The sequence below is a fragment of the Citrobacter sp. Cm046 genome (genome assembly GCF_030333065.1).
In the GTDB taxonomy this organism is placed as follows: Bacteria; Pseudomonadota; Gammaproteobacteria; order Enterobacterales; family Enterobacteriaceae; genus Citrobacter; species Citrobacter murliniae.
In genome coordinates this window covers 519,043-576,713 of sequence record NZ_JAOWGP010000044.1, presented here as the reverse complement: position 1 = coordinate 576,713, position 57,671 = coordinate 519,043, and the positions used below count along the sequence as shown (strand labels likewise).

At 51.2% G+C, this 57,671-nt stretch carries 33 protein-coding genes and 1 pseudogene (2 of these 34 only partly in view); 12 read left to right on the top strand and 22 right to left on the bottom strand.

Annotated features, from left to right (window positions below; translation table 11 throughout):
- Together OGX98_RS20465 and ptrR are read right to left on the bottom strand one after the other, a co-directional pair.
- Positions 1 to 718: the 5' portion of a sugar transporter gene (locus OGX98_RS20465; RefSeq protein ID WP_045442742.1), read on the bottom strand. 476 nt of this gene lie to the left of the window's left edge; only the first 718 of its 1,194 coding nucleotides appear in the window; it begins with the start codon at positions 716 to 718; the stop codon falls past the left edge of the window.
- Positions 719 to 1,010: 292 nt separating this feature from the next.
- Positions 1,011 to 1,886 carry a putrescine utilization regulator PtrR gene (gene ptrR, locus OGX98_RS20460; protein ID WP_286595876.1) on the bottom strand — a complete coding sequence of 292 codons (876 nt, stop codon included), beginning with the start codon at positions 1,884 to 1,886 and terminating at the stop codon, positions 1,011 to 1,013.
- A 105-nt stretch (positions 1,887 to 1,991) separates the two neighbouring features.
- Between ptrR and sad the strand changes: the two genes are divergently transcribed.
- The 7 genes from sad to OGX98_RS20425 all read left to right on the top strand — a co-directional run bounded on the left by sad (position 1,992) and on the right by OGX98_RS20425 (position 9,703).
- Positions 1,992 to 3,380: a succinate-semialdehyde dehydrogenase gene (gene sad, locus OGX98_RS20455; protein ID WP_286595875.1), complete on the top strand. Its 1,389-nt coding sequence runs from the start codon at positions 1,992 to 1,994 to the stop codon at positions 3,378 to 3,380.
- Positions 3,381 to 3,482: 102 nt separating this feature from the next.
- The gene (locus OGX98_RS20450) at positions 3,483 to 5,060 is read left to right on the top strand and encodes a methyl-accepting chemotaxis protein (RefSeq protein ID WP_286595874.1); all 1,578 of its coding nucleotides are present in this window, start codon (positions 3,483 to 3,485) and stop codon (positions 5,058 to 5,060) included.
- Positions 5,061 to 5,122: 62 nt separating this feature from the next.
- On the top strand, positions 5,123 to 6,049 hold the full coding sequence (glsB, locus tag OGX98_RS20445) for a glutaminase B (protein ID WP_045442746.1): 927 nt from the start codon (positions 5,123 to 5,125) through the stop codon (positions 6,047 to 6,049).
- Entirely contained in the window at positions 6,049 to 6,408 is a 360-nt protein-coding gene (locus OGX98_RS20440; RefSeq protein ID WP_048221475.1) for a DUF4186 domain-containing protein, read from the top strand. Before glsB ends, OGX98_RS20440 begins: the two co-directional genes overlap by 1 nt.
- An 80-nt stretch (positions 6,409 to 6,488) precedes the next feature.
- Positions 6,489 to 7,016 carry a GNAT family N-acetyltransferase gene (locus OGX98_RS20435; protein WP_286595873.1) on the top strand — a complete coding sequence of 176 codons (528 nt, stop codon included), beginning with the start codon at positions 6,489 to 6,491 and terminating at the stop codon, positions 7,014 to 7,016.
- Between the two features lie 106 nt (positions 7,017 to 7,122).
- The gene (locus tag OGX98_RS20430) at positions 7,123 to 8,574 is read left to right on the top strand and encodes a tagaturonate reductase (protein WP_225760906.1); all 1,452 of its coding nucleotides are present in this window, start codon (positions 7,123 to 7,125) and stop codon (positions 8,572 to 8,574) included.
- Between the two features lie 214 nt (positions 8,575 to 8,788).
- Positions 8,789 to 9,703 (top strand): bestrophin family protein, encoded by a 915-nt coding sequence (locus OGX98_RS20425; protein WP_045442753.1) that lies wholly within the window; start codon positions 8,789 to 8,791, stop codon positions 9,701 to 9,703.
- Positions 9,704 to 9,711: 8 nt separating this feature from the next.
- Here the strand turns inward: OGX98_RS20425 and OGX98_RS20420 are convergent, their stop codons facing one another.
- The 6 genes from OGX98_RS20420 to OGX98_RS20400 form a co-directional block, all read right to left on the bottom strand.
- Positions 9,712 to 10,089: a GFA family protein gene (locus tag OGX98_RS20420; RefSeq protein ID WP_045442757.1), complete on the bottom strand. Its 378-nt coding sequence runs from the start codon at positions 10,087 to 10,089 to the stop codon at positions 9,712 to 9,714.
- Positions 10,090 to 10,251: 162 nt separating this feature from the next.
- Positions 10,252 to 11,010, bottom strand: a complete 759-nt coding sequence (tam, locus tag OGX98_RS20415) for a trans-aconitate 2-methyltransferase (RefSeq protein WP_048221472.1) — start codon at positions 11,008 to 11,010, stop codon at positions 10,252 to 10,254.
- A gap of 145 nt (positions 11,011 to 11,155) precedes the next feature.
- The gene (locus tag OGX98_RS20410; protein ID WP_045442764.1) at positions 11,156 to 11,428 is read right to left on the bottom strand and encodes a hypothetical protein; all 273 of its coding nucleotides are present in this window, start codon (positions 11,426 to 11,428) and stop codon (positions 11,156 to 11,158) included.
- A gap of 36 nt (positions 11,429 to 11,464) precedes the next feature.
- Positions 11,465 to 11,641, bottom strand: a complete 177-nt coding sequence (locus OGX98_RS24010) for a YnfU family zinc-binding protein (protein WP_223306989.1) — start codon at positions 11,639 to 11,641, stop codon at positions 11,465 to 11,467.
- A gap of 223 nt (positions 11,642 to 11,864) precedes the next feature.
- Positions 11,865 to 20,453, bottom strand: coding sequence for a glycoside hydrolase family 94 protein (locus OGX98_RS20405; protein ID WP_286595872.1), 8,589 nt, complete (start codon positions 20,451 to 20,453; stop codon positions 11,865 to 11,867).
- A gap of 153 nt (positions 20,454 to 20,606) precedes the next feature.
- The gene (locus OGX98_RS20400; RefSeq protein WP_223306990.1) at positions 20,607 to 20,771 is read right to left on the bottom strand and encodes a YnfU family zinc-binding protein; all 165 of its coding nucleotides are present in this window, start codon (positions 20,769 to 20,771) and stop codon (positions 20,607 to 20,609) included.
- 841 nt (positions 20,772 to 21,612) lie between these two features.
- Here OGX98_RS20400 and OGX98_RS20395 point away from each other — a divergent pair.
- From OGX98_RS20395 to OGX98_RS20380, 4 genes are all read left to right on the top strand, one after another.
- The gene (locus OGX98_RS20395) at positions 21,613 to 22,896 is read left to right on the top strand and encodes a TolC family outer membrane protein (RefSeq protein ID WP_286595889.1); all 1,284 of its coding nucleotides are present in this window, start codon (positions 21,613 to 21,615) and stop codon (positions 22,894 to 22,896) included.
- 123 nt (positions 22,897 to 23,019) lie between these two features.
- Complete coding sequence (locus OGX98_RS20390; protein ID WP_286595871.1) at positions 23,020 to 41,079, top strand: Ig-like domain-containing protein; 18,060 nt, start codon at positions 23,020 to 23,022, stop codon at positions 41,077 to 41,079.
- Positions 41,080 to 41,257: 178 nt separating this feature from the next.
- Positions 41,258 to 43,450 carry a type I secretion system permease/ATPase gene (locus OGX98_RS20385; protein ID WP_225760909.1) on the top strand — a complete coding sequence of 731 codons (2,193 nt, stop codon included), beginning with the start codon at positions 41,258 to 41,260 and terminating at the stop codon, positions 43,448 to 43,450.
- A complete protein-coding gene (locus OGX98_RS20380) occupies positions 43,447 to 44,622 on the top strand; it encodes a beta-barrel domain-containing protein (protein ID WP_200013202.1) in 1,176 nt (391 codons plus the stop codon). The genes OGX98_RS20385 and OGX98_RS20380 overlap by 4 nt, the downstream gene beginning before the upstream one ends.
- A gap of 73 nt (positions 44,623 to 44,695) precedes the next feature.
- On the opposite strand, the gene OGX98_RS20375 is transcribed toward OGX98_RS20380, so the two are convergent.
- The 13 genes and pseudogenes from OGX98_RS20375 to cybB form a co-directional block, all read right to left on the bottom strand.
- Positions 44,696 to 45,547 (bottom strand): MarR family transcriptional regulator, encoded by an 852-nt coding sequence (locus OGX98_RS20375; RefSeq protein WP_286595868.1) that lies wholly within the window; start codon positions 45,545 to 45,547, stop codon positions 44,696 to 44,698.
- 181 nt (positions 45,548 to 45,728) lie between these two features.
- Positions 45,729 to 46,019, bottom strand: a complete 291-nt coding sequence (locus OGX98_RS24130; RefSeq protein WP_502873568.1) for a hypothetical protein — start codon at positions 46,017 to 46,019, stop codon at positions 45,729 to 45,731.
- A 612-nt stretch (positions 46,020 to 46,631) separates the two neighbouring features.
- Positions 46,632 to 46,930, bottom strand: a pseudogene (locus tag OGX98_RS20370) (ISNCY family transposase); the annotation flags it as partial.
- A gap of 507 nt (positions 46,931 to 47,437) precedes the next feature.
- A complete protein-coding gene (locus OGX98_RS20365; protein WP_286595866.1) occupies positions 47,438 to 48,151 on the bottom strand; it encodes a YnfC family lipoprotein in 714 nt (237 codons plus the stop codon).
- A gap of 146 nt (positions 48,152 to 48,297) precedes the next feature.
- Positions 48,298 to 48,768, bottom strand: a complete 471-nt coding sequence (locus tag OGX98_RS20360; RefSeq protein ID WP_286595865.1) for a YqeJ family protein — start codon at positions 48,766 to 48,768, stop codon at positions 48,298 to 48,300.
- Positions 48,755 to 49,519 carry a winged helix-turn-helix domain-containing protein gene (locus OGX98_RS20355; RefSeq protein WP_286595863.1) on the bottom strand — a complete coding sequence of 255 codons (765 nt, stop codon included), beginning with the start codon at positions 49,517 to 49,519 and terminating at the stop codon, positions 48,755 to 48,757. The genes OGX98_RS20360 and OGX98_RS20355 overlap by 14 nt, the downstream gene beginning before the upstream one ends.
- 41 nt (positions 49,520 to 49,560) lie before the next feature.
- On the bottom strand, positions 49,561 to 50,253 hold the full coding sequence (locus tag OGX98_RS20350) for a fimbrial biogenesis chaperone (RefSeq protein WP_045442804.1): 693 nt from the start codon (positions 50,251 to 50,253) through the stop codon (positions 49,561 to 49,563).
- Complete coding sequence (locus OGX98_RS20345; protein WP_286595862.1) at positions 50,225 to 51,040, bottom strand: fimbrial protein; 816 nt, start codon at positions 51,038 to 51,040, stop codon at positions 50,225 to 50,227. The genes OGX98_RS20350 and OGX98_RS20345 overlap by 29 nt, the downstream gene beginning before the upstream one ends.
- Positions 51,010 to 51,561, bottom strand: a complete 552-nt coding sequence (locus tag OGX98_RS20340; RefSeq protein ID WP_286595860.1) for a fimbrial protein — start codon at positions 51,559 to 51,561, stop codon at positions 51,010 to 51,012. Before OGX98_RS20340 ends, OGX98_RS20345 begins: the two co-directional genes overlap by 31 nt.
- On the bottom strand, positions 51,558 to 54,038 hold the full coding sequence (locus OGX98_RS20335) for a fimbria/pilus outer membrane usher protein (protein ID WP_286595858.1): 2,481 nt from the start codon (positions 54,036 to 54,038) through the stop codon (positions 51,558 to 51,560). The genes OGX98_RS20340 and OGX98_RS20335 overlap by 4 nt, the downstream gene beginning before the upstream one ends.
- On the bottom strand, positions 54,025 to 54,702 hold the full coding sequence (locus OGX98_RS20330; RefSeq protein ID WP_225760915.1) for a fimbrial biogenesis chaperone: 678 nt from the start codon (positions 54,700 to 54,702) through the stop codon (positions 54,025 to 54,027). The genes OGX98_RS20335 and OGX98_RS20330 overlap by 14 nt, the downstream gene beginning before the upstream one ends.
- 50 nt (positions 54,703 to 54,752) lie before the next feature.
- Positions 54,753 to 55,310 carry a fimbrial protein gene (locus OGX98_RS20325; RefSeq protein ID WP_045442814.1) on the bottom strand — a complete coding sequence of 186 codons (558 nt, stop codon included), beginning with the start codon at positions 55,308 to 55,310 and terminating at the stop codon, positions 54,753 to 54,755.
- A 533-nt stretch (positions 55,311 to 55,843) separates the two neighbouring features.
- Positions 55,844 to 56,374 carry a cytochrome b561 gene (gene cybB, locus OGX98_RS20320; RefSeq protein WP_286595854.1) on the bottom strand — a complete coding sequence of 177 codons (531 nt, stop codon included), beginning with the start codon at positions 56,372 to 56,374 and terminating at the stop codon, positions 55,844 to 55,846.
- A gap of 189 nt (positions 56,375 to 56,563) precedes the next feature.
- On the opposite strand from cybB, the gene gap reads away from it, so the two are divergent.
- Complete coding sequence (gene gap, locus OGX98_RS20315) at positions 56,564 to 57,565, top strand: type I glyceraldehyde-3-phosphate dehydrogenase (protein ID WP_045442819.1); 1,002 nt, start codon at positions 56,564 to 56,566, stop codon at positions 57,563 to 57,565.
- A gap of 47 nt (positions 57,566 to 57,612) precedes the next feature.
- Here gap and aldA read toward each other — a convergent pair whose 3' ends face one another.
- Positions 57,613 to 57,671 carry the 3' end of an aldehyde dehydrogenase gene (gene aldA / locus OGX98_RS20310; RefSeq protein WP_200013195.1) on the bottom strand. 1,381 nt of this gene lie beyond the right edge of the window, so only the last 59 of its 1,440 coding nucleotides appear in the window; its start codon lies off the right edge, out of view; the stop codon is at positions 57,613 to 57,615.

Sequence of the window (57,671 nt, the reverse complement as noted above, 5' to 3'; positions counted from 1 at the left end):
CGACGGTCTGAACGAAAGGCTCTATATAGCTGTAAGCAGTGTAGTGCGCGGTGACTACAATAACCGTCAACAGATAGAGGCTCATCAGTGCCGGACGACGGAACAACAGTGGAAGACTTTTTAAAGAACCGGAATGTTCGCTGGGCAGTTTTGGTAGCAGTTTAACCAGACAGACCAGGGTAACAAGTGCGCCCATACCGATAGCGAAGAAGGTGGTGCGCCAGCCAAAATACTGACCGACGATACGCCCGATCGGCAGACCTAACACCATCGCCAGTGCGGTCCCGGTGGCAATCAGGCTCAAAGCCTGCGCACGTTTACCGGCAGGTGCCAGCCGGATGGCCAGCGATGCGGTAATTGACCAGAAAATGGCGTGCGCAAAAGCAATACCAATACGGCTAATAACCAGCACAGTAAAATTCCACGCCAGAAAAGAGAGCACATGACTGGCGATGAACAGAATGAAAAGGCAAATAAGAAGTTTGCGTCGTTCGACCTGGCTGGTGAGCAGCATAAAAGGCAGCGACATCAGTGCGACAACCCAGGCATAGATTGTCAACATGATCCCGACCTGAGCGGTCTGCATACCAAAACTTTGCGCGATGTCTGACAGCAAACCAACGGGGACGAACTCAGTGGTATTAAAAATAAAAGCGGCAATTGCAAGCGTAACTACCCGTAGCCACGCGACCTTGCGGGAAACAGTGTTTGTTGTCATATAAATTTGTCGGGTTAGTTGCGAAAAGGTGAGGCCATGATCTTAAAACGTTTACTGGCTAAAATACAAACATTTCGTGATTCAGATCTCGTTTTTTGCCCGTATGTTACAGGCTGGTCACGTTGTAATACGAACAGAAGAAGAGATGAGGTCTAATCATAAAGCCATAATAAGTGACGTTGTCACTTATTCGGTGTTGCACATATGACCAGTCTGACGACAGTTATGGCGGATTCACACGATAAGTGGAGTGAGAATCGCTTCCTTGTCATCGCCATTTGACTGACGTCGGTTAATCTGAGTTTTGTGAGAGTTGAGGGGTCAGTACTTCAATGAACGCCTCCAGTTGCCGCGTCATGCCCCCACGACGCCAGACCAGCCAGGTATTCAGCCAACGCCAGTTTTCACTAAGCGGCCAGGCATTAACCTGATGATGCCCCGGCATGCTTTCCAGCATTGAACGCGGTATTAGCGCAATTCCGGCTCCGGCGATGACGCAGGCGAGCATGCCATGATACGACTCCATTTCATGGATTGTGCCAGGCATTGCGCGATCGGCATGAAACCAGCTTTCAAAATGGCGGCGGTATGAGCAATTAGCGCGAAAGGCGTAAATACTGCAACCATTGACGTCGCTGGCCCGATGGATCGGGGCGTGTCCGTGGGGGGTGACAATCATCATCTCCTCACGGTATACCGGCATTCCTTCAAGCCCTGGGTGAGTAATCGGACCGTCAACAAATGCGGCATTCAGCGTACCTTCCAGTACACCGTCCAGCATGGTGCCTGAGGGGCCTGTTGCCAGCGCAAACTGGATTTTGAGGTAGCGTTGATTATATTCCGCCAGTGTTGCAGGGATGCGGACCGCCGCTGTACTTTCAAGCGATCCGAGAGAGAACAGTCCTTGCGGTTCATCCCCGGCGACAACCATTCTCGCTTCTTGCACCAGTGCCAGGATCCGCTGGCTGTAGCGTAGAAAGTTATGCCCGGAGGGGGAAAGCCTGAGACGCTGGTTTTCACGAATAAACAGATCGACGCCCAGATCGGCTTCAAGCTGGCGAATACGCGTAGTGAGATTGGATGGCACACGGTGTACCTTTGCGGCCGCCTGCGTAATGCTGCCGGTCTCTGCAACAGCATTGAACATTTCCAGTTGCGTCAGATCCATTGTTTTTCTCTATTCGTGAATGGTGTGGTTAATATTATTCATTTTTCATAAAGAGTAAATACGCTCATGATATAACCATATCCTGCGATAAAGAGAGTAAGACCTATGACCATCACAGCAGCAACACATGCTATTTCCGTCGATCCCTCCAATGGCGAAATATTAACGGCGATGCCGTGGGCCAGTGCTGATGAGATTGCACATGCACTAGACCTTGCAGCACGTGGATTCAATGAATGGAAACTTACGACCGTTGCGTATCGGGCGCAGATGCTACGTAATGTCGGACAGGCACTTCGCCTGCGTGCAGAAGAAATGGCTCAGTGCATTTCGCGTGAAATGGGCAAGCCACTCAGACAGGCTCGTGCTGAAGTTGCGAAGTCCGCCGCCTTATGCGACTGGTATGCAGAACATGGTCCGGCGATGCTTAACCCGGAACCAACGCTGGTTGAGAATCAGCAGGCGGTGATTGAGTATCGCCCTTTGGGCACAATTCTGGCGGTAATGCCGTGGAACTTCCCACTCTGGCAGGTCATGCGTGGTGCAGTGCCAGTTTTGCTGGCCGGGAATGGCTATTTGTTAAAGCATGCGCCTAACGTGACCGGATGTGCGGAGATAATCGCGCAGGTGTTTGCTGATGCCGCAATACCTGCTGGCGTCTATAACTGGGTTAATGCTGATAATGCCGGGGTCAGCCAAATGATCAATGACCCACGTATTGCGGCGGTAACGGTGACCGGCAGTGTGCGTGCTGGCGCGGCGATAGGCGCTCAGGCCGGAGCGGCGCTCAAGAAATGCGTGCTGGAGCTTGGCGGTTCCGATCCGTTTATTGTCCTCAATGATGCCGATCTGGATCTGGCTGTTAAGGCCGCTGTAGCAGGGCGTTATCAGAATACCGGACAGGTTTGTGCTGCGGCAAAGCGCTTTATCGTTGAAGAAGGGATTGCGGCAGAATTTACTGAACGTTTTGTGGCGGCTGCCAGTGCGTTAAAGATGGGTTCTCCGTTGAATGAAGAGAATGAACTCGGACCGATGGCTCGTTTTGATCTGCGTGATGAACTGCATCAGCAGGTAGAAGCCTCGCTGGCGCAAGGGGCTCGATTGCTACTGGGTGGGGAAAAAATTGCCGGCAAGGGTAACTATTATGCTGTGACGGTACTGGGCGATGTGACCCCTGAAATGACGGCTTTCCGTCAGGAGTTGTTTGGTCCGGTCGCGGCGATCACCGTGGCGAAAAATGCTGAGCATGCGTTAGCACTCGCCAATGACAGTGATTTTGGTTTGTCGGCAACACTTTTCACCGCTGATGAGGCGCTGGCTCAGGAAATGGCCTCACGTCTGGAGTGTGGCGGTGTGTTTATCAATGGCTTTAGTGCGAGTGATGCACGCGTCGCTTTTGGTGGCGTGAAGAAAAGTGGCTTTGGTCGCGAGCTTTCGCATTTTGGTCTGCATGAGTTTTGTAATGTGCAGACCGTCTGGAAAAACCGTATCTGATCTTCCTGGTGCCTCTAAGGGGGCACCTGTCTTATTTCTGCCATGTTTCTGTCATTTACTCTGCGTACACTCGCGTTTAACGCTTTGATACAGAAGAGTATTATGAACTTAATTCAAATTTTTCGTCGCCTTGTTTCCCGTCAGTTTGGTCTGTTAACCGGTATTTTCTGCATTATTACGCTGTTCTCTGTTTTGCAGGTGGCGACTTCGTTAATGCTTTCCGATTCTGTCACTGATGCTCAACATAATGAGCAACGTAATCAATTAGCGCTTTTGCAGCAGGCGAAGGTCGATGAGGCGAGGGTTGCGCTATTGTCCGCCAGCGATTTGCTTAACCGCGCCGGGGTCTATTTTATGCAGGACGCCGCTACCGGTTCGGAGGGGAGTTGGCGCCCGCTAATGGAGGAGGCGTATCGCGCACTGACGCAGTCAAAAAATGCCTGGGATTCCTGGATCAGCCTGAACCCTCATCAGGATCCTGAACTGATGACGAGTTATCAGCGCTTTTATAGCGGAATTCAGGAACAGGCGGATGGACTGATGCAAACCAATTCTATTGATGCGTTTTTTGCCGTTCCTGCTCAGGCGTTTCAGACGGATTTTAACGAAAACTATGCACGCTTTCAGAAAGATGGCGGACGGCGAGTTGAAGCCGGGCGGCAGCAACTTCTGACCAGTCTCGAAGGGTTGCAGCATCTTTTTTTATTTATCCCTGTCGTGCTGGTAGTCATTGCGATTCAGGTCTGGTGGGGAATGTCCCGCTGGGTTATCACTCCTTTACGGCAGCTAATAGATCATATTGATATTCTGGCGGCGGGCGATCTTTCCCGGCCGACGCCAGTTGTGAGCCAGTTTAATCGTGAGGTTTCACAGCTAAGCTCACGAATTGATGCAATGCAGCAGGGATTGCGTGTGTTGGTGCAGCAAGTTAATGATGCCACAACATCAATGGTGGGGAATATCAGCCAACTTGCGCAAAGTAATAAGCAGTTGTATCAGCAGTCGGCAAAACAAAGTGAGGAACTGAATTCCGTCACTTCGCATATTTCGTTTCTGGAAACGCATGTGGAAGATAATAGTGGTTTTGCCCAACAGGCTAATCAGCGTGCTGTGCAGGCTCGGGATATCGCTGCTGGTGGCGATCGCATGATGGCAACGGTAAACCAGTCAATGCAGGCTATTGTGGCCCGGTCATCAGAAATGCGTGGAATTATAACGCTTATCGACACTATCGCTTTTCAGACGAAAATTCTGGCGTTAAATGCGGCCATTGAAGCGGCGCACGCCGGGGAGCAAGGGCGTGGGTTTGCGGTAGTTGCAAAAGAGGTTGGATTTTTGGCGCAAAAAAGTAGCCAGTCTACTCAGAATATTCAGGCGTTGATTCATCATTCCTTACTGGGGATTGAAGAGGGGTTCAATGCGGTTAACGTGCTGGATGAGAATTTACACCAGGTTATCTCATTAGTGGAAAACCTGGGGGATTTACTGAATGATATTTCAGGTGCGACCCTCAATCAGGGGAGCAGTATTCATCAGTTGACCAACCAGTTGCAGTCGCTTAACCGTGCTGCCATGCAAACCAGTGAACTGGTGAATGCTGCATCGGAATCGTCCCTGCAACTGCATAATGAATCCCATCAGTTAATGCAGGCCGTTGCCAGATTCCGTCTTCCGGTCTGACGCTGTGTATTCAGCTCTGTTATACTCGCAGGCCTTTCAGACCTGCGAGCAAGGAGCATGTTGTGGCCAGGGCCATGGACAATTCAATTTTAGAGACCATTGTGCAGCAGGTTCGCCCGCTGATTGGTCAGGGTAAAGTCGCTGATTACATCCCCGCATTAGCTTCCGTCGATGGTTCAAAACTGGGCATTGCCATTTGTACCGTTGATGGTCAGCACTATCAGGCGGGCGATGCGCAGGAGCGTTTTTCAATTCAGTCAATTTCGAAGGTGCTCAGCCTTGTCGTGGCGATGCGTCATTATCAGGAAGAGGAGATCTGGCAGCGTGTAGGCAAGGATCCCTCAGGACATCCGTTTAATTCTCTGGTTCAGCTTGAAATGGAACAGGGGATACCACGCAATCCCTTCATCAACGCCGGAGCACTGGTGGTCTGCGATATGCTGCAAGGCCGTCTAAGCGCACCGCGCCAGCGCATGCTTGAAGTCGTTCGGGCGCTTAGTGGCGTTTCGGATATTGCCTATGATGCGACGGTCGCCCGCTCGGAGTTTGAGCATTCGGCCCGCAATGCAGCGATTGCCTGGCTCATGAAATCCTTTGGTAATTTTCACCATGATGTCACTACTGTTCTGCAAAATTACTTCCACTACTGCGCGCTTAAGATGAGCTGCGTGGAGCTGGCGCGTACCTTCGTGTTTTTGGCCAATCAGGGTCATGCCTTTCATCTTAATGAGCCGGTGGTCACGCCACTGCAGGCTCGGCAGATTAATGCACTGATGGCGACCAGTGGTATGTATCAGAACGCAGGTGAATTTGCGTGGCGGGTAGGACTTCCGGCGAAATCCGGCGTCGGCGGTGGAATTGTAGCGATTGTGCCACATGAGATGGCGATTGCAGTCTGGAGTCCGGAACTGGATCCCGCAGGAAATTCACTGGCAGGGATCGCTGTACTGGAACAGTTAACCCAACAACTGGGGCGTTCAGTTTACTGATGATTTCGCTTGATCCTCTTTTTTCCCGACTGGCGAAGTCGACATTTCGTTCACGGTTTCGCCTTGGTGAGAAAGAAAGGCAGTACTGCAGAGATAAAGGTGCGCCGGTTATTGAACAACATGCTGCAGACTTTATTGCTAAACGACTGGCACCGGCATATCCCGTTAATGATGGCAAGCAAACACCGATGCGTGGACACCCGGTGTTTATCGCCCAACATGCCACGGCAACTTGCTGTCGCGGGTGTCTGGCAAAATGGCATGATATTCCCCAGGGACAACCGCTGAGCGCAGAGCAGCAACGTTACGTTGTCACGGTAATTTATCACTGGTTAGTGATCCAGATGAACCAGCCATAGATAACATAATCCTATGATACGACTCCTTGTGTTGTGCAGATGTTAAACGCAGTATGAAGGAGTCTATCTAAGGAGCATAAATGGTTACCTGTAAACCCTGTTTTGTGCTGAGCGCGGATCAGATTCTGAAGAGAATCAATGAGCTTGGCGATATCCTTGAGCTGTGCGTGAATGACGGCGCATCCGTGAGTTTTGTTTACCCCTTTAATCGTGATAAATCGCTGCCTTTCTGGGCGAGCGTTGCGCAAAGCGTTACCCGTGGAGAAAGAATCGTTCTTGTTAGCGAAAATTCGCAGGGAACGCTGGTTGGTACAGTTCAACTCGTTATCGATCAACCTGAAAACCAACCTCACCGTGCCGATGTCGCCAAATTACTGGTACATCCGTCAGCGCGACGTAGCGGTGTTGCCAGGGAATTGATGAATGCGCTTGAGGACTGCGCACGTCAACAACATAAATCGCTGCTGGTACTCGATACAGCTACGGGCAGTGGCGCTGAGTTGTTCTACCACAATTGCGGTTGGCAAAAAGTAGGGGTCATACCTGACTATGCACAAATGCCTGATGGGGCGCTGACCGGGACCACACTTTTCTATAAAACTCTCTAATTTGTCGCCGGGGATTGATCAAAACAGGGTTTCAATGTATTAAAGTTTGCTAACCTATTGGACCAATTCAATCAGGTTGTATGACTAATCAAAAAGGGAACCCATTGTGCAAACACTAAATCGTCGCGATTTTCCCGGTGCTCACTATCCTGAACGTATTATTCAGTTTGGTGAAGGAAACTTCCTGCGCGCCTTTGTTGACTGGCAAGTTGATCTGCTGAATGAGCATACCGATCTGAATTCCGGTGTGGTCATTGTTCGTCCTATCGAAAGTACATTTCCGCCTTCACTGAGCACACAGGATGGTCTCTATACCACAATCATTCGCGGTCTGAATGAAAAAGGAGAGGCCGTTAGCGAGGCGCGTTTAATTCGCTCAGTTAACCGTGAGATCAGCGTCTATAGCGAATACGATGAGTTCCTGAAGCTGGCGCATAATCCTGATATGCGCTTTGTTTTCTCCAACACAACTGAAGCCGGTATTAGTTACCATGCGGGTGACAAATTCGACGATGCACCGGCGGTGAGCTACCCGGCAAAACTGACCCGTCTGCTTTTCGAGCGCTACACCCATTTCGATGGGGCGCTGGATAAAGGCTGGATCATCATTCCTTGTGAGCTGATTGATTACAATGGCGATGCGCTGCGTGAATTGGTGCTGCGTTACGCTCAGGAATGGGAATTGCCAGAAACGTTTGTGCAATGGCTGGATCAGGCAAACGCATTTTGTTCCACGCTGGTGGACCGTATTGTGACCGGTTATCCGCGTGATGAAGTCGCGAAGCTTGAAGCGGAGCTGGGTTATCACGATGCCTTCCTTGATACTGCTGAACACTTTTACCTGTTTGTTATTCAGGGGCCGAAGACATTAGCGTCTGAACTGCGTCTGGATAAATATCCGCTAAATGTGCTGATTGTGGATGACATCAAGCCGTATAAAGAGCGTAAGGTCGCAATTCTGAACGGTGCGCACACCGCTCTGGTTCCGGTGGCCTTCCAGGCTGGGCTGGATACAGTGGGTGAAGCGATGAATGATGCCGAGGTTTGCGCTTTCGTCGAAAAAGCTATCTATGAAGAGATTATTCCGGTACTGGATTTGCCACGTGATGAATTGGCTTCGTTCGCCAGTGCAGTAACGGGGCGTTTCTGTAATCCGTACATCAAGCATCAGTTGCTGTCTATTGCGCTGAACGGTATGACCAAATTCCGCACCCGTATTCTACCGCAGTTGCTGGCAGGGCAGCAGGCCAGCGGCAAACTGCCGGCGCGCCTGACGTTCGCTCTGGCGGCGTTGATTGCTTTTTATCGTGGGGAGCGTAACGGTGAGTCTTACCCGGTTCAGGATGATGCACATTGGATTGAGCGTTTTCAGCAGCTGTGGGCTCAGCATCATGACCGACAGATCAGCACCGCAGAGCTGGTAAAATCCGTTCTGGCTGTAAAAGATCACTGGGAACAGGACCTGACGCAGGTTCCCGGGCTGGTGGAACAGGTTTCTGCCGATCTGGATACGATTCTGGTGAAAGGCATGCGTGAAGCCGTAAAACCGCTTTGCTAATTTGCTGATCCAATAACCCGGCCCTGGCCGGGTTTTTCGTACTGCCTGATTAGTTACAACATACGGATGTTTCTCTTAAATCATACAGTCTGTAACGCTTGTGCTGACTGTTTCTTGCAGTGGTAGAAGTGCGGAATTAACTGTCGGGATGTGCTTGCAACATTGATCACGATCACGTTTAATGGCGCGGCTTTCACATTTTTCGAAGATAACCATGATCGTTCGACCTCAACAACACTGGCTACGCCTGATTTTTGTCTGGCACGGTTCAGTTTTATCCAAGATTTTTTCACGTCTGCTCCTGAATTTCCTGCTCTCCATCGCCGTTATTATCATGCTGCCGTGGTATACGATGCTGGGTATCAAATTTACGCTGGCGCCATTTAGCATCCTGGGCGTCGCAATTGCTATCTTTTTAGGTTTTCGCAACAACGCCTGCTATTCACGTTACGTTGAAGCCCGGCATTTGTGGGGACAGTTGATGATTGCTTCCCGATCGCTGTTGCGCGAAGTGAAAACTACCTTACCGGACGACGGCGAATTGCGGCAATTCGTTAACTTGCAAATTGCGTTTGCGCACTGTTTGCGTATGACTTTGCGCCGGCAGCCACAGTCGGAACCGCTGGTGAAATACCTCAGTGCGACAGATTTGCAGACCGTGTTTGCTTCGCAGTCCCCGGCAAACCGCATCCTGTTGCTGATGGGGGAATGGTTAGCTGTTCGCAGGCGCAGCGGTCAGCTCTCTGATATATTATTCCATAGTTTAAACAATAGGTTAAATGATATGTCAGCGGTACTGGCGGGGTGCGAACGAATTGCGAATACCCCCGTGCCGTTTGCCTACACGTTGATCCTGCATCGTACTGTTTATCTGTTTTGTATCATGCTGCCATTCGCATTGGTGGTGGATCTGCACTATATGACGCCGTTTATCTCAGTGCTTATTTCCTATACCTTTATCTCTCTCGACACGCTGGCTGAAGAACTCGAAGATCCGTTTGGCACGGAGAATAATGATTTGCCGCTCGATGCTATTTGTAATGCGATAGAAATAGATTTGCTGCAGATGAACGATGAAGCGATTGTTCCAGCTAAGCGCATGCCGGATAAGCATTATCAGCTGACGTAAAAGAGATTTCAGTTAACCTCTTTTTGCCACCATGTCGGTTGCATGTCTGTAAAAGAGTGGAACTCCGGAGCAAGATCCGCATCATTCGGATCGTCAAAACCTCCGACTAATAATGCAATGACGGGGGCGTCATCGATGGCGCCCACTGAACTTCCACACTGCTGACAAAAAGCTCTGCTGGACGTATCCGAAGAACGCCACGTCGTTGGCTTACCGGATTTGCCTGTCCATTCCACATTCCCGGCATTAAACTCAATCCATACTACTGTGGGCGCACCCGTATGCTTGCGGCAAATGTCACAGGAGCAGGTATGTGAATTATTGGGGTTGGTGGCAGTAAAACGAATTGAACCGCACAGACAACCGCCAGTGTAGATTTTTGACATGACAACTCTCGCCAGTTAAACGTTTTCAGACACTAGCAGATGAAAGGCTTTACCACTAGATTCTGATCTTAAAAAGGCGAAGGCGCGCATAATCAATAATGAGATCTAGCCTTCTCTGTATTAGCCTCTGTAATAAAGAGGCCAATATCGAATTCAATGAGGTTAAAAATCGCGTCGGGCAACAATAAACAGGCGTGGAAATGCCAGCAGGATATTACCGTTTTCCTGAAGTGGATACTGTTCCTGTAGAAGTTCATGGTAGCGCGCCAGATAATTACGCTGTTCACTTTCACTCAGCTCCTGCAACCATGGGCGTAGCCCCGTCGAGCTGACCCAATCAATAATCGACTGATGTGACTCCATAATGTGGTAATAGGTTGTGCGCCAGATATCCACGTCGCATCCCGCTTCAGTCAAAATGTCATAATAGGCATGCACACCGGGGAGCGGCGTGCGTCCCCGATCGGGATAACCCTGCTCATAGGCCACTTCACGCATCAGGACATGTGTCGGTTCCTGCCAGTTATCTGGCATTTGCACGGCAAGTACTCCGTTGTAGTTCAACAGGGATACCAGTTGTGGGAACAATTCATAGTGGTCAGGAACCCACTGCAGGGAAGCATTCGCGTAAAGCAGATCAAATGACTGTTCCGGCCGAAACTTGCTGATATTGGCTTCAACAAAGTGGCAGTCTGGCAGCGCTTTACGCGCTTCATTAAGCATGTTAGGTGATGAATCCACCCCGATGATTCTGGCCGATGGCCAGCGCTGATGCAGCAACGTCGTGCTGTTTCCCGGACCACAGCCCAGATCGACGACTGTACGTGCATTTTCTAACGCCACTCTGCTCAGTAATTCTGCCGCAGGTCTTGTACGTTCGCTGGCGTATTGCAGATAGAGCGAGGGGTTCCAGTCGGCCATGTTTGATTCTCCTGTATGGGATGGAGTCGGTCTGAATCCAGAGCAGGCTGCTGCTCTTTAAGATTACGACATAATGGCCGATCATTACGTGTATTAACCGCAAATTTCTCGTAGAGCATCAATTATTCTTGTGCTAATGGATATATTAATAATATTCAAGCAATTGCCGTCCAGATTCGTCTTCTTCAAGATATTCAAAGGAGAGAAGACGAATTTTGGTATGGTTATAAAACCATTCATTCTCATTTCGTTGAATAATGTCCCCAGTTTTGAAACATATGCCGGATGCTGCCCGCACGATTGCATATTTCCCATTATTAAACATAACTCTGTGGATACAAAAGGGTTGGCTGGCTTCTCCTAACAGTCGGTTGGCAATGATATCACCTTCAATAAAAACAGCTTTTCTGGTTTTCATAAGCTTTACCTTTAACTTTCAAGATTGGAATGCCTGTTAACCACCAATGCACCAGCATTCTGACGGGCGAAATAGCAGCCCGCAGGCAGGGCACTCCAGAACAGCATCCTTGCGCATTTTCCCGGCTTTTTGATCTGCTATGTGGGCACATACCGGACAGGTTACGTGTACGGGTCTTTCTTTGAATTGTCTGAGTCCATCTGTGTAAGACATAAATTAATGCTCTGTAGAATGTATTATTAATTATACGCCTTTGTTTAATAATATTTGATTTATGTTGTGTATATTTAATCCAGTGCTTGAGTTTCTTCTGGCAATGCAATGCAATGCAAGCAAAAAAAGAAGAGAGGATAAATCGCGATGCAGACCGCGTTTGATGTTCTCAGAGATAGTCAGCGCATTAACGGCAGACGTTAATGCGCATATTTAACGAGCTTCAGTTTTGAAGGATATCAACAGTATGAGATTGTCCATCATCCCACAGCGAGATTCTGTCATCAGGTAGAAGAACGCCATCCAGTATGACCTGGTATTCGCCATCACCGCGCGAAACGGTGATGTAATACTCACTGTTGCCATGCTGGTAGGTCATGCTTAAAGATGGCCAACCATCCGGCAATTGAGAATGAATGGTCAAAACCGTACCGGAACGTTTTATCCCCAGCAGTTCCTCTGTTAGCAGGCGGTATGCCCAACCTGCAGAACCGGTATACCAACTCCATCCCGCACGCCCGGTATGGGGCGCGATGCTGTAAACATCCGCACTCATGACATACGGTTCGGCTTTATAGATTTCTACTCCGTTTGCACTCAACGTGTGGTTTATTGGATTTATCATTGACCACAACTGCCACGCACGCGATGTATTGCCCATTCGGGCAAATGCCATCACTGCCCAGATGGCACCATGTGTATACTGTCCACCGTTTTCTCGCACGCCTGGCAGATAACCCTGAATGTAACCCGGATTAGGCCCGTGACCATCGAAAGGGGGGGTTAACAGTTTAATCAACCCGGCATCGTTATCGACCAGGTGCTTATCCAGTGCCAGCATGGCCCGCGCACTATGGTCCGGGCTGGCTGCCCCGGACAATACGGACCAGCTTTGCGCAATCGCATCAATCCGGCAATCCTGAGAGGCTTTCGATCCCAGCGGAGTCCCATCGTCAAAATATCCTCGCCGGTACCATTCGCCATCCCAGGCTGAGGACTCGAGATTTTTTTGCAGGAGCAGGGCCTGCGTACGGCACATCGACGCGACAGTGGTATCCTGACGTTGTTCCGCCACTCCTGCGAAGCGCTGCAAAATATCGTACAGGAAGAATCCAAGCCAGACGCTTTCACCTTTGCCTTCAATGCCGACCCGGTTCATCCCGTCATTCCAGTCCCCGGCCCCGATGAGCGGCAGGCCATGCGGCCCAAACTGTAGCCCATGCTGAATGGCTTTTACGCAGTGTAACCACAGCGTTTCTTTTGTGTCACTGATGACAGGGGTATCGTAGACAGACTCTTCCCGGGGAGGGATCGGGCGGCCTTCCAGATACGGGATTGCCAGTTCCAGCACATTCATATCTCCCGTCGCTTCTACATAGTGGCAAACAGCGAGCGGGAGCCAGAGATAGTCATCCGAACAATGTGTACGCACGCCATTGCCGTGAGGTGGATGCCACCAGTGTTGCACATCTCCCTCAGCAAACTGCCTTGAGGCACAAAGCACAATTTGTTCGCGCAGACGTTCTGGTTCAGCATGGCTCAGAGCCAGCGTATCCTGCAACTGGTCGCGAAAACCAAATGCGCCGCCGGACTGATAATAACCACTACGCGCCATCAGACGACAGGCGATTGTCTGGTATAGCAGCCAGCCATTTACCAGCAAGTTAACGGTGGTATCAGGTGTGTGAACCTCGATTTTGTCCAGCACGCTGTGCCAGTAACTGTGTACCTTGTTCAACTCCTGGCGGGCGACTTCTTCATCCAAATAACGGGCGATTGTCACCTGGGCCTGAGCCTGGGTTTCCTCTGCGCCAAGAACAAAAATAAAGGTTCGCTGGTCACCATCAATTAATGTGGTCGCAGACTGTACCGCGCCACATGGATCCAGCCCGGCACCTGTTTTTCCTGAGAGCCTGCGTAATTTTATGGCTGCCGGGTAATGCAGGGAACCATTGCGGCCAATAAACTCACGGCGATCGCCTGTCAGTGAACAATGAGGGCCGCTGACGGCGAAAAAGGCGGTACGTTCATTACCGTTGGCACCGTAAAAATTATTGGCCATCACGCCGCAGCCATCCGGGATATTCGCAGAATGCGTCACAATATGCAGGGCCGATCGGGTTCGCGATTCCCCCAAAGCCCATTCCACATAGCCGGTAACGGACAGTTTACGCGTGCGCCCCGAATTGTTGCTGAGCGTCAGGATCGCCAGTTTGACGGGCTCCAGTTCAGCGACAAGTATCGTCAACTCACTGTCTATACCACTTTCACGATGAGAAAATACGCTGTAGCCGAAGCCGTGACGGGTCAAATAATCACCCTGACCGCGTAGCGGTAACGTGGTCGGTGACCAGCAGGCACCGCTTTCTTCATCGCGCAGATAAAATGCTTCACCGCTGCGGTCGCTGACCTGATCGTTTTCCCACGGTGTTAACCGGTATTCATGCGCATTCTCATACCAGCTGTAGGCTTGTCCGGCTTCCGAGATTACGCTACCAAAACGGGCGTTTGCCAGTACGTTGGACCAGGGGGCTGGAGGGGGCGCATTTTCCCTGAGTACAATCTGATACTCACGACCGTCCTGAGAAAACCCGCCGTAACCGTTGAAGTGGCGTAACTGACTGGTATCCGGTGTCCAGTCACTGTGTTGATTGTTCCGAACCGTAGTGTGGGGAATCAGTGGCCTGGCCAGAATTTTGGTTGTATGGATCCGCTGGTTGAGCTGTTCATTAATTCCACCCGCGCGGTCATCAAGGTACAAACAGGCCACACTCATTAGAAGCTGTTTATCCTCGGCGCTCAGATGCTCACCATTACGCACAAAAATCCCGCCGGATTTATCTACCAGATTTGCTTCTGACCCGGCATAAATTAAATCCATGATCTTATTTTGCAGGGTCTGTTGGTAGCCTCCTGGGCTGTTATTCATAATAACCAGATCCACTTCCAGACCTTTCAGCCGCCAGTAGCGATGCGCCTGAATAAGCGTGGTCACCGTGTCGATACTCTCTTCGCTGACGATACTGAGCAGGACAATCGGCAGGTCGCCGGAAATCGCCCAACCCCACAGGCCAGACTGACCCCGACGGTTACGGCTGATTACCTGGCTGTCGGCGCGTAATTCCTGGCAGGGGTAAAGCACCGCACTGGCGAGGCGATTAAATAGCGAAGCATCATCTTCACTGGCGTTCATCTGGCGTAATACCACCAGGCTGTGAGACCAGGCGACTTCGAAGACGCGATCAGCGATGGGGCGATCGCGATATTTTTCCAGCAGGGCCAGGCTTTGCTGACGACTTGCGCTGATGCCATAGACGATATCAACCGTCACTGGTTGTCCAGGTTGTAACGTAATTGTATGGCGTATTGCCAGAATGGGATCCAGCACTGACCCTGAGGTATTACTGAGTGGTCCATTTAAGCCAGTGGCAAACGCATTGGCCGGATTTCTGCCGCGCCCAAGAAATTTCGCTCTGTCGGTTTCAAACGAAGCGCCTTTATGGTTATCACCACGCACGACCATCATGTGAAACAGGCAGGGACTCTGTTCGTCCGGCGAGCGCGGACGCCTGTGACAAAGGATGGCGTCACGGTCATTATCAAGCTCGGTCTGGATAAATAAATTACTGAATGCAGGATGCGCCAGATCGCTTGCATCAGGTGCCAGTACCACTTCGGCATAGGTGGTTAGTTCGAAGGTTCTTGGCTGGCGACCACGATGTACCAGCGTCAGTCGGCGAAGCTCAATATCATCCTCCGGAGAGACCACAACCTGTGTTCTGACGCTCACTGTGCCGAAATTGCGTCTGAATTCTGCGCCGGCATCGGTAAAAATAACTTCATCACGGCTATCACCATTACTGACAGTTGGTTGCCAGGTATTGCTCCATACTTCTTCGGTCTGCGGATCGCGGATATAGCAAAATGCCCCCCAGTTATCCCGGGTGCTATCGCTGCGCCAGCGGGTGAGGGCAATATCGTTCCAGCGACTGTACCCACCGCCGCCAGCGGTTAACATCAGATGGTAATGGCTGTTAGACAACAGCTGGACCTCGGGTACCGGACTGTCCACGTCGGTGAAAACACGCGGTTCATAGCGAACCGGTTTAACTCTTCCTTCATGAGATTCAAAATGACGGCGCGGGCTATAGAGATCGACTGCATCCGGTACGCGCTCCTGTAACAGCAGGCTTGCTGACTGGAAAGCGGTACTCGACATGAACCGGTCTGCCATTGGAGCATTAAGCAACACGTGGGCCAGTGCCTGGAATGCCATTCCCTGATGGTGCGCCATCCAGGACTGCACGATGGCATACAGTTGTCCGGTGGCGAGGCGTGATGGCGTATAGTCCAGCGCTTCATAGAAACCGTATTCGCCGCGCGCACCGTTTTTGTCCAGTTCGAGCAGATTCTCACAGGCTTTCTGTGGCGCAATCATCAGAGCCAGTAATGTGGCATAGGGGGCAACGACCATATCGTCAGCCAGCCCGCGTCTCAGACCCAGGCCAGGTACGCCAAACGCCTGATACTGATAATTATGCTGAACATCAAAAGCATGATAACCCGACTCTGACACGCCCCATGGCACACCGCGCTCTTTACCCCAGTCTATCTGGCGCTTAACCGCAGACTGGCTCATCTCATCAAGCAGACAGCCGGGCCAGGCAGGCATAACCAGATTCGGCATAAGATATTCAAACATCGAGCCGCTCCATGACATCAATGCGGTTTCATTGTCGATGGTAGTAAACAGTCGTCCCAGGGCGTACCAGCTTTTGAGCGGCAGTTGGTTAGTCGCAATGGCGAGAAAACTGGTCAGACGGATTTCAGAGGGCAGGAGGTCATAGTGACTTTTATCCAGCGTATTGGTATCGCCGTTGTAGCCGACGCTGAGCAGATTGGTTGTTTCACTATAAAGGAAGGTGAAATCCATTTGCGCATGGTCGTTCAGTCGTTGCTCCAGTTCAGTGATAATGTCCAGTCTCATGCGTGCCAGGGTGATAGCCGAAGCAGGAGGCGTGCCTTCCCCGGTATGCTTCGCACGGGCAATCCAGCTCAGTGTCGGCAGCGTAGTGGTGTCATACGATGGCGGTAACCAGCCGAGCAAATGTGACCATTCATGACATACCTGAACCAGTTGATGCTCCAGATGCTCTGCCCAGCGCACCACAAGATGACTCTCTTGCTGGCACTGAGCTGTCAGATGATTACACTGGGCGCGCATTTTTTTAAGTTCACTGAACAACTGTACCGGAGGTAATGACATCGCGCTGAGGCAATGTTTGCGCAGCAGTCGCATACCGGTTGGCGTATTCTGTCCCCAGTGCTTCTCCAGAATAGCCATTGTGTCGTTCAACCCGGCCAGTATCTGCTCGCAGTTTAAAACCGGCTGATGACGCATAGCGGTCAGACCTTCGCGCAGAGTCAGTAAATGGCCTGCCATATTGCCGCTGTCAACGCTGGAGATATAACGTGGGCTAAGAGGCGCCAGCGTTCGGGTGTCATACCAGTTGTACAAATGACCGCGGAAGTGCTCCATTTTATCCAGCGTATCGAGAGTGAGCGTCACACGTTGCAAGACTTCGCCACCAGGCAGATAACCAAAATCCCAGGCCGTCAGGTTGGCCAGCAGAGAAAGGCCAATGTTAGTGGGAGAAGTGCGATGCGCGATTGTAGGTTGCGGTATTTCCTGGTAATTATCAGGTGGAAGCCAGTTCTCCTGCTCTGTAGCAAACGTTTCAAAGAAGGCCCATATTTCGCGGCTCGTCTGGCGTAACAACTGTTTTTGTTCCTGATTCGGTGAGAATGTTTTACGTACAGGCTGTCGGCTTAACCAGCTTAACAGCAGGGGAGTCAGACACCACGCTACGCTGACGGGTAGCGCAACGGTCAGAAGCAGTGGAGCAAAATGTGCCGTCAGAGCTGCAAAGGTCACACCGCTTGCCACATTCATCCACATCGCCCGATAAAAACGAAAAACTGAGATATGGGATTGCTGATTATCCGGGCTGTGGCTGGTCCACTGGTTGAGATTTTGGTGACTGATACCGAGGCGCCAGAGCGTCACGCCAATCGCGTACAGCGAATATCCGGCTTCATGCGGTGATAACAAAAAGTTCAACCCGATGCTGGAAAGGCGCTTTAGTGCTCCGGCCGCGACCAGCAAGAGATGTTGTCTTAACGGACGGCGAAGAGGTTTATGCAACAGATCGTAAGTGATGCTCAACATTGCAGGCAGCAGCCATACCAGTGCCAGCACGCCAAGCCAGTAAAACGGATTGGGTACCAAAAGCACGGAGGAAAACAGCAGTGCCAGCATAGAGGGGGCTACCAGGCTGCGACGCAAATTATCGAATAGTTTCCAGTATGATAGTGCGGATAACGGGTTTTTTCCCCGGCTTCCATCCGCCTTTCTGACGCGAAGTTTTAGCCAGTTCAGCAGTTGCCAGTCGCCACGGATCCAGCGGGTGCGGCGTGCAACGTCCGACAGATAGTTGTTCGGATACTGCTCATAGAGCAAAACCTCACTCAGTAGTCCGGAACGGGCATAGCATCCTTCCAGTAAATCATGGCTGAGGACCAGATTTTCCGGGCAGGTGTTGGTTGTGGCCTGGACAAAGGTATCGACATCATAAATGCCCTTGCCGACGAACGATCCTTCTCCAAAGAGATCCTGATAGATATCTGAAGACATCATTGAATAGGGGTTATTACCCGGAACGCTGCTGCGCATGGCGGCATAGCGTCCCTGGCCATTTCGTGGCATCTCTTCCGCCAGTCCGGGTTGTAAAATTCCGTATCCCTTAACGACTCTTTGACGCTGCGGATCATACTCTGGTCGATTCAGCGGGTGCGCCATCGTCGCGATCAGCTTATGTGCAGTATCGCGTGGCAGAACGGTATCGCTGTCCAGGGTGATGACATATTTAATGTGCCGTGGTAACAAATGGGCGGGCATGTCTGCCACGCTGGAAAATTGTGTTGTGGGATGGCGTAACCAGGTGTTCAGTGATGCCAGTTTGCCGCGCTTACGTTCATAACCCATCCACATACCTTGAGTGGGATTCCATTCAGGTTTTCGGTGCAGCAAATAAAAGCGCGGACGGCTGGCAGGATAGCGCTGGTTTAGCTCCTGCGTCTCTGCGATTGCCAGGTTTAACAGGTCGCTGTTACCTTCAGTATTTTCAAGTGTGGAGTCTGCAAAATCGGTAAGAAGGGCAAAGCAGAGGTTTTTATCCTGATTGCCGAGCCAGCACACTTCAAGACTGGTGAGCAGTTTGCTGATACTTTCATGGCGGGTCAGCATACAGGGAATAACCACCATTGTGGCGCAATCATCGGGGATCCCGGTTGAAAAATCCATCCGTGGCAGCGGGCGAGGGATTCGAAAACGTGTCGTCGCCTCGCTCAGCAGATCGCTCACTAACTGGCTGACAGCCACAATTAACGGCAATGCCATAGCGATTAGCAACCATCCCATTCCCTGCAGCGCCGTATCGTGCAATATAGCGGCTGTTGTTGCCGTGGTCAGCAGGCTCAGGCTACCCAGCCAGGACAGCAGGGGGATTTTATTGAAACTGTGCCGCAGGCGTATGAGTCCAGGTGTGTCAGCCGACAGTTGAATTTCCAGTTTCTGGCGTCCTTCACCTGCCAGATAATAGCCAATATGATGACCGGGCGTTTCGGGCTCCGCTTCCTGAGAAAGCAAGAGCACACGGTTGGCCACTTCCAACTCACTGAAGTGACTGTCTCGCGCCAGAATTTCAATAACATGGCGGTAATGATCCCGTGTATCAAAGTGCATTCTGGAATAAATGGCAGCAGGGTCAAGACGTAAGGTCTGTTCAACCACGCTTATCGTCTCGACAAAATCTGCCCAGTTAGTTTCGCTCAGTAATCGTAAACCGGCGATGCTGTTACTGACAGAAAGCTGACTGGCAGCAAGCTGTTGATTGAAGCTATGAATTAGCTCATCGGTAGTGACACCCTGTTCAGCCAGGCGCTGCTCAACCCAGGTCAAAGGTAACGCCAGTGCATTACCATGTCCCTGCAGACGACGGACCAGTTCTGCGACAAATGCACTACTCAACGGTGGGCGTGAGCGCGCCATATCGGCAATCACCAGGATTAAATCTGCAGGGGCGTTCTCCGCACACTCAAAAATCCGTGTTATCCAGCTATCTGCCAGGCTACGTTCTTGCTGCGCCTTAACGACTTCCATACTGACGCGACGCAGGTTTTCGATCAGGGCCAGTCGCAACATACCCGGTAAAGCCCAGACTTCCCCTAATGTTAGCGGTGTCACCTGTTGGTAGGCTGAGATATAGCTGGTCATGCTGGCGGTATCCCAGCGTCCGTCGCCATGCGCAATCGCCTCTGACGCTACATCGTATATGCGCGGGCAATTATGGGGGGATGTCAGAGAAGGAAGGCCTTTGCCGAAGCTTTTCGGCAAGTGCTGGCGAACGATACGGATTTGTTCCTCAATCAGATAGTAGTTGTCCAGTAACCACTCTCCGGCGGGCATAATGCTGTTTTTTTTCCCTGCATTAAGCTCATAGCAGTTTTGCGTGATCACGGCTTCATTATCACCAAGACGTTTGAGCAAATAGTAAGGCAGTTTGTCCGGTGATAATTTATGTGTGCGCGCAAGCTTTTGACCGTATCGTTCCATCTGAGGCGTCGAAAACAGCTCTGAACGCAGGTTATTATTATTGTCAGCGGTAGGATCATTAGCCGGAAACGAAACATGTCCGGAGGTATTCGTCAGGATTCGGGAGCGGCTAAACCACGCCCTGGGGTTCATTTTCATAGCGTTGCTCTGATGCGACATAGCGCGCAAGAGCAGTTGCGAAATCAGTTCAGAAACGTTCTCTCAGGATGGGCGTAAGGCATCAGGGATTTAACAGCTGCTGGTGTATGTCTAAGTATAGAACATCGGGTTTGTGTTACCCGGTATCTGGAACTAGCGTTTGGGGACAAACAGAGCTTTACATCCAGGACAAAGCATTGCCTGTTTTAGACGGATTTTGGAGACAGGCTGAGATGATTTTAAGCCGCAAACAGGGCAGGTGATAGTGGTTGTCGATGCACCACTGAAGAACTTCATTGCGTAATCGATAAAGGACATGATGATTAACCTCTCAATGAATGTGTGTCACTCTACCACATCCGATTAAAATTTAATCTGTTTATTTCCCCATATGCACGTCATCATGGTTCGACAATACCACCAGTTTTTCATCCATAAAAACGTCCATACGTTGTGAGCATAGCGTTGCGGTTAGAAACACAGTAGATGCGGGTTCATATCAATTCCAGATCAATGCAATCCAGTTACAAAAGCTATTCGTGGCGCATCAGCAAAAAAACACCTTGTTAATGGCCTACACCCTCATAAAGGACTATTGACATTTTTGGGGGTGAAAATTCTTAATTTTGTTTCATTGTGCTGTTGGTTTTTTTGTCTGCTGGTGTGATTTGATGGAGATTGCTATTCTGAATAAAAATCATTCAAAAATATTTGTCAATAAATACCATAGGTCTTGGTTAAAACTGACTTTTTTTGAAAATCTTTGAGTAAGTTCACAATGAAATTAACGCAAAAATATGCAACTGTCATGAGAGAGGAATCTCATATATAACAAAGGCTTTTTCTAGGGGTGTAAAAAACAACCTTTCGATTTTTTATAAAGATTGCACAATATTCTCTATTTTGTTAACGCTGTATTAACATTGTGGGTGTAGTTAGGGATCACAGTTTTTGTTATGCTCCAAATTAATTGATTTTATTGGCGAAGCTCCTATTTCACAGTTTCTTGATTAATCAATCCGTTATGGAAAAAGAAAATTCATTCCTTAATTGATTCGTAGTAAAAACGAATTCTGGAGGAGAGTCGATAAATAAGGAGGCTTATGTGTGGGCTTTTGTACCCTTAAGGCACAACATATTTTATTTTTTATTTGCAGGCATGATCGTATGTGGTACTGCGAGAGCCTATAACGGTACACCGAACACAGCCCGAGTTGCGTATGTGACACTGAAGGAAAGTATTCTTTTCGCTTTTGACCGTGACCCATCAATAAGTCAGCAGGCCGCTCAAATGGGAATTGGTCAGGCGCAAATTGACGAAGCACGAAGTGGTTGGATGCCGCAAATATCACTTAATGGCAATACAGGGCATAGCCAGACTACAGACTCAAGCGGCTCACTACAAAACTCAGCAACATGGGGGCTAAGTCTGACACAGCTTGTCTATGATTTTGGCAAAACGAACAGCGCAATCAGTCAGTCTGAAGCACAACGAGATAGTTACCGGTACCAGCTTATGGCCACATTATCTAGTGTCGCTGAGAAAACGTCTCTCAGTTACGTTGAGGTCAGACGCTATACCGAATTGACACAAGCAGCGAAAGAAAATATTACTGCGCTTAAAAATGTTCAGCACATGGCACGATTGCGCGCAGATGCTGGTCTGAGTTCTACGTCTGATGAGCTTCAGACGCAAGCGCGTGTCGCGGGAATGCAGGCAACGTTTGAACAATACAATGCAGCGCTGAGTAGCGCGCGGGCAAGACTTGCTGTCTTAAGCGGTATTGATGCAGAGCAGTTGCAACCAGTACCTGATGAATTAGTCGTTCAAGAGGATTCTCTTGATAATATTGATTATTCATTAATTCCATCTGTACTCTCCGCAAGGACAATGGAAAGGTCTGCTCAGTATGCCGTTGAAAAAGCAAAATCACAGCACTGGCCGACTCTAAGCCTTAAAGGTGGGCGGACGCGTTATGAATCGGATAACCGAAGCTATTGGGACGATCATATTCAGCTAAATATTGATGCCCCTATTTATCAGGGTGGCTCGGTTTCAGCGAGAGTTCTCCAGGCTGGAGGGGCACGAAAAATGGCAATGTCGCAAGTCGATCAAGCGCGATTTGATGTACTACAAAAAGCGTCAGTTGCTATGGCGGACTGGTCCGGAGCACACGGCAGAATAAATGCCGGGAATATACAATTGCAGAGCGCTCTGCGTGCTCGCGAGGTTTATAAAAATGAATATACTCTTAGCAAAAGAAGTATTAATGACTTACTAAGTGTTGAACAAGATGTCTGGCAAGCAACGCTATCAAAAATAACGGCTGAATATGATAGTTGGAGTGCCGCAATTAATTATGCTACAGCCCTGGATAATTTATTACCTGCTATAGGTGTTGAAAAAAATGCTGCGGCGAAATTACCTGATCTAAGTTATTAACGAAAATAAAACGCTGTAAAATTGCTTAAAAAAACTGAAGACAATGGGAGTCATTCCCAGAGATTGCTACATCTGAATATTGGCAATGAGTAAAAGATGGTGGCGCCTGCAAGGAGAAAAAATATGAGTTCAGTAAAAATTGTTGATGTCATTATCCGAAAGACGGCTGAAAAAACAGTTCTGAAAGGTGAAGGGAACCTCTCTGTTTCTGTCTCTGCACCCTGCGTTATCGAGGTCCATGGTTCTGCACAGGATGTGGCACGCTACGTGCGACAGGGTAAGGATCTCTTGCTTTACATGAAAGATGGTAGCGTGATCCGCTGCAACAATTATTTCATGGACGATCCTGAAGGTAAAAACCATTCAGAGTTGGTCTTTAACGATGAGGATCAACTTACCCATATATCGTTTGCTGAGACCGGAGAAGCGTCTGGGCTTGCGACCACTGAACTGACTTCTCATGCGACAACAATATCCAGTATCGAACCTTTTCTCGAGCAAGGTAGTGTCCTGAGCGATGCGCCGTGGGGCTGGATTGCGGGTGCAGCATTAGGCGGCGGCGCGATTGGCGCATTGCTGGCACATGGTGGTGATGGCAAAACCAAAATCATTGATAACACCAAAGAAGTTGAGAGCGCAACTCCGACCTTTTTGGTAACGGACAAAGTGGGTGACAAGCAGGGTGTGCTGAGTGCAAAAGAGGTCACTGATGATAATACCCCAACCTTCAGCGGTACCGGACAACCTGGTGCGACCATTCAGATCAAAGATAGCAGCGGCAGCACCATTGCCAGCGCCATGGTCGGTAAAGACGGGGCCTGGACGGTAAAACTTCCGACGCAGACGGACGGAGAACACACCTGGTCCGTCGTGCAGATCGACGGCAGTAAAACCACGGCTGCAGGCAGCATTACCGTGATCGTCTCAACGGCAGACGCGACCGTTACGCTCGCCACCACCGCAGACGATAATGTGATTAACGCCAGCGAGCAGTCCGCTGGCTTTACCCTCTCCGGTGCGAGCAAAAATCTCGTGCAGGGAACGGTGCTCACCGTCACGCTGAACGATAAAACCTATACTGCAGAAGTGGGCGAAAACGGCGCATGGAGCGTGAAGGTGCCCGCTGCAGACGCACAGGCGCTGGGTGACGGTACCTGGACGGTCAACGTCAGCGGCAAAGATGTGGCGGGTAATACCGTAAGCGGTAGCCAGACGATTGGCGTGGATACCGTGGCACCGACATTATCGATCGATGCGATTTCCCAGGACAACATCGTCAATGCTGCAGAGCACAACCTGACCCTGACCCTGACCGGTAAAACGAACACGGAAGCGGGCCAGATTTTAACCGTGACGCTGAACGGCAAAAACCACACGGCCACGGTAGGCAGTGACGGCACCTGGTCCGTTACGCTTCCTGCCAGCGAAGTACAAGAGCTGGCTGACGGCAACCATTCGTTGACCGTGAACGTCAGTGACAAGGCGGGTAACGGCTCTTCAACCACCGTCGATTTCACCGTTGATACCGCAGCACCCGTAGTCACGATCGATACCGTAGCGGGTGACGATACTCTCAATACCAGCGAGCAGGGCCAGGCGCAAATTATCTCCGGCAAGGCGAGCGGCGCGGCAGCGGGCGACGTGGTCACGGTTACCCTTGGTGGCCAGAGCTTTACCGGTGTGGTACAGGCCGATGGCAGCTGGAGCGTTGGTGTGCCTGCCTCCGTCATCGGCGCAATGGGTGAGGGGCGCCACAGCATTTCTGTCTCTGTTACCGATGCCTCGGGCAATACCGGCAACGCGACGCACGGCGTGACGCTGAGCGGCAATCCGCCAGAATTCACCATTGATGTCATCAGCCAGGACAATGTTCTGAATGCACAGGAGGCAATGCAGCCGCTGAGCCTGAGCGGAACCAGCAATCTGCCAAACGGCGGCGCCATCACCGTGACGCTGAACAACGTCAACTATCAGGCCACCGTTGAAAACGGCATCTGGAGTGTCCTGGTGCCGGTTTCCGACGTGCTGAATCTGGCAAATACCCTCTACACCGTCAGTGTGAGCGGCACGGACAGCGTGGGTAATAGCGGTTCTGCAGACGCTAATCTGCTGGTCGATACGGTGCTACCACAGGTGATTATCAATACCTTTGCGGGCGACAACCTTGTCAACAACGCCGAAGTGGCTGTGGATCAAACCCTAAGTGGGCGCGTCACCGACGCGGCGGCGGGCGATACTGTTTCCATCTCTGTTGGCGGCAAGAGTTATACCGCCACGGTGGGTAATAATCTGACCTGGAGCGTGACGATCCCGTCAGCGGATCTCAAGGCGTTTGGCGACGGCGATTTGACCTTCAGCGCTTCGGTCACTAATGCGCACGGCAACACTGGCAGCGGCGAACGTGATATCAACGTCAACGCCGAGCTGCCTGGTCTGCGCGTGAACATGATTTCTGGCGATGATGTTATCAACGCCATCGAACAGCAGCAGGATCTGACCGTCATCGGTTCCAGTAGCCATCTGGCCGCAGGCACGCAGATTACCGTCACCATCAACAACGTTGACTACACCGCCGTGGTGAACGCCAGCGGTAGCTGGCAAATTGGTGTTCCTGCGTCCGACCTTCAGGCATGGACGGCAGGGGATATTACGGTCAACGTCAGCGCGCAGGACACGTGGGGCAATACCGTTTCTGCTGAGCACCCTATCGAACTGGATCTGAACGCCGTAGCGGTCACCATTGATACCATTAGCAGCGATGACATGCTGAACACGGCCGAAAAAAGGGCTGAGGTCACGCTGTCAGGTCAGACGCAGGGCGTGGAAGCCGGTCAGACCGTGGTGGTTAAATTTGCCGACCAAATCTTTACCGCGCAGGTGCAGCAGGATGGTTCCTGGAGCCTGACCGTTCCAGCGAGTGCAATGGAACCCCTGATCGACGGACGTGCGCAGGTGAGCGTCAGTGTCACCAATGTGAACGGCAATAGCGCAGAAGCCTCGCGCATCGTCACCGTCGATACGTTGCCACCTACTATCACGTTGGACAACCTGACGTCCGATAACATCATCAATGCGGCGGAAGCGCAGCAGGATCTGGTGGTCAGCGGCACCAGTAATGCCCAGGCGGGGCAGACTGTCACCGTGACGCTGAACGGTAAATCTTACCAGACCACAGTCCAGACGGGCGGAACCTGGACCCTCAACGTACCGGCTGCCGACGTAGGCGCGCTGGTAGATGGCACTGTGACGGTAAGGGCTACTGTGAACGACGTGGCGGGCAACAGCAGTAGCGCAGATCGCGTGGGGCTGGTGGATGCCACCGTACCGCAGGTGACGATCAACGATTTTGTCACCGATACCAATACCGTGAACCAAATCGCCCATTCTCAGGCGCAGATCCTCAGCGGCTCCGTCACCGGCGCGGCAGTGGGTGATTTGGTCACCATCACCATCAATAACGTCGACTACACGACTGTGGTAGACGCTGTGGGCAACTGGAATCTCGGCCTGCCAGCGTCTGTTGTTCAGGGGCTGGCCGACGGTACCATGACGATTAACGTCTCCGTAACTGACCAGTCCGGCAACACTGGCAGCAATTCGCTGGACGTTGTCGTTAACACCGTGACGCCGCAAATCGGCATCAATATCCTGGCGGCGGATGATGTGATCAATGCCACAGAGAAGGGCGAAGATCTGCTGCTCTCGGGTACCAGCAACCAGCCGGAAGGCACCCCCCTCACTGTTAATCTCAACGGTATCAACTATACCGCCACCACAGACGCTAGCGGTAACTGGAGCGTTAGTGTACCTGCGTCTGCGGTGAGCGCGCTGGGCGAAGTGAACTACACCGTGACTGCCAGCGTCACCGACAGCGTCGGCAACAGTGCTTCTACCACCCACAACGTGCTGGTGGACAGCTCGCTGCCGGTAGTGACCATCAACACCCTCGCGGGCGATAACATCGTTAACGCCTCGGAAGTGACGGCAGGGCAAACCCTGACTGGTAAGGTGAGCAATGCGGTGGCGGGCGATACCGTTACGATTATCCTCGGCGGCCAGACGTACACCGTTACCGTGCAGGACGATCTCACTTGGAGCATGCTGTTAACCGAGAGCCAGTTAAGCGCGCTCGGTAACGGCGAGCTGACCGTATCGGCAAGCGTAACCAACGCACACGGCAATACCGGTTCTTCTTCCCTGGACTTCACCATTGACGCCCAACTGCCGGGTCTGCGTATTGATACCGTCGCCGGTGATGATGTGATCAACGTGATTGAACACGCGCAGAATCTGATTGTGTCCGGTACTAGCACCGATTTGGCGGCGGGCAGCACCGTCACCGTGACCATCAACAGTAAAGTTTATTCGGCAACGGTACTGGCAGATGGCACCTGGCAGGCGGCGGTTCCGGCTGCGGACGTGTCCCAGTGGGCGGACGGTTCTCTCACCATCAGCGCCAGTGCGCAAGATACCTCCGGCAACCCGGTGAACATCGGCACCGTTGTGGATGTGGATCTTGCCCCGGTGGCCATCAGCATCAGCAACGTGACCGATGACAACGTGCTGAATGCCGCAGAAAAAGGTCAGGATCTGGTGTTAAGCGGCACCTCATCGAACGTCGAAGCGGGCCAGAAAGTGACGGTCATTTTCGGCGGCAAGAGCTACACCACAATTGTCGACGTCGATGGTAACTGGAGCTATACCGTTCCAGCGGCTAATTTAAATAGCCTGAAAGATGGCGACGCCAGCGTGCAGGTCAGCGTGACCAACGTGAATGGCAATTCGGCCTCTTCCGCGCAGGAATACAGCGTCGATACCACCGCGCCGACGGTGACCATCAACACCATTAGCAGCGACAATATGCTAAATGCGACTGAAGCGGCGCTGGACCTGACCCTGAGTGGTACCTCAAGCGCCGAAGCCGGTCAGACAGTCACTGTGACCTTCAATGGCAATCAGTACACCGCGCAGGTTCAGGCAGACGGTACCTGGACGCTGAACGTTCCGGCAGCCGACATAGCAGGTATCACCGACGGCAATGCGGCGGTAACGGCGACCGTTTCCGATAAAGCGGGCAACCCGGCGAGCACGGGTTCATCCGTGCTGGTCGATGTCACTGTGCCAAATATCAGCTTCAACATCGTGGCGAGCGACGACATCATTAATATCGCCGAGCACGGCCAGGCGCTGATCGTCTCCGGAAACGTGAGCGGTGCGCAGGCGGGTGACGTCATCACCGTAACCCTGAACGGCAAAGATTACACTGCAATGCTCGGTGGTTCCGGTAACTGGAGCATTGGTGTGCCAGCCTCTGACGTTGGCGCGCTGGTGAACAGTGGCTACACCCTGAGCGCTTCCATCACGGATAAAGCCGGTAACAGCACCACTGCAATGCATGATATTGACGTCTCTCTGACCACGCCAGTTATCACTATCAATACCCTGGCGGGCGATGATGTCATCAACGCCACCGAGAAGGGCGAAGATCTGCTGCTCTCCGGCACCAGTAATCAGCCGGATGGCACCACTATCACTGTGACCCTGAATGGCATCAACTATATCGCCACCACCGATGCCAGCGGTAACTGGAGCGTCGTCGTTCCTGCAGCGAACGTCTCTGCGCTGGGTGAAGCAAACTACTCCGTCACGGCCAGCGTGACCGATACCGCAGGTAACAGCACGAATAGCAGCCATGGCGTACTGGTGGACAGCGCGATCCCGGTGGTAACCATCAACGCTATCGCTACCGACGACGTGATCAACGCGGCAGAAGTGGTCACGGGGCAGGCTCTGAGTGGTAAAGTCAGCGGTGCGGCGAGCGGTGATGTTGTCACGATTAACATTGGTGGTTATACGTACACGGCGACGGTTCAGGATGACCTGAGCTGGTTGGTAAATGTTCCATTGAGCGTCTTAACGGCTATCGGTAACGGCTTGCTGACTGTGTCAGCAAGCGTGACTAACGGCCACGGCAATACCGGCTCTGGCGAGCGTGACATCGCCATTGATGCCAATTTACCTGGCCTGCGCGTTGATACCGTGGCGGGCGACGATGTGATCAACAGCATCGAACATGCGCAGAACCTAATCGTCACCGGCTCCAGTGAGGGCCTTGCAGCAGGCTCCGCGCTGACGGTAACCGTGAACGGCAAAACCTACGCCGCTACGGTGCTGGCTGACGGCACCTGGAGTGCAGCAATTCCGGCGGCAGATGTTAGCGCGCTGGCGGCGGGTACCGTGTCGGTCACAGTTGAAGGCGAGAGCGCGGCGGGTAACCCTGTATCCATCAATCACAACGTAACGGTCGATCTGGCGACGGTCGCCATCAGCATCGATGCCATTGCCACGGACGACGTGATTAACGCAGTGGAAAAAGGTGCGGAGCTGGTGCTGTCTGGCTCAACGACCAACGTGGAGCAGAACCAGACCGTCTATATCACCTTTGGCGGCAAATCTTACACTGCAAGTGTAGATGCCAGCGGTAACTGGACGGCAACCGTACCGACGGCAGATTTGGGCAGCCTGAAAGACGGTGATGCCAGCGTGCAGGTAAGCGTGACCAACGTGAACGGCAACAACGCTTCCGCCGGTCGTGAGTACAGTGTGGATGCGACCGCGCCGACGGTGTCTATCGAGATCGTTAGCGATAACAACATCATCAATGCGACAGAAGCGCAGGTCGATCTGGTCGTGAGCGGCGTGACCAACGCCGAATCCGGGCAGGCCGTGACCGTGATCCTGAACGGCCAGAATTACACCACCACCGTACAGGCAAACGGTAGCTGGAGCGTGACCGTACCTTCTGCGGATCTCGGCACGATTGTTGACGGCGACTACACTATCACCGCGGCGGTTTCCGATAAAGCGGGCAACCAGGCCTCGGCGGATCGCGATGTGCTGGTCGATACCACAGTGCCGAAACTGACCATCAATACCGTTTCTGACGACGACGTGATCAACAGCGCTGAACATGCGCAGGCGCTGATTGTCACCGGTTCCGTGACAGGCGCGGCAGCGGGCGATGTGGTGACCGTCACCATCAACAATAAAAATTACACCGCGACCCTGGATACTTCGGGCAACTGGATCGTGGGGGTGCCTGCGGCAGACGTCAATGCGTTGACTGCCGGAGATTACATCATCAGAGCGGCGCTGACCGATAAAGCCGGTAACAGCAACAGCGCCACGCACGACGTGGAAGTGAACCTAACCGCCCCGGTGCTGACCATTGACGTAATTTCCGGTGACGATGTCATCAACAGCACCGAAAAAACGCAGGATCTGACCCTCTCGGGCACGGCTTCCGGTCTAGCGGCAGGTGCCGTCGTCACCGTGATGCTCAACGGTATAGCCTACATCGCCACCGTCGATACCAACGGAAAGTGGACTACCACCGTTCCGGCGGACGAGGTGGGAGCGCTGGGTGAAGCCTTATACACCGTCTCCGCGTCGGCAACGGATAGCGTAGGCAACAGCACCAGCGCGTCACACACTGTGAACGTGGAGTCCGTATTACCTGGCGTGACCATCGACACCGTTGCGGGCGACGATGTGATCAACGCCGCCGAACTGGCGAACGGCCAGACCATCAGCGGTAAAGTGGTGAATGCCGAAGCGGGCAACACCGTGACCGTGACGATTGGCGGCAACACCTATACCACGGCGGTACAGGACGATCTGAGCTGGTCCATTAACGTCCCGGAATCCGCATTGACGGCGCTGGGTAACGGTGAACTGACTGTAACCACCAGCGTGACCAACGGCGTCGGCAACAGCAGTACAGGTGAGCGCGATATCACCATCGACGCGAACCTGCCGGGGCTGCGTGTAGACACCGTAGCAGGCGATGACGTGATCAACAGCATCGAGCATGCACAGAATCTGATTATCACCGGCTCCAGCAATGGCCTGAGCGCAGGTACAGCGCTGACAGTGACCGTCAACGGCAAAACCTACCCGGCAACCGTGCTGGCGGATGGCACCTGGAGCGCGGCGATCTCGTTAGCGGACGTGAGTGCCTTAGCTGCGGGAACTATCACCGTGACCGTTGAAGGCCAGAGCATCGCCGGTAACCCGGTTTCTATCGACCACAACGTGATGGTGGATCTGGCGACCGTTGCCATCAGCATTGATGCTATCGCGACTGACGACGTCATTAACGCCGCCGAGAAGGGCGCGGATCTGGTCCTTTCGGGGACCACCTCCAACGTGGAAGAGAACCAGACCGTCAACATCATCTTCGGCGGTAAGAGCTACACCGCGACCGTGGATGCAGATGGAAAATGGGCGGCGACTGTGTCATCTACTGACCTGGCTGGCATGAAAGATGGCGACGCCAGCTTGCAGGTGAGCGTCACCAACGTCAACGGCAACAGCGCGACTGCGGGAAGCGAGTACAGCGTGGATGCCACCGCGCCGTCCGTGACCGTCAGCACTGTTGCGGCTGACGATATTCTGAATGCAACGGAAGCCCAGTCGGATCTCACCATTTCCGGCACCAGTACGGCTGAAGCAGGCCAAACGGTAACCGTGAGTATGAACGGTAAAGACTACACCGCGACCGTCAACGCAAACGGCACCTGGACTCTGGATGTTCCGGCGGCTGACCTGACAGGATTAACCGACGGCAGCATGGCCATTACCGCATCGGTAAGCGACAAAGTGGGTAATCCGGCGTCCGTCGACCACAACCTGACGATAGATGTGACCGTTCCTACGGTGACCATCAATACCGTTGCAGGCGATGACATCATTAACGTGGCTGAGCATTCTCAGGCACAGATTGTCAGCGGCTCAGCGACCGGCGCGGCTGCGGGAGATAAAGTTACTGTCACTATCGGCGGCCAGACCTGGACCACCGTACTGGATGCAACCGGTAACTGGAGCGTGGGCGTTCCGGCATACGTGATTTCCGGCCTCAGTGATGGCAGCGTAACCATAAACGTCAGCGTGACGGATGCGGCGGGCAACACCGGCAACGGCACGCACAATGTGACCGTTGATAGCGGCCTGCCGTCGGTCAATTTCAACGCTATTAGCGACGACAACGTGCTGAATGCGTTGGAAAAAGGCCAGGATTTGAGCGTGAACGGTACAAGCGTTAACCTGGCCGAAGGCACCACCGTCACCGTCACGCTTAACGGCAAACAGTATACAGCAGCCACCGCGGTAGACGGCAGCTGGAGCCTGACGGTTCCGGCAGCCGATCTGGCGGACCTGGGCGAAGCGAACTACACCCTGAATGCAACGGCGATCAACGCCGTGGGCAACGGTGTGAGCAATACTGCAAACCTGCTGGTCGATACCGCGCTGCCAACCGTCACCATCAACACGGTTGCAGATGATAACGTCATTAACGCGGCGGAAGTCGCGGCAGGCCAAACCCTGAGCGGTACCGTGGCCCATGCGGAAGCGGGCAACACCGTTACTATAACCCTCGGCGGCAACACGTATACCGCAACGGTGCAGAACGATCTGAGCTGGTCTGTGAACGTGTCGTATGATGTGCTGACGGCGCTGGGCAACGGTAGATTGAGCATTTCGGCAACCGTGACCAACGGTCACGGTAACACCGGCTCCGGCGAGCGTGATGTTACCATCGACGCCAACCTCCCGGGTCTGCGTGTCGATACCGTTGCGGGCGATGATGTGGTCAACAGTATTGAACACAATCAGAACCTGATCGTGACAGGTTCGAGCGATGGAATAGCGTCAGGTACGACGCTGACGGTTAGAGTAAACGGCAAAGATTATGCGGCAACGGTGCTGGCAGATGGTACCTGGAGCGCGGCTGTTTCGCAGGCGGACGTGAGCGCATGGCCGGAAGGCACCGTGAAGATCAGCGTTACTGGCGACAGTACGGCGGGCAACCCGGTGACTATCAGCCATGACGTCACCGTCGATCTGGCAGTCGTTGCTGTTAGCATCGACGCCATTGCCACCGACGACGTGATCAATGCCGCTGAAAAAGGTGTCGATCTGGTGCTTTCCGGCGCGACAACCAACGTCGAAGCCAACCAGATCGTCACGCTTAGCATGGGTGGCAAAATCTATACTGTGAAGGTGGGTGCCGACGGCACCTGGACGGCGACCATCCCATCGACAGACCTGGTGGGACTGAAAGACGGCGACGCCAGCGTGCAAGTGAGCGTGACCAACGTGAACGGTAACAGCGCATCGGCGGGCCGAGAGTACAGCGTGGATGCGACCGCACCTTCCGTAACTATCAATACCCTTGCGGCTGACGATATTCTGAATGCAACGGAAGCGCAGTCTGACCTGACGGTTTCCGGTACCAGCACCGCAGAAGCCGGGCAGACGGTGATAGTGAGCCTGAACGGCAAAGATTACACCACGACCGTCGGCATCAATGGTAGCTGGACATTGAACGTCCCATCTGCGGATTTGGTAACACTCGGTGACGGCAGCGTCATCGTGACCGCTAGCGTGAGCGACAAAGCGGGTAACCCGGCATCCGTAGACCACAATCTGACGGTGGATGTGACCGTTCCGATTGTGAGCATTAACACCATTGCGGGTGATGATGTGATTAACGTGACTGAGCACGCTCAGGCGCAGATCGTCAGCGGCTCCGCCACTGGCGCGACGGCAGGCGACAAAGTCACCGTCAATATTGGCGGACAGACTTACACCACCGTGCTGGACGCGGCGGGTAACTGGAGCGTGGGCGTTCCAGCGAGCGTGATTTCCGCGCTGCAGAACGGTACCGTGACGGTCAACGCCAGCGTAACCGATGCTGCGGGCAATACCGGCTCTGGCACCCATACCGTCACCGTTGATACCGGGCTGCCGTCAGTTGTCTTCGACACCCTCAGCGGCGATAACGTGCTGAACGCGGTGGAGAAAGGCCAGGATCTGAGCGTGAGCGGCACCAGTGCCAACCTGGCGGAAGGCACCCTGGTCACAGTGACCCTGAACGGTAAACAATACACGGCGACAACCGCTGCAAGCGGAAGCTGGAGCCTGACGGTTCCGGCGGCGGATCTGACCGCTCTGGGTGAAGCAAATTACACTCTGAGCGCGACGGCGACTAGCGCCGTGGGTAACAGCGTCAGCAACACCGCGAACCTGCAGGTGGACACTGGCCTGCCAACCGTCACCATCAATACCATCGCGGGTGACAACGTCATCAATGCCTCCGAAGTGGCTGCAGGCCAGACTATTAGCGGTAAAGTTGCCAACGCAGAGGCGGGCAGTATCGTAACGGTTTCTATCGGCGGGAATGATTATATCTCAACGGTTCAGAGCGATCTGAGCTGGTCAGTGAACGTGTCGTATGATGTGCTGACGGCGCTGGGCAACGGCAGTTTGAGCATATCGGCAACCGTGACCAACGGTCACGGTAACACCGGCTCCGGCGAGCGTGATGTTACCATCGACGCCAACCTCCCGGGTCTGCGTGTCGATACCGTTGCGGGCGATGATGTGGTCAATAGTATTGAACACAATCAGAACCTGATCGTGACCGGCTCCAGCGACGGTCTGATCCCAGGCACCGCGCTGACCGTAACGATCAATGGCAAAACCTACGCAACATCCGTGCTGGCAGACGGTACATGGAGTGCGGCAATCCCGGCGGCAGACGTGGGTGCTCTGGCAGCAGGCACGGTGACCGTCACAGTAGAAGGCCAGAGCACCGCGGGCAACCCGGTGACTATCAGCCATGATGTCACCGTCGATCTGGCAGCCGTAGCTGTTAGCATCAACACCATCGCCACCGACGACGTGATCAATGCCGCTGAAAAAGGTATCGATCTGGTGCTTTCCGGCAGCACGTCCAATGTGGAAGAAAACCAGACCGTGACCATCACCTTTAGCGGCAAGTCTTACACCGTGAAAGTCGATGCCGACGGCAACTGGACTGCAACCGTGCCCTCCGCTGATCTCACCGGACTGAAAGACGGCGACGCCAGTGTGCAGGTGAGCGTCACCAACGTGAATGGCAACAGCGCCTCTGCGGGACGCGAGTACAGCGTGGATGCGACGGTGCCAACCGTGTCAATTGATACGGTGGCAGGCGACAACGTGATTAACAGCGCGGAAGCCTCTGCGGGGGTAGCGATCTCCGGCACCACCACGGCAGAAGTAGGGCAGACGGTGACCGTGACGCTTGGCGGTAAGAGTTACACCGCGCAGGTTCTGCAGGGCGGCGTCTGGCGCGTTAACGTGCCAGCGGCAGACCTGACAACCATGGCGGACAACGGCTACACCGTACAAGTGAGCGTGAGCGATGCGGCGGGTAACACCGGCAGTGCGGATAAAACGATTACGCTCGACACTACGCCGCCAACCGTCAGCTTTAACATCGTGGCTGGTGATGACGTGATTAACAGTCTGGAGCATACCCAGGCGCAAATTGTCAGCGGGACAGCAACCGGCGCGAACGTCGGCGATAAGCTGGTCATCACCATTGGCTCAAACCAGTACACCACCACCGTTGATGCCAGCGGTAACTGGAGTGTGGGCGTACCGGCCAGCGTGATTTCTGCCCTGACTGACGGCACCGTAACCATCAGCGCAACTATCACCGACAGCGCGGGTAACAGCAACACCCAGACGCACAATGTAGTGGTGAATACCGCCCCCGTGGCGCTGACCGTCAACACCCTCAGCGGTGATGACGTGATCAACGCGGCGGAAGCGGGCAATACGCTGACGATCAACGGTTCCAGCACGCAGTTTGCCAGCGGCACGCAGGTGACTGTGATCCTGAATGGGAAGAGCTACACGGCCATCATTCAGAACGACGGCTCCTGGAGTACAACGGTACCGGCTGTAGACGTGGGCGCACTGGGCGATGGCGCGAGCTATCAAGTCTCTGTTTCGGCGCGGGACAGCGCAGGCAACAGTGCTTCGGCGACACATAACATCAGCGTGGAAACCACTGCGCCAGTTGTCAGCATTGCCACGATTTCCAGTGATGATGTTCTGAATGCGGCTGAGGTGCAGCAGCCGCTGACCGTGCACGGTTCTACCAGCGCAGAAGCGGGCCAGACGGTGACCGTGACGCTGGGTGGTAAAACTTACACTACGGTGGTGAGGAGTGATGGCACATGGACGCTGGATGTTCCGGCGGCAGACCTGGCAGTTCTCAGTGAAGGCACCCTGACAGTCACTGCGTCAGTGAACGACAAAGTCGGTAACAACGGCCAGGCCACGCATACCCTGACGGCTGATACCGTGGCACCAACCGTCACCATCAGCACTGTGGCAGATGACGATATCGTCAACAACGCTGAGCAGTTGGCGGGCCAGACCATAAGTGGTAGTACCACGGCGGAACAGGGCCAGATGGTGACGGTCTCCTTCAACGGCCACAGCTATCAGGCGACCGTGGCGGCGGACGGTTCGTGGTCGGTCTTCGTGCCGGGCCATAATTTCCTCGGCCTGACCGATGGGGATTACACCCTCACCGCGACGGTGAGCGATAAGGCGGGCAACCCGGGCAGCGCCACGCACGAAGTGACGTTGAGCGGTGACGTACCGACGATTACGATTAACACCTTTGCTGAAGATGACATCGTCAGCGCGGCGGAGCACGGCACGCCTCTGGTCGTCAGCGGTGCCACCGACGCACCTGCGGGTCAGACGGTGACCATTACGCTCAACGGTAAAACCTACACCGCAACTGTGCAGAATGACGGTAGTTGGACCTACACCGTCGCCAGCGCGGACGTGACCGCGCTGGCAGACGGCGGTTCATATGTGATTAACGCTCAGGTGAGCAATACCATTGGTAACAGCGCCAGCGCCGACCACACCGTGACAGTTGATTTGACCGCACCATCAATGGTGATCGGTATTGATTCGCTGCAAAATGACACCGGCCTGAGCGCGAGTGATTTCATCACTAACGACAGTAAGGTCATCGTTAACGGCTCACTGACCGCACAACTTGGTAATAACGAGAAAGCACAGATCAGTCTTGATGAAGGTGGGACTTGGATTGATCTGACCGTCACTGGCTTGCAATGGCGCTACACCGACGGCCGCGCCCTGACAGACGGAACGTACCAATATCAGGTTCGTGTGATCGACAATGCGGGTAACGTCGGCGCAACGGACAGCCGGGACGTGGTGATTGACCTGACCGCACCGGCGACCACGACCATTACTGTGGATTCCGTTACCCAGGATACCGGACTGTCTGGCAACGACTTTATTACCAGCGACAACCAGATCAGCCTGAAAGGAACGCTCGGGGCGGCGCTGGGCAATGGCGATCACGCGCAGATTAGCCTGGATGGCGGTCGCACATGGACTGACGTCAGCGTCAGCGGTCTGAGCTGGACGTATGTCGATGGCCGTACGCTGGCCGATGGTGATTGCAACTATCAACTGCGAATTATTGATAACGCAGGTAATGTCAGCGCCAACACCAGCCAGGTGGTGACTATTGATACCGTCGCACCAGACACCAGAAAAACCATCACCATTGATAGCATCAGCGATGATAGCGGGCTGAGCAGCAGCGACTTCATTACCAACGATACCTCGCTGACGCTGCACGGTTCGCTGGGAGCAACACTGGCCGCTGATGAATACGTTCAGATCAGTATTGACGGCGGCGATACCTGGCAGAACGTAATTGTGACTGGCAACAACAGTTGGCACTACGTTGATGGGCGCACGCTGCAAAACACCACCTACGATTATTATGTGAGGGTAGTGGATGTTGCCGGAAACATCGGTGCTTCCGCGCATCAACAGGTGACCGTTGATACGGTCGCTCCTGACGCGGCTATCACAGTAACAGTGGATAACATTACTGTTGATACTGGGTTCGATAATAATGATTTCCTGACCAGCTCAACGTCGTACACTCTGCACGGTACGCTGGGTGTGAAACCTGGCACAAATGAGTATGTCCAAGTGAGAGTTGATGGTGGGACTACATGGGCCTACGCCACGGTGAATGGGACGAGCTGGAGCTATACCGATACCCGCACGCTCACCGATGGCGAGCATCGCTATCAGGTTCGCGTGGTAGATCAGGCCGGTAACGTAGGGGCGACGACCTCTCAGGTGGTCACTGTCGATACCCAGGCACCGCAGAATGGCATCACTATTGACAGCATTAGCGAAGATACCGGGCAGTCCAGCAGCGACTTCATCACCATTGACACCAAGCTGACCATTAACGGCTCGCTGGGCAGCGGGCTGGAAAGCGATGAGCGCGTGCAAATAAGCCTTGATGGCGGCAATGCTTGGATTGACACAGCCGTGACTAACCAGCGCTGGAGCTACACTGATACCCGTGATCTGGCTGACGGTGATTACACCTACCAGGTGCGGATCGTCGACCAGGCAGGTAACGTCGGCTCTACCTCTTCGCAGGTGGTGACGGTCGATACCACGACGCCAGTCACGGTCGGTAGGGTCGTCAGCTACACCGACGGAGAAGGCGAACGCCAGGGCAGTTTTGGCGCATCGGTGGCAACAGATGACAGTTCCCCTGTGATTAACGGGACACTTAACCGTGCCCCGGACAATGGCGAGATTGTGCAGTTGTATCGTGATAGTGTGCTGCTGGGATTGGTAACGATGAGCGATGCCGCCAGTTGGTATTTCCAGGATAGTGGTTTGAATGATGGTAATCACACCTATATGTTGCGTGTGACCGATCTGGCGGGTAACCACACCGATTCAGATGATTTTGTGCTGAAAGTAGATACTCGCATCCCTACCACCACCGTGAGCATTACCGCCCAGACTACGACAGACACTACCCCCATTCTGAGTGGTTTGCTATCGGCGAAACTGACTAACAGTGAGTATCTCGTTATCAACGTGAACGGTAAAACCTACACCTCTGATTCAGGCGGTGCGGTAGTGGTCGATCCGGATAATAACACTTGGTATTTGCAGATCCCGGACGGCGATGCGCTGAGCGTGAAGAATTATGATGTCACAGCAGTAGTGAAAAGTAGCGCCGGCAACGGTAATACCGTTGATTTGACCACCGGCAGCCTGGTCGTGGGTAATGAAGCATCATTGACACCAGCCTGGTCATTTACCGCCGCGAATGATTCCTATTCTTCCAGCTATATGCTGGATTCGGATGGGCTGTGGACGATTATCGCAAATCAGCAATTCGCATCGGCGGACGCCAGCAGCCGTAACTCTTACACCGTTTCAGGTAATTTTTCTATGACGGGGAATTACACCACGGGTACTTATGCGGATATCAACCGCGACGGGCTGGCAGACGTGCTTGCTGAAGGGACAAGCTGGGACTACATGGCGCAGTTAATCAATAATGGTGACGGTACTTATACCACTACTGTGTTGACTAATACTTCTGTCATACATACTGCGGTGTGGTATGGCGCGGTGGTTGCCATTGATATTCAGGGTGATGGTTACACCGATTTCGTCATTGGTGATGCTGGGGGACCTGATTCCAGCACCTTCATGCTCAATAACAACGGTACGCTGACCGGTAGTTCTAAGTCCGGGACATACACCAACTTTGTATCAGGTTCGACGGTAGGTAGGTACAACAGCCTGATTGAGGCGTCCGGTGTGGATTTGAATAACGACGGAAAAGTGGATATTGCCCAGCATACGACCAACGGGAATAACTCCTATGCGCTGTCGACCATGTTTAACCAAGGCAATGGTTCTTTTACATGGGGGCAAAACTTTACCAATACCATGTACAGCGGCATTAGCGCTGGCGCGGCTTCCAGTGCGGTAAGTATGACGTGGGCCGACTTTAATGGCGATGGTTACATGGACCTGTATATCAGCATGTCCCGTACCTCCAGCGGAACCAGTCAGGGCGGCGTGTTAATGCTGAACGATGGTAGCGGTAACCTTCTTGCAGGCACTGCGGTTGGAACAGCGACCACGGATAAGTTTGTGGGTAACGTCAGCGTGGCGGTGGACTGGAACCTCGACGGTAACATGGACATCATCAAACTGGCGAATAGCGGGCAGTCTTATCTTTACACCAATGATGGACTGGCGGGTACAGCAAGTTTTACAGCTTCAAAATTCAGTACCGCTACGTCAACTCAGGTATCCGGAGCTGCTCTGCTTGATTACGACTGGGATGGTGCACAGGATCTGCTGATTTTCCGTCAAAACGGTACTGTTTTACTGGAGCGTAATACCAATACGGTTGCGCCTGGAACAGCATTGCATTTGAAGATTGTCGACAGCGAAGGAATTAACGCCTTCTTTGGCAACACTGTCCAGCTATACAACTCGGCAAATCAGTTGGTCGCCAGCGAAATCATCAATGCCCAGTCAGGGATCGGCATAAACGATTCCTCGTCACTCATCAGTTTTTACGGTTTGGACCCCAGTGAAACTTACCGTGCGGTGCTGGTTCGTGCCATTAACGGTGTTTCAAGTAATGCAACCTGGGATGGACTGACAGCAGGAGACGGTAAAGAGAGTTATTCCCTGACGGCTGATGCTGCCACAGGCGGACACCACGGAACCCTGACAGGTACCGGATACAACGATACCTTTATAGCTGAGGCGGGGAATTATACCTACAACGGTTCTGGTGGTTGGACGACAACCTCTGAACACGACACGTGGAGCAGTACAGGCGGCGTGGATGTCGTAGATTATCGCCATGCTGCTTCCGGTGTAACCGTCGATCTGGGGCGCTCTACGGCTCAGAGTACCGGGTTCGATACCGCGACGTTGGTTAATATTGAAGGGATTAATGGTTCCAACTACAACGACGTTATTACTGGCAATAGCGGTGATAACCAGTTCGAAGGGCGTGGCGGTAATGACACCTTCAATATCGGCAGCGGCGGTCACGATACGTTGCTTTATAAGCTGATCAACGCTTTGGATGCCACGGGTGGCAACGGCAGCGATGTGGTAAACGGCTTTACTGTCGGTACCTGGGAGGGGACGGCAGATACTGACCGTATTGACCTGCGCGATCTGCTTTCTGATAGCGGCTATACCGGCACGGGATCGGCGAGCTATGTGAATGGCGTGGCGACGTTGGACAGTGGGGTGAACAATCTCACTGACTATATCCAGGTGGTACAAATTGGGAGCAACACTCAGATTCAGATCGACAGAGATGGAACGGGTAGCCAGTTCGACTCGACCATCGTCGTGACGCTTAATGGTGTGCAAACCGATTTGGCCACGTTGCTGGCAAATCATCAATTGTTATTAGCGTAATCAAATGAGCTGCGAGGGTATAAACTCACGCAGCTATTCATTTCTTTACATAAAAATTGATAACAAACAGAAAAATAAAGATTTTTTTCTTTTTTATTAGGATTCTGTTCGTATTGATATATCAATTAAATGACATAATTTCGACGCGTGACAATGTTGTTGGATAGGAAGTAGCACTATGAAAACTCATCCGCTTTATGAGCCATGGCTACAAGCCATGCTTATTATTGCGAAACATTACCGGCTTGATTTTTCGTTAGAACATGTCCGGGTGGTGATTAATCACGAAAGCCAGTCACCGCGTCAACAAGTCCTGGAAGATATGGCTCGCCATTTGGGATTAGGATTGAGGAGAGTTTCGGTGAATGCCGAATTACTCGACCCCTGGCGTTTGCCGTTAATTGCTGAGTTTACTGGCGGTCAAATTGCAGTTATCAACCGGATGGATAAAGAGGGGAATGTTAGTCTTCAATTCAGCGGCGATAGTGGTCTTGAAACAGTATTAACGCGAGAGGAGCTTGCAACGCGCCTGCTAGGGGGGGTCGTGCTTCGCCCTCTTGAGTCAACGCCAGACGCACGCGTTGATGATTATATCAAACCTTATGAGAAAAACTGGTTCTGGCAACTGGCGCTGAAAGACTGGCGCCGTTATGGCGATATCATGCTGGTGGCGATGATCGCGAATGTACTGGCGCTTTCAGGCATGGTGTTTTCTATGCAGGTGTACGATCGCGTAGTTCCGTCACAGTCGGAAGCAACGCTATGGGTCCTCTTTGGAGGGGTCATGGTGGCTATTACCTTTGAGTTCATCATGCGTATGCTACGCGTCCATCTTTCAGATGTAATTGGTAAACGCGCAGACCTGCGGATCTCAGAACGCGTATTTGCTCATGCTCTGAGAATTAAAAATGGTGCGCGGTCAAAATCCACGGGCTCTTTCATCGCTCAAATCCGCGAGCTGGAATCGGTGCGAGAGTTGATTACCTCCACGACTATCGCGGCAATTTCCGATCTCCCCTTTTTCCTGTTGTTCGTTTTTATCCTCTGGATGATTGGCGGGCCGCTTGTGCTGGTGGTATTGCTGGCCGTTCCGTTGCTGCTAATCCCTGGACTGCTGGTACAACGTCCATTAGGACGGCTCTCCAGCGAAGGGATGCGCGAGTCGGCTATTCGTAACGCCACGTTGGTAGAGGCGGTACAGGGTCTTGAAGATATCAAGCTGATGCGTGCTGAGCAGCGTTTTCAAAATCAGTGGAATAACACCAATGATGTCGCCGCTAATGTGGCAATGAAACAGCGTTGGCTAACGGGGTTACTGCTGACCTGGACCCAGGAGGTTCAATCCATCGTTTATGCTGTGGTGCTGCTGATAGGTTGTTATCTGGTGATTAGTGGAGATATGACCACCGGCGCGTTAGTGGGTACCTCTATCCTTGCATCACGCACAATTGCTCCACTTTCACAAATTTCCGGCGTGCTCTCTCGCTGGCAGTCAGCAAAGGTTGCGCGTAAAGGGCTTGATGATCTGATGCAACGGCCAATTGACGATCCGCAATCCGGCAAGAAAGTTCATAAAGCCCATCTGCGCGGAAATTACGTCATGGAAGACGTGAGTTTCTATTATGATGAGGAAGAAAAACTTGATGTATTAAATATATCACGTCTCCATATTCAAGCCGGAGAACGTATTGCCCTGCTGGGACGTAACGGCTCAGGGAAAAGTACGCTTCTGCAACTTCTTGCGGGTATGCAGGAACCACAGCAAGGTTCCATCTTACTTGACGATATCTCACTCAATCATCTTGACCCTGCTGATTTACGCCGGGACATGCAGCTACTAAGCCAGCAGGCTCGCCTGTTCTTTGGCTCAGTGCGTGACAATATTATAATGGGCAATCCCTTAGCGACTGATGAGGAGATCCATCAGTCGCTGGTGATAACAGGAGCATTGGATTTCGTTCGTAAACAGAAAATGGGTCTGAATTACATTGTAAATGAGGGCGGGGCTGGTCTGTCTGGCGGTCAGCGACAGGCGCTATTACTCGCCCGCGCACTCTTAACATCACCTAATATTTTGCTGCTTGATGAACCGACGGCCTGGCTTGACGAGGTGAGTGAGAAACAGTTTATCGGCAGTCTGAAAGGCTGGTTGGGAAAAACGCGCACACTCATTGTCGCTACACACCGCTTACCTATCCTTGAACTGGTTGACCGCATCATTGTGCTGGATAACGGCCGAATTGTTATGGATGGACCACGAGATAGCATTCTTCGTGAACATGGTATGACTCCACAAAAAGCGGGCCAACGTACGGTAACAATGAAAAAAGCGACTTCTCAAAAAACGGTAATAAATGAGGAGGGCGTATGAGCGATTTCAGTCGTTTTAACAGTCGTCTTCAGGAGCCTCATCTTCCTCGCTCTAGTCTGGTGGTATGGAGCGTGGTGTCTATGCTTGTTGTTTTCATCGCGTGGGCAGGTTGGTTTCAACTTGATGAAGTTACAACCGGAAGCGGTAAAGTAGTGCCTTCTTCACATGAGCAGGTTATCCAGTCGCTGGAAGGCGGAATCATCCACAAATTGCTTGTTCAAGAAGGCGATATCGTTGAACGCGGACAGCAGGTTGCACAACTGGATCGAACAAAAACAGAATCCAGTGTTCTGGAAAGTGAATCCCGGTTAAATGCGGCGCTGGCAACTGCTTCACGTTTGACTGCCGAAGTGAATGGTACAGAACTTACTTTTCCGGCTGAGCTGGATGATTATATCGACCTGGTCAGACAAGAGACGGCACTTTTTACTTCACGCCGCGAAAGCCTGGAAAAGGGGGTTGCTGGATTACGTCAGGGAATGACGTTGGTCCAAAGAGAGTTGGCTCTTACTCAACCTTTGGTAAAGCAGGGGGCTGCCAGTAATGTGGAAGTTCTTCGCCTGCAACGGCAAAAGAACGAATTAGAAAACAAAGTGACAGAAATGCAGAATCAATACTTTGTGCGCGCACGTGAAGAATTAGCCAAAGCGAATGCCGAAATTGAAGCGCAACGTTCCGTAATGAAAGGTCGTGAAGACTCTCTAACCCGGCTGACTTTCAACGCACCGGTGAGAAGCATTGTTAAAGATATTGATGTAACGACAGTCGGCGGTGTTATACCGCCAAATGGCAAATTGATGACTCTGGTTCCACTGGATGATCAGATGGTTATTGAAGCGAAAATCTCGCCCAGAGATGTTGCATTCATTCACCCTGGACAAGCGGCGTTAGTTAAAATTACAGCTTATGACTATTCCATTTATGGAGGTCTTCAGGGTGAAGTAATGATGATTTCACCGGATACAATCCAGGATGATGTAAAACGCGATGTCTATTTTTATCGTGTCTATATCAGAACTAACACTAATCACCTTGAAAACAAACAGGGTAAAGAGTTTCCAATATTTCCTGGCATGATTGCTACTGTTGATATAAAAACGGGCAGTAAATCGATACTCGATTATTTGTTAAAACCATTGAACAAAGCAAAAGAGGCGCTACGAGAAAGATAAAAAAAGCGATCGACGCAAATCGAACGCTTGTAACTTATTACAGGATAACACGAAGGGATGGCATAAAATTTAACTATTTTTCAGGATGTAAATTCAGATAATGCATGACATACGCAAAATATAGACCTGTATAGTTTTCGACGAGTTGAATAAATGATGGGTAAATTTCAATCAATCCATCTGCTCTTTCTTTCAGGTAACCCGTGCCTTGGGCAACTTTTATAATTTTGCTGACATGAATCCGTGACACAAAAAATTCTTTGGCCAGTGCATTCGATGAGTAATTAATGATAGCCCCTCGAGTGGTCATGTTTTCTATGGCTTGCAAGTAAAGATAAAGCATAATCATTCGCCCTCCATCTTTTCCAATAAACACTCCGACTTCGGGTAGATTTTCTTTGAAGGTCACTCCGCGAAAAAGGTATTGAGCCGCTCGTCTGAAAAAGTCTTGTCGGGGCACTTCATCATCCAGTAAATCTACCGAGATATTATATTCGGGATAGAGCAAATTCAACGGCAAAAACGCGCCAGACATATATCTTTTAAGTTCATCAATTCCTTTTTGTGTTGGCATAATCAGGACTTTTCTTCTGTCTTCCGGGCTACGCCATGTTTTAATTCTGTTCGTCGTTTTCAATAGGGCAATTATTGCGATGACGCTATTAGGACTGGCTATTTTATATCTGGAACAAAGTTCTTTAATATCTGACACGCATGATGCTTGGTTGCCAAAAATAAAGCAGCACACTGAGAGTGCAATGTTTAACCTTGATTCTTGAAGCATTACTTTGTAGAACAAAGGTTGCTTCTTATAAAGTTTATCATTGATTTGATAATGTTCTCTTATGGCAGCCCTAAATTTAGGATTGTCTTTTATAATGTTTTTTCGATGAAGCAATGCCTCTGAAGGAGTTTTGGCTTTCATATGGTAGACCTATGTTTAATTATTTAAATAATGTTGATGTGTTGATGTGTTGATGTGTTGATGTGTTCAGATAGCTCGCCATCAATTTATTATACATTGGAAATAATAATATTACTTTTAATATCTAATCATATTATGAACGTAAGGTGATATTTGATAAGTTCACCACAAAGTTCAGAAGTCAAAGAATATCGTAGCCTGGCTTAAATGACATGCAGGAGGACTCAGACACTCTATTTTGATAATGTTCTCTAGCCTTTTCTTTGTTAATTTTTTTAACACAATATCGAGCTGTATACGAAGCCGATTCGAAAGAAAATCCTGCGCCAATGGAATGGCCATGTGGCCATAATTCCCTAAGAATATTGGATATGAACTGATAATGAAGGCGGGCTAATTTCGAGCCATATTCACCATAGCCTAAATAGCGGATTTTATGATTAAAGCATTTACGCATTCGCTTAAGAAACAAAGTTAAGTTGGGGCGATAAAGAGTTGGAAAGTCGTATTGTTTTGAGACCAGGAATTGTCTCTGAATGTATTTTGGTATTAATTCTTTTTCGAAGTACCTTTATATTAACTTTGAAGTTAATTCTGACTTTAAATATTACCATCCATTTATCACATAGATTGATTTCAACATGCTTTCAAATTATTTACAGCAATCTGTTAAGTATTCTTTATATCTTTTATGTCTGTAGTAATCATGAGTAGATAAAAATTCCTTATTCGCGACTTTGTAATAATTACTTGAATATAGCAAACGTATTACTGGTCTAACCATAGTTGAGTGCATTATTTGAGAGTCAACTCTCGATATTTCATTCCCTTCAAATTGATAGTCAATGTCACTTTATCTCTCTAAGTCTATGATTTAACTAAGATATTATAATATCTATTTTTCATTTGCATTGGTGGCACCCTTTCTGAAAATTGTATTTATCTCTGCAAAGCATAACTCGATTACGTCTAATTTAGAATATGTCGAATTTGAATCTTCAGTTTTGAAGGAATAATATTATACTCATATACATCTGAAAACTCTTCTCGTTGTCGCGTTTATTTGAATCAGTTTAATAAATTATAGTGCGCGTCCGAGTCGTTTGTTGTCGACGATAGCGCCCTGGTCGATTTCTGAAAGGCGATCATAAGTGGAGTAGGGAAGAGCAGTCGCGTTGAGCCGGAGCTCTTTTCTCCCATCTGGATAGTGCCAGACTTCGATATATTTCCCGATGGTCCTTCGGCTTAGCTCAGAGTCTTCAGTCAGATACAGTACTTTGTCATATTGCACTGTCAGGGATTTTGAAACACGACGGGGTTCCCGCCACGTGAAAAATGCTGCCAGATCATCATCATTTTCAAGCGGCTATGGACATCGAAGTTGGGCACGTTTTACACGGCCTTTGGTAGAGCTTGTTTTCGCGCAGATAGTCTGGATAAGTGTGTGTGGCGGTATCAGCTTGGAACTGGCCTACATTCAAAAACAGCTAATGCCGAAGTGGGCAAAAGTTAAAGCACAAAAGAAGAAGCGTTCCAGTTTGCAGTAACCAGAATCACATCCAGCTAATGCACAGGCTTGCACAATCCAAAATATGAAACAGGTTCTGATGATGTCGGTCAGGTAGATGAAGAAGCTACAAGCCAGCACGGACTCTCGAGCGCAGTGAGAGTTTGGCCATAACGTTCCTCGGTCTGAACCAGAGGATGCAAGACAATCCAATAAAACTGATGCACCAGTCTGGCTACAATTCTCGTTACCTGACGTTAGTGCGCATAATGTATATTATGTTAAATGCAATATCACAGACCGCACGTACTAGTGCCTGCGCCTGTTCCTTGTCTTGTCTCTCCCGGAACAACTTATTTTTGGGCAAGTAGATAAACTCTGGATCAGTAATATTCAGTCTGATGGTTCGTAAACATCACCGTGGCCCCGTCTCTATAGTCATCATCATATGCGGTGATGATTGAACAAAGCCGGGCATTTCCATCGGGCTGGTAGCTACAACTCTGTTTTAACCAGACGGTTGTTCCCCTAACCTTCAACGATGATTCAAAATCGAGAAACTGCGGATTTCCTGCTGGATAAGAGATAATTTTGTCGGTGTGCTTTTGATAATCGCGAATGCGTACCGGAAACTGACCATAACGGTATTCGAACCTTTTGCTCACATCGCCGGTTTCCCGGTTAGTCATTGTCTCCAGTAATCCACGTGAATTGTAACTCAGCAAGAATTTGCCACGGTCATTCTCTAGCTCGGTGAGCTGACAATCCTGGTTGACCTTGCCAGTGATTTGCTGACCATTGCGTGAGGTCAGGTTGCCATTATTGTTTTCGATATGAAACTCATTTCCACTTATCTTATCGACCATATTTACACGAGTGAAACAACCATTACGGTCATACCAGACATCGGTCATGGCCTGTAACTCCCCTGCACTGTTTCTGATCCATTGCAGGCTATGCTTGACCTTCCCGCTGCTCGGATCGTGACTGAATAACAGTGCGGCATTAAGCACTGTGGGATTGAATAACACCGGCGATGCCGCATATGCATTTATCGTCAGACAAAAGAACGTAGGGAATAGAAATTTTAATTTCATTGTTATCTGCTATGGAGGCTTAAGAAAGTGTGTTCACTCGTGCGTTTGTGATGGTTTAAAACCATGATGAATGTAGAAGTTTTCAACTTCATTAACAAGGGGTATGTATAACAAATGTTATACATACCCAGCCCGAGATCATTACCTCACTTGCGACAAAAAACAGATGGTGAGCGGCTGGTATAAAAATGCCATGTGCTGTTATTGAGTCTTAATATGCTGAAATAAAAGGGTTCTTTTGGCTTGAGATAAAAATTAGGTAGCGTTCTTTCCAGCAATGGATGAATCGTTGTGCTGCCTGTGCTTGATGCTACGTTTTCAGACTCAAGGAAATAATCGTCCTCTCTGCGGATGAAGTTGAACCAGACATTCTGATTCACTGCCAATATCTCCCCGTTATTATCGGTGATTTTTCCGCGCAAAATAGCAACGCCACGGGCGCCATTAAAAACGTATCTCACAGAAATATCACCACGAATATCGGGATACTCCATCATTAATTCCCCGGAACAATCGAAATTTGAGCGCTGCCAGTTCTGGAGTATTAACGTAGCGACGATCGTCATTACCATCGCCAAGATGATGCAAAGACTCCATTTTAAATTATACTCCCACATTTCGGGACTCCGTGAAATAATAATATGTAATACAGTCATTATCCCGCCAATGACTATATTGTTGTCGACAGGTTAATGCAGAGACCCGCGGAAAATGAGGATACATAGTTAGATAAATCCAGGGATGACTCTGACAGTCCAGCGCACTGGTGTGTATAAATTGATGATGCTGGTCAAATTTTAGTACATCCGGATTCGCGTACCAGTGACATCCCTTCCCTATACTCAGCGGTATATAACGGCTAAGCCGGGAATCAAATTGTGTTTGCCAGGTTGCGAATGAGGCTAAAAAGCAAATGAGCACACCTGCCAGAACCCACCAGAGCGTATGTTTGCGTGGCGATTTTGGTGTTGCTTCTGGCGTCGAGACTGGCGAGATTATTGGGCCGCAGAGAAGATCGTCCATCTCCTGCTCAAGCACCTGCAACTGTGGCTCAAGACGGATCCCTACTCTCGGTACGGTGACGATCAGTTCTTCATTCAGACCAAGCTCTTTAAAAGCGCGACGTAGCAATGAGATGTTCTGATAAAATGTATTATTAGTGACCTGAGCACCATTAATAAACCAGACATGTTCAAAGAAATAATCGCGTTCAATAACCTGGCCCTGCCGTTGTATTAATAATGATAAACAACGAGCTGCCGGGGTATTTAGCGTTAAACGTTTCGTCTCATCTGATTTTGCGTGTAATAGATTGCGCTCTGGCCAGAATACGACGGTACCGTTGAGCAAAAAAACTTTTGCCATCATGATCCCTGAATGTTATTTATTTGAAATTAGTTTATCCTGTGTTAATTCACGACACCTGAAAATCCCCAACGATTTCCTTCATCGTTAATCACCGTAAAGTTTATCTTATTATTCTTCATTTCCGCAGTGGCTAAATTAAAAATCGTGCGCCGGGAATGCGGTGAAACCACTATTCCACTTGTGGAATAGTCTCCTAATAATACATTAGCCAGAGTAATGTTCCATGAACTATCATTTACAGCGTAAATCTCCCCAGCTTCATAATGAAAGCTCAGAAGATTGATGGTTTTTTCAGTCAACACGCCTGTATTTTTCGGTCTCCATAGGACTTTAAGCTGATTTCTAAGCGCTAATCGCACTTTTTCACCAGCCTGAGCGACCTTCATCTCAGGCGGAATTTGATAAACATTAAGCCAGAATAATGATTCGCGATCGCCTGCGAGCCCGCTACCTGTCGTCATGATCCGCAGTTCTCGCTGTTCCCCTGGCTGAATTTTCAATACCGGCGGAAGCACAACAAAAGGCGCGTTCGTTTGGGATGGACCATTTTCGGGCGATCCGTCATCCACCCAACTTTGCACTACCACCGGATAATCACCATCGTTTACCAGCATCACCGTGCGCTGCGTTTCACCCTGGTTAAAAATCACGCGTGTCGTGCCGATATTAACCGCGGCCTGCGCGCTAAGGACAAACAGCCAGATGCTACTGAATACGCAATAAAACTTGTACATGTGACTGATAGCTCCCCGCCGTTAACGTATCCGCACCAAAACTCGCAAGACGTGCTTCGAAGGTTTCGCTGTAGTAATTCACACCATCCTGACTTCCATTTTGCTGTGTATTACTGCCAATAACCGGCATCCACCCACCTTCGGTGCCACTGCCTGCAGTTGTCACTGCCATAAAATTCACCGGATTACCTGCCCGGTAAACGCGTACACCAACACCTCTGGCACGTCCGGCGGCACCGTATTGCGTATCAAGCAACCAGGTTACCGTTTTGCCTGTGATCAAATTAAAGTTCCAGGCGCTATTGACGCTGCTTTCCGGCGCGAGCAGTCCCATCGCCACATTACTCTTTCCCTTTGCTATGCCCGAAACCACCGTTGATTCACAGGCAAAATCAATCTGGAATGGCGCAGAGGAATATTCCCCTCGTTTGAGCTGGGCCACGGAAATAACCGGCAGATGTACCACCGGAGTAAAGTCCGTCACCTGGCACATTGCCGCACGTTTAATTGTTATGCCGTTATTGTAAAGGCTTATAACCGATGGCCAGTCATAGGCCCAGCCCGCCCAGTTGCTGTTACGGTGAGGCTGCCCTATTTTAATACCCCAGGACGCTGTTCCTGGCCCCCGAAACACCACGTAAGCGTTGGGATTCACATAGCTGTCATAAGTCGCGGATTGCTGCTGATTATAGAAGTAACGAATATCCAGAGTTTTAATTAGCTCCGCGCTTATCGTCGAGAAGTTTTTCGCTTTAATCAGGAAATTACCATTGGTGTCGAGATCCAAATTTTCCAGTGGGCGTTGTTGCCAGCTGTCGGTAAAGATGCTGCCGGTTGGGTCAGGCGCAGAGCCACATTTTTCATCAATGTTAAATAAGCACCCGGTACATCCGTCGCTTCATGCCACCCGCCGTAGTAATCATCGCCGTTAGTTGACCAGGCTTCATACAGCTGTCCGCCGGTATCCGGGGTACAGCGGAAAAAGACCTGTTCCGGATCGTACCCTCCCCCCTTGTGCGCATAGGTCGTAAACGGGATACCACCGCTTGATGTCAGGATCGTACCTGCAGGCTGAAAACCTGAATTGCTGGTGATATCAACAGACTTACTCAGGCCCGGTAGCAGGCCGTTCCAGGCATCGTTTCCGCCGCCAGATCGCCAGTCATTGGCGATACCATCCGTCGCGGCACTCAGGCGGTACGATCCAAGAGCACTGTTACTTCCTGATTTGTAAGGGTAAATGATAGGTTCGCATGCGGCCTGCACTCCAGAGGAAAGCAGAGCTAACAGCAGGATAAATAGTTTCATAACTGTCCTTTTTCCTTGCAGGCCTGAGTTAATGCAATCAGCGGTTCGGTGCGCTGTTGCTCGTTAAGTATCCATGGCAGCGAGCAATTACTGCCTTCGATTGTCAGTAGTCCCTGTTCACCTTCCACACGGGCATACACCTGATTTCCCTGAGCCACCATACCCACGATGCGTCCCCGATCATCGGTCACGGATGCTCCCACCGGGAGTGTCTCTTTGCCGTTCACAGTAATGAGTAGTGGGTAACCAGAAAGCGTCGCAAAACGCAGTTTTACTGCCGCTCCGGCCATTGGAGCGATACGACGCTGGCTCTCCTGTAGCTCAACATGGTTATCCATTTCGCTACTGTCGATAGTCACATTGTTATAGCGGTAAGGTGTTAACGACGGCACCAGTGCGTAACCGCCACGATTGACTATCGCTCCCTGTCCTCCACCGACTCTGGCACCTGCCGCTCCCGGCGCTTCCACCAAAGCAAAGGTGTCGCCCACCCACGGCCCTGCGACGACGCCATGGCGATGCACGACTACCGCACCACGTACGCCAGCAGTCCACTGCTGATAGTTCTGTGCCTGTGAAACACTGCCATTCAGCGTGCCGAATGCGGTATTTTTTTGTAGCGATCCGCTCCAGTCGGTCACAGCGCTGGACTCATCTTTAGCCTGCTGCCAGCCCGTAGACAGCGCGTAATTGACCGTCTCCGCGCTATCGAGTGCACCGGACAGTGACACCTGCGCATTGCGCCCGGCCTGCTGACCCTGACTTGCGGACAATGCCACCGTGTGCTCGCGCTCTCCAAAGCTGAGTGGCATCGAGAATGTGAACGTTGCGACATTCTCTTTTTGCGCCTGTGTGCTGTCCCCGTTACGCCACCAGGTGTTTTGCCGACTGAAGGAGACGCCAAGCGCCACGCGCCCGAGGGTGGTGTTATACCCGGCCTGCAACTGAGTGCTGTTCCCTCGGTCGTCGTAGTAGTCCATCATCGATCCGGAACACCACAGATTTCCGTAACCACCCAGCGTCTGGTTTATGGTGGCGGTAAACTGGTTACGCTGGCGTAGTGTGTCCGAACGCCATGCTGTATCGCCTTCGGTAACGCTTCGTTCGCCCAGTACATCCCCGTAATCACGATAGCCTTCCGTGGAATAGCGATAACCTGCCAGCGCTACGTGCGTGCCCGTCGGACTAAATGTTTTGCTCCAGTTGGTTTGCAGACGCCAGCCGCTCAGGGACTGAGATGCCATGTGCGCCCGCGATCCAGTAATATCGACGCCAAAAGCGCCCATAGTGGTCGCCAGCACGCCGCCCATCAGCAACGCCTGATAATCATCACCGATACGCAAGGCAGCGTTCGCAGTCAGTAAATTGCTCATTCCACGTTCCAACGTAAAATCGGCAAACGGAGCGTCGGCTGTGCCGTAATCTCGGGTTTTGCCTGCTACCAGACCGTAGCGCCAGACTCCGGGCCGCAGCGACAAAGGCACACTGGCGTATGGTACGGTGTAGCCACTTTTTTTGCCGTCTGCGCCGGTGATTTCAACTTCTAAATCTCCATCCCAGGCCGTATTTGGCAAGTCGTCGAGCACAAATGGTCCCTGCGGCACGCTGGTTTCATAAAGCGTGCGACCATTTTGTTTGACTGCTACACGTGAAGGCGTCGATGCCGTACCGCGGATTTCTGGCGCGTAGCCGCGCCGCGACTGAGGCCACATCCGTTGATCGGTTTCCAGTTTGATTCCGGTAAACGCCATGCTGCCAAGTAAATTGCCTGACGTGTAGCTTTCACCTGCGGTAAGTACGCTTTCCAGTTTTGCGATCGGGTGCTGTAACCAGGTTTGCAGCGCATCCCAGCGTTGAGTTTCTCGATAGTCATCGCGCCGCCAGTTAGCGGAGGACTGCTGGCGAAACTGCCAGCTGCCAATATTGAAGCCACTGCTCAGTCCCAGCCAGCCGTAATCACTTTGCTGCCCGCCGCTTTTGTTGTGATAGACGTGCAGGTTATAGTTGCTGAACAACACACTTTCGCCACTCTGCCACTGCGAAGGAGGTACATAATCCAGCGGTGTTCGTTTAAGAGCTGCCTGTGGAACGCTGAGATTCAAACGCAGCAGGCCCTGGTCGAAATTCCACAGCCCACCGCTAATACGCGTTTCCGGCTCAAGACAAGCATCTGGCAATGCTTCCATCGACGCCGTAACGCCCTGCTCATCCCAGAATTTAACGGGTAAACAAGGCGCAATACGTCCTTCGGTGTTCGGGCGAAACAGCACATCATCCCGGCCTATGTACTTTCCGTTCAGCCAGATATCCACACTGTAACGCCCGGCGGCAACGGCATCCTGATCGTTGAACTGTGCCAGTCCTTTCTCGTAACCACTTCCGAGCAGTAGTGCCTCGTCGAAAGTGTAAACGTTCGCCAGAACGGGCGTGACGCCGGAAAGAAGCAGCCAACACCAATGTGGATTAATAGCGGACATTATCCGGATTCTCCACCGTCACACGTCCACTTAACGTTGCGCCCTGATCGTTAATCCAGCGCATCTGCGCCTCACTCAAAAGCGACACTTTCGCAGGCCATGATACGGTCGTCCACGGGGCTACCGTTTCGCTCTGAATACGCTGCTTTTTACCCGCCCCGTTGACGTCAAGCGAGGAAAGCGCAAGGTAATAACCACTGTTATTACGCAAAAACAGTTTGCCATCCTGTAGCCAGACACGGCTAGTCATTGCCATCTCCAGCGGTGAGCCCACCAGCCCTTTTGGTCTCATCAGCACTTTTACGCGGCTGCGTACCAGTACCATCAGTTGATTGTCTGCTTGAGCGCCCTTTTCCGTTGGCGGGATCTGAATGAAGTTAAACCACCACAACGTCTCTCTGTCCTGTACCACCGGTTTTCCAACATATCGCAGTCGCACGGTTTGCCCAGCCTGAGCCGCCAGTCGGAAGACTGGCGGCGTGGTGATAAAAGGAGCATTGGCGGTTTGTGGGACTGATTGAGGGTTACCATCATCCAGCCAGACCTGTACCACGCTGGGGAAATCATCGCGGTTGGTCAGCTGTACGCTGGCTTCCCGGCTGTCAACCGGATAGATAATCCGACTGCCTGTCATGACGACGCTTGCCTGTGTGCTGGCGCACATCAGTATTCCGGCCAAAACTATAGCCAATCCTTTCATCACCCAGAGCTCTCTTACAGGTAAGAGACTGCGTACTGTACGGTACCGATGACCGTACCAGCGTTCGCATTGCCATTTGGGCTGTAATACTGCACGGCATAGTCGTGTTCACCGGTAGTATTACCTGCTGCAACGGTGATCCCGTCAACGGGTGTTGAATTTCGCAGATCAATGACCGCTGTACCCAAACTGTCGGTCATCAATTGCAGCTCAACACCTTGCGCTGTACCGGTATTGGCGAGGTTACCGTGCTGGGTCATATTATTGGCAACGAATACCGTCTTGATATTCAGTGCGTTGGTATCAGCGGTACACCCGGTCACTCCCAGAGTGAATGCTGTCAGACCCGCTACAGAGTCTAGGCTTGTCAGCTCGCTTTTAGCTACAGTAGGCAGTAACACCACCGGGCGTGCGTTCACACCGTTAACGGTGACTTCGCAAGTTTGCTCGGTCACTTCACCTTTAAAAGTGATGGTATTAGCTGAATCAGCATGAGCCGCCGTCTGAGCAAGTAACAATGCAAGGCTACCGGCAACAAATATATGGCTGGCATGGGAGGTATTGATTTTCATATTGTCTATCCTTAAATAAAAATACACTGACATCCTGACCATGCATGCAATATCCCCTGCAATTGAAAACAGGATATTTATTTGCGGCAGTAAAGAGGTCAGTAAGGTCTTATGGCACCATAGGAGTAGCCCTACGATAATTGGTAGTTTAAGAATTATCTTGGCAAATAAAACCTTTATTTTCTCAAATAACATAAAGAACGATCTTAAATAAGATATGTAATCTTAAAATTCATTGTAACGTATTGATTTGGTTTATTTAATCATGAAACCCTATCTCAAATATAATTTTTTCTTAAGGTTGTGATAAGTATATTAAATGCGTAATCGTCATAGATTTATAATGAAATGGATTATCGCGGATAGAGTGTGACTCTAAAAAAATGCCTGGCCCCACTTCACTACGAGCATATGAAGCAAATTGGAGTGGTGTATGATTTTATTGATATATTTAGAATGAGAACAATAAAAGTATTTATATTGGCTGGTAGAAAGCAAACGTCCCGCATTATGCGGGACGAAGGAAATATGCGTTATGAGCGCTTACGCGGCATCATCCGCAATAGCGTGTTATCCTTCCAGAAATAGTGATGCATCAGGGCTGCTGCTGCATGCAGGCCTATAACAAAATAACCCAACTTTGCCAGCGTCACGTGCAAGGACTTCAGCATATCGACCATATCGAAGTTGGCTTCTGCCGCATGCGGCATGACAATGCCGAACGCTATCCACGGATTCCCCCGGTTGTACATCATCACCAGACCAATAACTGGCAATACGATAAACAGCAAATAGATAATCAAATGTCCAAGATGCGCCATTCCGGTCATCATCGGTTTAGGCTTTGGCACAATTGGCGGTGCCGGGTACTTAAGCCTGACCAACAAACGCGCCACCATCAGCACTAAAATCGTGATACCACAGGAAACATGCACCATGTTGAACCAGGGACGATAGCTGCGAGGCGCAAATCCACGCAGTTCCATCGCACAGTAGGTCGCGATCACCAACAAAAAGACCAGCCAGTGGATACCAATCTGTAGGCCAGAATACTTATTCCCCATAACACTTCCTGAGTAAAAACAATGATGCGTCAACATAACCAGCTTTTGTTAAAAATTCATTAACTTTTGTTCGCTCATTTTCAGTCAGTTACGCTTAACCGCAAAAACAGGCATTGCCCCTGGTGGCTGACTGGTCTATGCCTGGTAGGGAAAATATGTGGTACCGCTTCACCCTGACAGGAGAAAACCATGAGTAAAATTGGCATTAACGGTTTTGGTCGTATCGGTCGTCTGGTATTGCGTCGGCTACTGGAAGTCAAAAGCAGCGTTGACGTCGTTGCCATTAACGATCTGACCTCACCGAAAATTCTCGCCTACCTGCTAAAACACGACTCAAACTACGGTCCGTTCCCCTGGAGCGTCGACTTTACTGAAGATGCGCTTATTGTAGATGGCAAAAAAATCGCCGTTTACGCAGAAAAAGAGGCCAAAAATATTCCGTGGAAAACCACAGGTGCGGAAATTGTCATTGAGTGTACTGGTTTTTATACTTCAACGGAAAAAGCCAACGCCCACCTGGATGCAGGTGCCAGGAAAGTATTGATCTCCGCCCCTGCTGGTGACATGAAGACTATTGTCTTTAACGTCAATGACGACACTTTGGATGCTAACGATCAGATTATCTCGGTCGCATCCTGTACCACTAACTGTCTGGCGCCTATGGCGAAAGCATTGCACGATAACTTCGGTATTCAGCTTGGTACTATGACCACCATCCACGCGTATACGGGAACACAGTCGCTGGTTGACGGTCCGCGAGGCAAAGATTTACGCGCTTCACGGGCGGCGGCAGAGAACATCATTCCGCATACCACCGGTGCGGCGAAAGCGATTGGTCTGGTTATTCCAGCATTGAGCGGAAAATTGAAAGGACACGCCCAGCGCGTTCCGGTGAAGACCGGTTCTGTTACGGAGCTGGTTTCGGTGTTGGGCAAAAAAGTGACCACCGAAGATGTCAATAATGCGCTGAAGAAGGCGACGCTGAATAATGAGTCGTTCGGCTACACCGATGAAGAGATTGTCTCATCAGATGTCATTGGATCACATTTCGGTTCGGTATTTGATGCCACACAAACGGAGATTACTGAAGTTGGCGATCTGCAACTGGTCAAAACCGTCGCCTGGTACGACAACGAATACGGTTTTGTGACCCAACTGGTTCGCACGCTGGAAAAACTCATCAAGCTTTAATACGTTAGCAGATGCCGGGTGGCACCCCTGCTCACCCGGCATCGATATCAGGACTGCAGATAAACAACCTGAGTTTGCAGATATTCGTTCAGGCCATGTTTGCCGT

Bases quoted from the DNA above. Each gene is read 5' to 3' on its own strand.
- ptrR (WP_286595876.1), bottom strand. From the start codon at position 1,886: ATGGATCTGACGCAACTGGAAATGTTCAATGCTGTTGCAGAGACCGGC.
- sad (WP_286595875.1), top strand. From the start codon at position 1,992: ATGACCATCACAGCAGCAACACATGCTATTTCCGTCGATCCCTCCAAT.
- OGX98_RS20450 (WP_286595874.1), top strand. From the start codon at position 3,483: ATGAACTTAATTCAAATTTTTCGTCGCCTTGTTTCCCGTCAGTTTGGT.
- OGX98_RS20440 (WP_048221475.1), top strand. From the start codon at position 6,049: ATGATTTCGCTTGATCCTCTTTTTTCCCGACTGGCGAAGTCGACATTT.
- OGX98_RS20435 (WP_286595873.1), top strand. From the start codon at position 6,489: ATGGTTACCTGTAAACCCTGTTTTGTGCTGAGCGCGGATCAGATTCTG.
- OGX98_RS20425 (WP_045442753.1), top strand. From the start codon at position 8,789: ATGATCGTTCGACCTCAACAACACTGGCTACGCCTGATTTTTGTCTGG.
- OGX98_RS20420 (WP_045442757.1), bottom strand. From the start codon at position 10,089: ATGTCAAAAATCTACACTGGCGGTTGTCTGTGCGGTTCAATTCGTTTT.
- tam (WP_048221472.1), bottom strand. From the start codon at position 11,010: ATGGCCGACTGGAACCCCTCGCTCTATCTGCAATACGCCAGCGAACGT.
- OGX98_RS20410 (WP_045442764.1), bottom strand. From the start codon at position 11,428: ATGAAAACCAGAAAAGCTGTTTTTATTGAAGGTGATATCATTGCCAAC.
- OGX98_RS24010 (WP_223306989.1), bottom strand. From the start codon at position 11,641: ATGTCTTACACAGATGGACTCAGACAATTCAAAGAAAGACCCGTACAC.
- OGX98_RS20405 (WP_286595872.1), bottom strand. From the start codon at position 20,453: ATGAAAATGAACCCCAGGGCGTGGTTTAGCCGCTCCCGAATCCTGACG.
- OGX98_RS20400 (WP_223306990.1), bottom strand. From the start codon at position 20,771: ATGTCCTTTATCGATTACGCAATGAAGTTCTTCAGTGGTGCATCGACA.
- OGX98_RS20395 (WP_286595889.1), top strand. From the start codon at position 21,613: ATGATCGTATGTGGTACTGCGAGAGCCTATAACGGTACACCGAACACA.
- OGX98_RS20390 (WP_286595871.1), top strand. From the start codon at position 23,020: ATGAGTTCAGTAAAAATTGTTGATGTCATTATCCGAAAGACGGCTGAA.
- OGX98_RS20385 (WP_225760909.1), top strand. From the start codon at position 41,258: ATGAAAACTCATCCGCTTTATGAGCCATGGCTACAAGCCATGCTTATT.
- OGX98_RS20380 (WP_200013202.1), top strand. From the start codon at position 43,447: ATGAGCGATTTCAGTCGTTTTAACAGTCGTCTTCAGGAGCCTCATCTT.
- OGX98_RS20375 (WP_286595868.1), bottom strand. From the start codon at position 45,547: ATGAAAGCCAAAACTCCTTCAGAGGCATTGCTTCATCGAAAAAACATT.
- OGX98_RS20365 (WP_286595866.1), bottom strand. From the start codon at position 48,151: ATGAAATTAAAATTTCTATTCCCTACGTTCTTTTGTCTGACGATAAAT.
- OGX98_RS20360 (WP_286595865.1), bottom strand. From the start codon at position 48,768: ATGTGGGAGTATAATTTAAAATGGAGTCTTTGCATCATCTTGGCGATG.
- OGX98_RS20355 (WP_286595863.1), bottom strand. From the start codon at position 49,519: ATGATGGCAAAAGTTTTTTTGCTCAACGGTACCGTCGTATTCTGGCCA.
- OGX98_RS20350 (WP_045442804.1), bottom strand. From the start codon at position 50,253: ATGTACAAGTTTTATTGCGTATTCAGTAGCATCTGGCTGTTTGTCCTT.
- OGX98_RS20340 (WP_286595860.1), bottom strand. From the start codon at position 51,561: ATGAAACTATTTATCCTGCTGTTAGCTCTGCTTTCCTCTGGAGTGCAG.
- OGX98_RS20335 (WP_286595858.1), bottom strand. From the start codon at position 54,038: ATGTCCGCTATTAATCCACATTGGTGTTGGCTGCTTCTTTCCGGCGTC.
- OGX98_RS20330 (WP_225760915.1), bottom strand. From the start codon at position 54,702: ATGTGCGCCAGCACACAGGCAAGCGTCGTCATGACAGGCAGTCGGATT.
- OGX98_RS20325 (WP_045442814.1), bottom strand. From the start codon at position 55,310: ATGAAAATCAATACCTCCCATGCCAGCCATATATTTGTTGCCGGTAGC.
- cybB (WP_286595854.1), bottom strand. From the start codon at position 56,374: ATGGGGAATAAGTATTCTGGCCTACAGATTGGTATCCACTGGCTGGTC.
- gap (WP_045442819.1), top strand. From the start codon at position 56,564: ATGAGTAAAATTGGCATTAACGGTTTTGGTCGTATCGGTCGTCTGGTA.